General features: G+C 72.9%; 52 protein-coding genes and 4 pseudogenes (2 of these 56 cut by a window edge). 33 read left to right on the forward strand and 23 right to left on the reverse strand.

All coding sequences use genetic code 11. The annotated features are described in order from the left end of the window. Positions 1-60, forward strand: partial view of a hydroxymethylbilane synthase gene (hemC, locus tag ACH4PY_RS01435; protein WP_398174511.1) — the 3' portion only. Its footprint begins 876 nt before the window's first position; only the last 60 of its 936 coding nucleotides appear in the window; its start codon lies off the left edge, out of view; the stop codon is at positions 58-60. Between the two features lie 19 nt (positions 61-79). Here the strand turns inward: hemC and ACH4PY_RS01440 are convergent, their stop codons facing one another. Then, a complete protein-coding gene (locus ACH4PY_RS01440; RefSeq protein WP_398174514.1) occupies positions 80-499 on the reverse strand; it encodes a winged helix-turn-helix transcriptional regulator in 420 nt (139 codons plus the stop codon). Between the two features lie 99 nt (positions 500-598). On the opposite strand from ACH4PY_RS01440, the gene ACH4PY_RS01445 reads away from it, so the two are divergent. Next, a complete protein-coding gene (locus tag ACH4PY_RS01445; protein WP_398174517.1) occupies positions 599-1,543 on the forward strand; it encodes an NADP-dependent oxidoreductase in 945 nt (314 codons plus the stop codon). Positions 1,544-1,614: 71 nt separating this feature from the next. Here the strand turns inward: ACH4PY_RS01445 and ACH4PY_RS01450 are convergent, their stop codons facing one another. Next, complete coding sequence (locus tag ACH4PY_RS01450) at positions 1,615-2,208, reverse strand: hypothetical protein (protein WP_398174520.1); 594 nt, start codon at positions 2,206-2,208, stop codon at positions 1,615-1,617. A 148-nt stretch (positions 2,209-2,356) separates the two neighbouring features. Further along, a pseudogene (locus ACH4PY_RS01455) lies at positions 2,357-2,631 on the reverse strand (hypothetical protein); the annotation flags it as partial. Between the two features lie 347 nt (positions 2,632-2,978). On the opposite strand from ACH4PY_RS01455, the gene ACH4PY_RS01460 reads away from it, so the two are divergent. The 3 genes from ACH4PY_RS01460 to ACH4PY_RS01470 all read left to right on the forward strand — a co-directional run bounded on the left by ACH4PY_RS01460 (position 2,979) and on the right by ACH4PY_RS01470 (position 5,539). Further along, on the forward strand, positions 2,979-3,521 hold the full coding sequence (locus tag ACH4PY_RS01460) for a GNAT family N-acetyltransferase (protein WP_398174523.1): 543 nt from the start codon (positions 2,979-2,981) through the stop codon (positions 3,519-3,521). Between the two features lie 111 nt (positions 3,522-3,632). Then, a complete protein-coding gene (locus tag ACH4PY_RS01465; RefSeq protein ID WP_398174526.1) occupies positions 3,633-4,889 on the forward strand; it encodes a helix-turn-helix domain-containing protein in 1,257 nt (418 codons plus the stop codon). A 167-nt stretch (positions 4,890-5,056) separates the two neighbouring features. Next, positions 5,057-5,539, forward strand: a complete 483-nt coding sequence (locus ACH4PY_RS01470; protein ID WP_398174529.1) for an ATP-binding protein — start codon at positions 5,057-5,059, stop codon at positions 5,537-5,539. On the opposite strand, the gene ACH4PY_RS01475 is transcribed toward ACH4PY_RS01470, so the two are convergent. Beyond that, positions 5,526-6,329 carry a maleylpyruvate isomerase family mycothiol-dependent enzyme gene (locus tag ACH4PY_RS01475; protein ID WP_398174532.1) on the reverse strand — a complete coding sequence of 268 codons (804 nt, stop codon included), beginning with the start codon at positions 6,327-6,329 and terminating at the stop codon, positions 5,526-5,528. The genes ACH4PY_RS01470 and ACH4PY_RS01475 overlap by 14 nt on opposite strands. 134 nt (positions 6,330-6,463) lie before the next feature. Here ACH4PY_RS01475 and ACH4PY_RS01480 point away from each other — a divergent pair, with 134 nt between their 5' ends. Continuing rightward, entirely contained in the window at positions 6,464-7,171 is a 708-nt protein-coding gene (locus ACH4PY_RS01480; RefSeq protein WP_398174535.1) for a hypothetical protein, read from the forward strand. A 6-nt stretch (positions 7,172-7,177) separates the two neighbouring features. Here the strand turns inward: ACH4PY_RS01480 and ACH4PY_RS01485 are convergent, their stop codons facing one another. Together ACH4PY_RS01485 and ACH4PY_RS01490 are read right to left on the reverse strand one after the other, a co-directional pair. Next, entirely contained in the window at positions 7,178-8,212 is a 1,035-nt protein-coding gene (locus ACH4PY_RS01485) for a zinc-dependent alcohol dehydrogenase family protein (RefSeq protein WP_398174538.1), read from the reverse strand. 112 nt (positions 8,213-8,324) lie between these two features. Continuing rightward, positions 8,325-9,629, reverse strand: a complete 1,305-nt coding sequence (locus ACH4PY_RS01490) for an ATP-grasp domain-containing protein (protein WP_398174540.1) — start codon at positions 9,627-9,629, stop codon at positions 8,325-8,327. Between the two features lie 165 nt (positions 9,630-9,794). Here ACH4PY_RS01490 and ACH4PY_RS01495 point away from each other — a divergent pair, with 165 nt between their 5' ends. After that, positions 9,795-10,220: a peptidoglycan-binding protein gene (locus ACH4PY_RS01495; protein ID WP_398174543.1), complete on the forward strand. Its 426-nt coding sequence runs from the start codon at positions 9,795-9,797 to the stop codon at positions 10,218-10,220. A 61-nt stretch (positions 10,221-10,281) separates the two neighbouring features. Here the strand turns inward: ACH4PY_RS01495 and ACH4PY_RS01500 are convergent, their stop codons facing one another. Then, a complete protein-coding gene (locus ACH4PY_RS01500; protein WP_398176012.1) occupies positions 10,282-11,274 on the reverse strand; it encodes a LacI family DNA-binding transcriptional regulator in 993 nt (330 codons plus the stop codon). On the opposite strand from ACH4PY_RS01500, the gene ACH4PY_RS01505 reads away from it, so the two are divergent. After that, on the forward strand, positions 11,225-11,626 hold the full coding sequence (locus ACH4PY_RS01505) for a hypothetical protein (RefSeq protein WP_398176104.1): 402 nt from the start codon (positions 11,225-11,227) through the stop codon (positions 11,624-11,626). The two genes, ACH4PY_RS01500 and ACH4PY_RS01505, sit on opposite strands and share 50 nt — an antisense overlap. A 17-nt stretch (positions 11,627-11,643) precedes the next feature. Here the strand turns inward: ACH4PY_RS01505 and ACH4PY_RS01510 are convergent, their stop codons facing one another. Beyond that, the gene (locus ACH4PY_RS01510; protein WP_398174546.1) at positions 11,644-12,645 is read right to left on the reverse strand and encodes a PmoA family protein; all 1,002 of its coding nucleotides are present in this window, start codon (positions 12,643-12,645) and stop codon (positions 11,644-11,646) included. Continuing rightward, positions 12,642-13,997 (reverse strand): Gfo/Idh/MocA family protein, encoded by a 1,356-nt coding sequence (locus ACH4PY_RS01515; RefSeq protein WP_398174549.1) that lies wholly within the window; start codon positions 13,995-13,997, stop codon positions 12,642-12,644. Before ACH4PY_RS01515 ends, ACH4PY_RS01510 begins: the two co-directional genes overlap by 4 nt. 202 nt (positions 13,998-14,199) lie before the next feature. Here ACH4PY_RS01515 and ACH4PY_RS01520 point away from each other — a divergent pair, with 202 nt between their 5' ends. Continuing rightward, positions 14,200-14,931, forward strand: coding sequence for a cupin domain-containing protein (locus ACH4PY_RS01520; protein WP_398174552.1), 732 nt, complete (start codon positions 14,200-14,202; stop codon positions 14,929-14,931). Positions 14,932-15,143: 212 nt separating this feature from the next. Here the strand turns inward: ACH4PY_RS01520 and ACH4PY_RS01525 are convergent, their stop codons facing one another. Then, positions 15,144-16,574, reverse strand: a complete 1,431-nt coding sequence (locus ACH4PY_RS01525; RefSeq protein ID WP_398176014.1) for an endo-1,4-beta-xylanase — start codon at positions 16,572-16,574, stop codon at positions 15,144-15,146. Between the two features lie 614 nt (positions 16,575-17,188). Between ACH4PY_RS01525 and ACH4PY_RS01530 the strand changes: the two genes are divergently transcribed. From ACH4PY_RS01530 to ACH4PY_RS01545, 4 genes are all read left to right on the forward strand, one after another. Next, entirely contained in the window at positions 17,189-18,652 is a 1,464-nt protein-coding gene (locus ACH4PY_RS01530) for a PHB depolymerase family esterase (RefSeq protein WP_398174555.1), read from the forward strand. A 67-nt stretch (positions 18,653-18,719) separates the two neighbouring features. Then, positions 18,720-19,370: a polysaccharide deacetylase family protein gene (locus ACH4PY_RS01535; RefSeq protein WP_398174558.1), complete on the forward strand. Its 651-nt coding sequence runs from the start codon at positions 18,720-18,722 to the stop codon at positions 19,368-19,370. An 82-nt stretch (positions 19,371-19,452) separates the two neighbouring features. Next, positions 19,453-20,208 carry an N-acetylmuramoyl-L-alanine amidase gene (locus tag ACH4PY_RS01540; protein ID WP_398174562.1) on the forward strand — a complete coding sequence of 252 codons (756 nt, stop codon included), beginning with the start codon at positions 19,453-19,455 and terminating at the stop codon, positions 20,206-20,208. Positions 20,209-20,357: 149 nt separating this feature from the next. After that, the gene (locus ACH4PY_RS01545) at positions 20,358-20,891 is read left to right on the forward strand and encodes a class IV adenylate cyclase (RefSeq protein ID WP_398174565.1); all 534 of its coding nucleotides are present in this window, start codon (positions 20,358-20,360) and stop codon (positions 20,889-20,891) included. Between the two features lie 13 nt (positions 20,892-20,904). Here ACH4PY_RS01545 and ACH4PY_RS01550 read toward each other — a convergent pair whose 3' ends face one another. Both ACH4PY_RS01550 and ACH4PY_RS01555 read right to left on the reverse strand, forming a co-directional pair. Continuing rightward, positions 20,905-21,096: a hypothetical protein gene (locus ACH4PY_RS01550; RefSeq protein WP_398174568.1), complete on the reverse strand. Its 192-nt coding sequence runs from the start codon at positions 21,094-21,096 to the stop codon at positions 20,905-20,907. A 10-nt stretch (positions 21,097-21,106) separates the two neighbouring features. Then, the gene (locus ACH4PY_RS01555; RefSeq protein WP_398174571.1) at positions 21,107-21,955 is read right to left on the reverse strand and encodes a helix-turn-helix domain-containing protein; all 849 of its coding nucleotides are present in this window, start codon (positions 21,953-21,955) and stop codon (positions 21,107-21,109) included. A gap of 258 nt (positions 21,956-22,213) precedes the next feature. On the opposite strand from ACH4PY_RS01555, the gene ACH4PY_RS01560 reads away from it, so the two are divergent. Then, entirely contained in the window at positions 22,214-22,621 is a 408-nt protein-coding gene (locus tag ACH4PY_RS01560; RefSeq protein ID WP_398174574.1) for an ATP-binding protein, read from the forward strand. A gap of 78 nt (positions 22,622-22,699) precedes the next feature. Here the strand turns inward: ACH4PY_RS01560 and ACH4PY_RS01565 are convergent, their stop codons facing one another. After that, complete coding sequence (locus tag ACH4PY_RS01565) at positions 22,700-24,055, reverse strand: XRE family transcriptional regulator (protein WP_398174577.1); 1,356 nt, start codon at positions 24,053-24,055, stop codon at positions 22,700-22,702. A gap of 257 nt (positions 24,056-24,312) precedes the next feature. Between ACH4PY_RS01565 and ACH4PY_RS01570 the strand changes: the two genes are divergently transcribed. Beyond that, positions 24,313-25,350: an NAD-dependent epimerase/dehydratase family protein gene (locus ACH4PY_RS01570; RefSeq protein WP_398174580.1), complete on the forward strand. Its 1,038-nt coding sequence runs from the start codon at positions 24,313-24,315 to the stop codon at positions 25,348-25,350. Between the two features lie 6 nt (positions 25,351-25,356). On the opposite strand, the gene ACH4PY_RS01575 is transcribed toward ACH4PY_RS01570, so the two are convergent. Continuing rightward, on the reverse strand, positions 25,357-26,220 hold the full coding sequence (locus ACH4PY_RS01575; RefSeq protein WP_398176016.1) for a glycosyltransferase family 2 protein: 864 nt from the start codon (positions 26,218-26,220) through the stop codon (positions 25,357-25,359). A 34-nt stretch (positions 26,221-26,254) separates the two neighbouring features. Between ACH4PY_RS01575 and ACH4PY_RS01580 the strand changes: the two genes are divergently transcribed. From ACH4PY_RS01580 to ACH4PY_RS01605, 6 genes and pseudogenes are all read left to right on the forward strand, one after another. Further along, positions 26,255-27,016, forward strand: a complete 762-nt coding sequence (locus ACH4PY_RS01580; protein WP_398174583.1) for a hypothetical protein — start codon at positions 26,255-26,257, stop codon at positions 27,014-27,016. 11 nt (positions 27,017-27,027) lie between these two features. After that, entirely contained in the window at positions 27,028-28,392 is a 1,365-nt protein-coding gene (locus ACH4PY_RS01585) for a hypothetical protein (protein ID WP_398174586.1), read from the forward strand. 105 nt (positions 28,393-28,497) lie between these two features. After that, a pseudogene (locus tag ACH4PY_RS01590) lies at positions 28,498-28,719 on the forward strand (radical SAM protein); the annotation flags it as partial. Between the two features lie 4 nt (positions 28,720-28,723). Further along, the gene (locus tag ACH4PY_RS01595; RefSeq protein WP_398174589.1) at positions 28,724-28,909 is read left to right on the forward strand and encodes a hypothetical protein; all 186 of its coding nucleotides are present in this window, start codon (positions 28,724-28,726) and stop codon (positions 28,907-28,909) included. An 83-nt stretch (positions 28,910-28,992) separates the two neighbouring features. After that, the gene (locus tag ACH4PY_RS01600) at positions 28,993-29,838 is read left to right on the forward strand and encodes a GNAT family N-acetyltransferase (RefSeq protein ID WP_398174592.1); all 846 of its coding nucleotides are present in this window, start codon (positions 28,993-28,995) and stop codon (positions 29,836-29,838) included. A gap of 147 nt (positions 29,839-29,985) precedes the next feature. Then, the gene (locus ACH4PY_RS01605; protein WP_398174595.1) at positions 29,986-31,452 is read left to right on the forward strand and encodes a hypothetical protein; all 1,467 of its coding nucleotides are present in this window, start codon (positions 29,986-29,988) and stop codon (positions 31,450-31,452) included. Here the strand turns inward: ACH4PY_RS01605 and ACH4PY_RS01610 are convergent. Further along, positions 31,419-31,940: an NUDIX domain-containing protein gene (locus tag ACH4PY_RS01610; protein WP_398174598.1), complete on the reverse strand. Its 522-nt coding sequence runs from the start codon at positions 31,938-31,940 to the stop codon at positions 31,419-31,421. The two genes, ACH4PY_RS01605 and ACH4PY_RS01610, sit on opposite strands and share 34 nt — an antisense overlap. Before the next feature lie 186 nt (positions 31,941-32,126). On the opposite strand from ACH4PY_RS01610, the gene tgmA reads away from it, so the two are divergent. From tgmA to tgmC, 3 genes are read left to right on the forward strand one after another with little or no spacing between them, the layout of a single operon-like run. After that, complete coding sequence (gene tgmA, locus ACH4PY_RS01615; protein WP_398174601.1) at positions 32,127-32,399, forward strand: putative ATP-grasp-modified RiPP; 273 nt, start codon at positions 32,127-32,129, stop codon at positions 32,397-32,399. Beyond that, positions 32,399-33,361, forward strand: coding sequence for an ATP-grasp ribosomal peptide maturase (tgmB, locus tag ACH4PY_RS01620; RefSeq protein WP_398174604.1), 963 nt, complete (start codon positions 32,399-32,401; stop codon positions 33,359-33,361). Before tgmA ends, tgmB begins: the two co-directional genes overlap by 1 nt. Further along, on the forward strand, positions 33,358-34,500 hold the full coding sequence (gene tgmC / locus ACH4PY_RS01625) for an ATP-grasp peptide maturase system methyltransferase (RefSeq protein ID WP_398174608.1): 1,143 nt from the start codon (positions 33,358-33,360) through the stop codon (positions 34,498-34,500). Before tgmB ends, tgmC begins: the two co-directional genes overlap by 4 nt. 34 nt (positions 34,501-34,534) lie before the next feature. On the opposite strand, the gene ACH4PY_RS01630 is transcribed toward tgmC, so the two are convergent. Then, positions 34,535-36,541 carry a transglycosylase domain-containing protein gene (locus tag ACH4PY_RS01630; RefSeq protein WP_398174611.1) on the reverse strand — a complete coding sequence of 669 codons (2,007 nt, stop codon included), beginning with the start codon at positions 36,539-36,541 and terminating at the stop codon, positions 34,535-34,537. A 269-nt stretch (positions 36,542-36,810) separates the two neighbouring features. Here ACH4PY_RS01630 and ACH4PY_RS01635 point away from each other — a divergent pair, with 269 nt between their 5' ends. The 4 genes from ACH4PY_RS01635 (at position 36,811) to ACH4PY_RS01650 (ending at position 41,176) form a co-directional block, all read left to right on the forward strand. Beyond that, complete coding sequence (locus ACH4PY_RS01635; protein WP_398174614.1) at positions 36,811-38,163, forward strand: hypothetical protein; 1,353 nt, start codon at positions 36,811-36,813, stop codon at positions 38,161-38,163. A 114-nt stretch (positions 38,164-38,277) separates the two neighbouring features. After that, the gene (locus tag ACH4PY_RS01640) at positions 38,278-39,006 is read left to right on the forward strand and encodes a response regulator (RefSeq protein ID WP_398174617.1); all 729 of its coding nucleotides are present in this window, start codon (positions 38,278-38,280) and stop codon (positions 39,004-39,006) included. A gap of 146 nt (positions 39,007-39,152) precedes the next feature. Next, positions 39,153-40,586, forward strand: coding sequence for a sensor histidine kinase (locus tag ACH4PY_RS01645; protein WP_398176018.1), 1,434 nt, complete (start codon positions 39,153-39,155; stop codon positions 40,584-40,586). After that, entirely contained in the window at positions 40,583-41,176 is a 594-nt protein-coding gene (locus tag ACH4PY_RS01650) for a hypothetical protein (RefSeq protein WP_398174620.1), read from the forward strand. Before ACH4PY_RS01645 ends, ACH4PY_RS01650 begins: the two co-directional genes overlap by 4 nt. Before the next feature lie 3 nt (positions 41,177-41,179). Here the strand turns inward: ACH4PY_RS01650 and ACH4PY_RS01655 are convergent, their stop codons facing one another. Further along, on the reverse strand, positions 41,180-42,592 hold the full coding sequence (locus ACH4PY_RS01655) for an FAD-dependent oxidoreductase (RefSeq protein ID WP_398174623.1): 1,413 nt from the start codon (positions 42,590-42,592) through the stop codon (positions 41,180-41,182). Positions 42,593-42,846: 254 nt separating this feature from the next. On the opposite strand from ACH4PY_RS01655, the gene ACH4PY_RS01660 reads away from it, so the two are divergent. The 3 genes from ACH4PY_RS01660 (at position 42,847) to ACH4PY_RS01670 (ending at position 46,952) form a co-directional block, all read left to right on the forward strand. Beyond that, positions 42,847-43,704 carry an oxidoreductase gene (locus ACH4PY_RS01660; protein ID WP_398174627.1) on the forward strand — a complete coding sequence of 286 codons (858 nt, stop codon included), beginning with the start codon at positions 42,847-42,849 and terminating at the stop codon, positions 43,702-43,704. 216 nt (positions 43,705-43,920) lie between these two features. Continuing rightward, complete coding sequence (locus ACH4PY_RS01665; RefSeq protein WP_398174630.1) at positions 43,921-44,742, forward strand: polysaccharide deacetylase family protein; 822 nt, start codon at positions 43,921-43,923, stop codon at positions 44,740-44,742. Between the two features lie 182 nt (positions 44,743-44,924). After that, positions 44,925-46,952, forward strand: a complete 2,028-nt coding sequence (locus ACH4PY_RS01670) for a protease pro-enzyme activation domain-containing protein (protein ID WP_398174633.1) — start codon at positions 44,925-44,927, stop codon at positions 46,950-46,952. A 59-nt stretch (positions 46,953-47,011) separates the two neighbouring features. On the opposite strand, the gene ACH4PY_RS01675 is transcribed toward ACH4PY_RS01670, so the two are convergent. After that, positions 47,012-47,764 (reverse strand): GntR family transcriptional regulator, encoded by a 753-nt coding sequence (locus tag ACH4PY_RS01675; protein ID WP_398174636.1) that lies wholly within the window; start codon positions 47,762-47,764, stop codon positions 47,012-47,014. Between the two features lie 149 nt (positions 47,765-47,913). Between ACH4PY_RS01675 and ACH4PY_RS01680 the strand changes: the two genes are divergently transcribed. Further along, positions 47,914-49,044, forward strand: coding sequence for a tyrosine-protein phosphatase (locus tag ACH4PY_RS01680; RefSeq protein ID WP_398174639.1), 1,131 nt, complete (start codon positions 47,914-47,916; stop codon positions 49,042-49,044). 22 nt (positions 49,045-49,066) lie between these two features. Here ACH4PY_RS01680 and ACH4PY_RS01685 read toward each other — a convergent pair. The 5 genes and pseudogenes from ACH4PY_RS01685 to ACH4PY_RS01705 form a co-directional block, all read right to left on the reverse strand. Then, a pseudogene (locus ACH4PY_RS01685) lies at positions 49,067-50,224 on the reverse strand (SpoIIE family protein phosphatase); the annotation flags it as partial. A 198-nt stretch (positions 50,225-50,422) separates the two neighbouring features. Then, a pseudogene (locus ACH4PY_RS01690) lies at positions 50,423-50,983 on the reverse strand (ATP-binding cassette domain-containing protein); the annotation flags it as partial. 224 nt (positions 50,984-51,207) lie between these two features. Next, positions 51,208-51,501: a zinc-ribbon domain-containing protein gene (locus ACH4PY_RS01695; RefSeq protein WP_398174643.1), complete on the reverse strand. Its 294-nt coding sequence runs from the start codon at positions 51,499-51,501 to the stop codon at positions 51,208-51,210. A gap of 125 nt (positions 51,502-51,626) precedes the next feature. After that, positions 51,627-54,029 carry an FtsX-like permease family protein gene (locus tag ACH4PY_RS01700; protein WP_398174646.1) on the reverse strand — a complete coding sequence of 801 codons (2,403 nt, stop codon included), beginning with the start codon at positions 54,027-54,029 and terminating at the stop codon, positions 51,627-51,629. Then, positions 54,026-54,745: an ABC transporter ATP-binding protein gene (locus tag ACH4PY_RS01705; protein WP_398174649.1), complete on the reverse strand. Its 720-nt coding sequence runs from the start codon at positions 54,743-54,745 to the stop codon at positions 54,026-54,028. Before ACH4PY_RS01705 ends, ACH4PY_RS01700 begins: the two co-directional genes overlap by 4 nt. A gap of 213 nt (positions 54,746-54,958) precedes the next feature. On the opposite strand from ACH4PY_RS01705, the gene ACH4PY_RS01710 reads away from it, so the two are divergent. After that, positions 54,959-55,593: the start of a sensor histidine kinase gene (locus ACH4PY_RS01710; RefSeq protein WP_398174652.1), read on the forward strand. It continues 814 nt past the right edge of the window; only the first 635 of its 1,449 coding nucleotides appear in the window; the start codon lies at positions 54,959-54,961; its stop codon lies beyond the right edge, outside the window.

The following is a 55,593-nucleotide window of genomic DNA, read 5'->3' on the forward strand; positions in this document are numbered from 1 at the left end:
GCCGACCTCGTCGCGCAGGGCGCCCACGCGCTCCTGGACGCGGCGCGGGGCACGCGCTGAGGCACCCGCCGAGGCACCGCTAGGGAAGCGGTTCCGGCGGGGTGGCGGCGCGGTCGTCGAAGGCCACCCGCGCGGTGAGGATCTGCTGTGCGTGCCGCACCGACCACGCGCTGATCGCGCTCGTGACCTGCCCGGCCTCGACGCCGAGGTCGGTCAGCGCGTACTCCACGCGGGGCGGCACGGTCGGGTAGACGGTGCGCCGCACGAGGCCGTCGCGCTCCAGTGAACGCAGCGTCTGCGTCAGCATCTTCTGGGTGATCCCGTCCAGCAGCCGCCGCAGTTCGCTGAAGCGCATCGGGCGGTCGTAGCGGCGCAGGGCCGCGAGGACGTACAGCACCCACTTGTTGGCGAGGGCCTCGACGACGGTGCGCGAGGGGCAGTCGCGCCGGTAGGTGGCGTCGAGTTCCTCCGGCGTGATCCGCCCCGACATGGTTTCCATAAGGTACCTGGATATCAATCAGGTGCCTTCTTCACAAGAGGTACCGGCACGTCGTTGGATGTGAGCACCACCCCTCGACGAGCCCGGGAGAACGTCCAGATGAGCCCTCAGATGCGCGCGGTCGGCCAGCGCCGCTACGGCGGTCCCGACGTCCTGGAGGTCGTCGAACTCCCCCGCCCGGTCCCCGGACCGGGCCAGGCGCTCGTGCGCGTCCAGGCCGCCGGGGTCAACCCGGCCGACTGGAAGATCCGCTCCGGCGCCATCCGCCGCCTCGGCGAACCGCCCTTCACCCTCGGCCTCGACGTGTCCGGCGTCGTCGAGGCGGTCGGCCCCGGCGTCACCCGGATCCGCCCCGGCGACGAGGTGTACGGCTGCGCCTTCCCGCCGGGCGGCGCCTACGCGGAGTACACCGCGGTGTCCGCGGACGCGATCGCCCTGCGCCCCCCGTCCCTCGGCCCCGTCCAGGCTGCCGCCCTCCCCGTCACCGCCCTCACCGCCTGGCAGTCCCTCGTCCGCACCGCCGGCGTCCGCGCGGGCCACCGCGTCCTCGTCCACGCCGCGGCGGGCGGCATCGGCCACCTCGCCGTCCAGATCGCCAAGTCCCGCGGCGCGTACGTCATCGGCACCGCGCGCGCCGCCAAGCACGCCTTCCTCCGCGACCTCGGCGCCGACGAACTCGTCGACTACACGACGACCGACTTCGCCGCGGCCGTCCACGACATCGACATCGTCCTCGACCCGATCAGCGACACCTACGGCCCCCGCTCCCTCCCCACCCTCGCCCCCGGCGGCCACCTCGTCGACGTCCGCGGCACCGGCCCCGACCGCACCGCCGTCCGCGCCCAGGCCACCGAACTCGGCCTCCGCTTCACCGAATTCGGCTTCACCCCGTCCGCCCCCGACCTGGAGGAGATCGCCACCCTGATCGCACGCGACGCCCTCCACGTGACCGTGGACCACGTCCTCCCCCTGGAGGAGGCGGCGAAGGCACACGAACTGAGCGAGTCGGGGCGGGTGACGGGGAAGATCGTGCTCACGGTCTGACTGCCGGGACGAGCCCGGCGGAGGCACAGGTGCCCGGGGCCGGCACCGGAGGCCGCGGAGCAGCCCTGACGTCAGCGCTCGGGTGAAAGTTCCGCGGCAGCGGGGAATCCCAACGCGTCCAGGAGGTCGAAGAAGACGTCCTCCGCCGAGCCTTCCTCCGAGCGCAGTACCTCTTCGATACGCGCGCGGTCCGCCACCCCGACGCCCGCGGACGCGGCCCAGGCGATGGCGCCCGCCGCGACGTCCGGCACCTCCGCGTCGAGTTCCGCGCGTATGAGGCGTGCCGCTTCCGCGAACTCGGGGCTGCTCCACCACACGCTGCTGTCGTCCATGTCCTCGGGATCCTCGACCCTGAGGTTGGCGGCCACGTCCGGGCGAAGCCAGGCCTCCCACTGTCGGCCGTCCGTTCCGAGGCCGGTCAGGTGAGCCATGTCGCTGTCGTAGAACCACGCGGTGCATGCCGGTGCACCCGTGCACGCCACGAGAGCGGGCAGCTGGCTCACGTTCCAGCTGTCCGGGTCCAGCTGAAGCGTCTGCCAGCCCCCGGGCCGTGCCCACAAGGTGTGCGCTGCGGCCCGCCCGTTCCGGCCGAGCCCGTCGAACACCGGTGCTTCCAGAAGCGGTCGCTCGCTGCGTGCGACGATGAAGTGGCCCCAAAAGCCCATGATCCCCTGCTTTCGAAAAGGTGTCCGCATGCTAGGGCCGGGCACTGACAGCGCCCTGGCCCACCGCGGCTGTCCGGGGGCCGGGCGGCCCTCCCCGGCCTCCGCTGCGAGCCGCAGCCTCAGCTGCCGTTCAGGGCTCGGCCCAGCAGGGGTAGATCTCGGAGGTGTGGCGGACGCCCGCGGCGTCCAGGGCGCTGTCGAGGCCGGCGAGGGCCTCGGGCGTCACGTCGCCCTCGGCGTGGCCGAGATGCGTCTCGGCGGTGGGTCCGGCGAAGAGTCCGGGCCCGTCGACGAGGAGGCCGAGGTCCGGGCCGTCCCGGTGGAAGACGTCGAGCACGAACACGTAGTAGCCGTGCCCGGCCGGCTCGGGGCCATCTCCCTTGTCACGGGCCGGATCCCGAACCCGTCGGCGTGCATCAGCACTCCCGGGTGCCGGTCCCCCTCCTCGGGGAAGGCGGCGACCGCGTCGGCCCTGCCGTCGGCGCTCAGCACAGCACCGGGTCACCGATCCGTGCGCGGCGCGAGGCCGTCCCGGTAGTCATGGCCGCAACGTAGCGCAGGACCTGGGCTTCGATGCGGACTCCGGTGCCGACTCGGACACGACCGGCCCGCATTGTCGGCGGGGTGGGGAAGCCCCCACGTGGCAGCGCGATGTCGCCACCGCCGGAGAGGGCATCCTGGTCAAGGCGGGCCACCTCTACGAGCTGGAGTACGAGTTCGCCTGGCCCGGCCCCGTCGAAGAGCTGTCGCACAACCTCCGAGGAGACCACGTGAACCAGCACACCACCGCCCCCGGCGTCCTCGTACGCGTGCGGCGGGACAGCGATCTCGCCGAGGCGGCCCAGGGGCTCGGCGTCGTGCACGTGACGGACGGCTATCCGATGGAGGAGGTGGGCGACCCCGTGGGGTGGCTCAGCCCGCCGGGGATGGTGGGGGCGTGGGTGGCGGAGCTGGAGGGGCGGGTGGTCGGGCATGTGGCCGTCACCCGGGGTGGCACGCACGAGGTCGCCGTGCGCATGTGGGTGGAGCGGAGCGGCGCCGATCCGGGCGAAGTCGACGTCCTGGCACGGCTCTTCGTCGTCCCCGAAGGCCGGGGGCACGCGGCCGGGGCCGCGTTGGTGGCGGCGGCCACGGCTGACGCACGGGCCCGCGGGATGCGGCTCGTGCTCGACGTCCTGAGCAAGGACGCCGCGGCGATCAGGCTCTACCGGCACCTGGGCTGGGCCGAGCTCGGCTCCGTGGTGCACGAGTTCGCGAGCGGCCCGGTGGACGCGCTGTGCTTTGTCTCGCCCGAGGGGCGTACGACTTCGTGAGCCGCTCAGGACACTGAGGACGCAACGCGCTGGGCGAACCACCGTGTACCCCCGTGAAAGCGGCCACGCGCCGTACGCTGGCTGTGACTTCGCCGCAAGGAGGGCAGGGCCATGGTCCCCTCGGACGACGGTACGCCGGACCCGTACGCGGATCCGCTGGTCTTCGGGCAGCGGCTGCAGATACTGCGGACGCGCAAGGGCATCACCCGGGAGCAACTCGGCGGGCTCGTCGGGCGGTCCGGGTCGTGGGTGAAGGGTGTGGAGAGCGGGCGGCTCAAGACGCCCAAGCTCGAGGTGATCCTGCGGATCGCCGAGGTGCTGCGCGTGCGGGACCTGGCAGAGCTGACCGGCAGCCGGTCGATGAACGTGAGCCTCTTCGCCGGTCCGGGACACCCGCGGCTCGCCGCCGTCCGCGCGGCGGTGGACGCCTACCCGGTCGGTTCCGACGAGGCCGCGCCGCCGGTGGCGCACCTGCGGGCGCGGCTCGACCACGCGTGGGCCGCCCGGCACAGCGCGCCCAACCACCGCGAGGTGCTGGGGGCGCTGCTGCCGGAGCTGATCCGCGACGTGCAGGCAGCGGTGCGGCAGTCGGACGGGGCAGCAGGCCGGCGGGCGACGCAGGCGCTGCTCAGCGAGACGTACTCGCTGTGCCAGTTCTTCGTCGCCTACCAGCCGGATGCGGCGCTGCTGTGGCGGGTCGCCGAACGCGGGCTGGTCGCCGCGCAGGAGAGCGAGGACCCGCGGGCCATCGGCACGGCGGCGTGGCTCGCCGCCCAGGCACACCGCGACACCGGGCCCGCCCACTTCGACGCGGCGGACGCCGTGAACCTGCGGAGCCTGGAGTACCTGACGCCGCTGCTGCCGGACGCGCCGGACGACGTGCTGGCGATCGCGGGTGCGTTGACCTTCGAGGCCGGATACACGTCTGCACGCCGCGGGGACACGGGCACGGCGTGGCGCTACTGGGACCGGGCACGCGCCATGGCCGAACGGCTCCCGGCCGGTTACTACGACCCCGTCACGTCCTTCTCGCGGGCCATCATGGGCGCCCACGCCGTCACGGTGGCGGTCGAACTCCATGCGGGCGGGGAGTCCGTGCGCCAGGCGGCGGCAGCCGAGGCCGCGACCATCCCCTCACGTCCCCGCCGGGCCCGGCACCGCATCGAGGAAGCCCGCGGCTACCACCTCGACGGCCAGCCGGACGTGGCCCTGGCGACGCTGGACAAGGCGCACGAGACGGCCCCGGAGACGATCAAGTACAACGGCTACGCCAAGCGGATCGTGCTGGAGGAGACGGAGTCCCGGGATCCCGCGCGGCGCAGGCGGGCCGCCCGGCTCGCGGTGAAACTGGGCGTCCTGGCGGCGTGACCGAGGGGACACAATCTGTGCCCCCTCCTCGCGGCGACCGCTCGTAGCGTCGTTGACCGAAAGGACCCCCGCGGCCGTGCGACCGGCCCAGGGGCGTGGTCAACGCCGTTGAGGAGCGCCGACATGCACGAGCCTCACCGCCCCCGCCATGCACTCCGGAGGCCCGCGTGGTGATCCCCGTGACGCACCCCGAGTCCGGTGGGGAGAACGATCTCGTCGCCGAGAAGCTGTGGCCGCCCGCCCCACGCACGGTGAGCCGGGCGCGCCGGTTCCTCGTCCGGCAGCTCGGCCTCTGGGACCTGACGCAGCTCACCGACAGCGCCGAGCTGATCGTGTCCGAGCTGGTCACCAACGCGATCACGCACGCGTACCCGCCGTACGGCCACCTGATCGCGACACGGCTGGAGCGGCTGGAATCCGGCATCCGCATCGAGGTGCACGACGCCGGTACCGCCCTGCCGGAGCGCAGACGGGCGGGCGAGGACGAGGAGTCGGGCCGCGGTCTGTGCCTGGTGGACGCCCTCACCGGCGGCCAGTGGGGCGTGAGTTGCCGGAGCGGACCGGGCAAGGCGGTCTGGGCGCTGTGCACGGATCCCGGCCGGGGCACCGGCGAGGCAGCCACCCGGGCAACGGGTCTTACGGCGCCCTGAACAGCCCCGGGAAGCGTGGGGCCAGCCAGGGGCGGGGGCCGGAGGGGAGGACGGCGCCGCGGGTGGCGGCGGACCAGGGGGTGCGGCGGCCCAGCGCCATGAGGAGGAAGCTCACCGGCTCCAGGGCGATCGTGCAGTCGGGGCGGCGCGGCGGTTCGTCGCTCACCTCCACCGCGCCGGAGGTGAAGGTCACCGCGAAGGGCGGGACGGCGGTGCCGCGCAGCCGGAGGCGGTAACAGGCGGTGTGGGCGGCGGCGTTGCGCGGGTCGACGACGCGGGGCATGGCCGTACGGAGGAAGGGGACGGTCAGGGCCGCGTTCGCGGGGGTGAGCATGTGGGGGCGGCGCAGGGCCACCGCGATGTCGTAGCCGTGGCCGAGGATGTGCGTGAGCAGGTAGGAGCCGAAGGTCGCCAGGTCCATCGGGCCCATGGGGGTGTCCGCCGGGGCGGACGGGGAGCGGGACGCGGCCGCGGCCGTGAACGCGCGGGCCGAGGCGCTCATCGCCTCGGCGAGGACGGCCGGGTCCCGCTCCCCGTAGGCCGCGAGGGCGTCCGCGTTGGCGGCGGCGAGCCCGCCGGGGGTGCCGTCCCCGTACGTCCCGTGCTCCTCCCCGGCCGCGAGCCCGGCCATCAGCCGGTTGGCGAGCACGAGGTGGGCCGCGGCCTCCCCGACCGTCCACGCCGAGCGGGGTATGCGCACCCCGGCGCCGGGCCCGGCCGCGCCCCGCAGCAGCTCGGCGGTACGGTCGGCCGCGTCGTGCACGGCGAGGGTCACGGCGTCGGTGCTCATGGCCGAGAAGCGTGCGCCCCCGCGGACGTCCTGTCCAGAGGCCGTCCGAAGGCCGTCCGGCGGCTCTCCGGGGGCGCGGGCAGCGGGCGCCGGACCCGTGTCCTCCGCCCGGGCGGCAGCCCTATGCTGCGGGCGTGGACGAACAGGGCCGCGCGTGGCGGGAGGTCAAGCGGGGGCTGGCCCGCGAACGCCGCCGGCTGACCTCCGCGGCGCGACGACGGCCGCGGCCCCTGCTGGAGCCGGTGCCGGCCGCGGAGTCCCGGCGGCGGGCGGCGCGCGGGATGCGGGTGGTGGGCGCGGTGTGGGCGGCGGTGGCCCTGCCCGTCGCCGGTCTCGTCCGCGCACAGGTCCTCACCGCGGCGTTCACCGGCCTCTGTGCGCTCGCCGCGATGTTCGCGGGGCAGCTGGTCGTCGAGATGTACGTGGGGGACGCCGAGCGGGTGACCGTCGATGTGCGGGACGGCCGGTCCCTGCTCTCGGCGATGACGCTCACCGGCACGCGCACGCTGGACCTCGGCGCGCTGGTCCGCGTACGCCGCTTCGAGACGTACGGGCGCGGGGTCCGCATCGACCGGCTGCGGCTGCTGGACCGCAACGGTGTGCGGCTGTCCCTCGCGGACGGGCACGACGTGGTGGCGGCGCTGCGCCGGGCGCTGGAGGCGGATCCCGGCGTGGAGGTGACGGGGCACGCCGGGGCGGCGCTCGGCCGCTCCCGGCGGTCCCGCCCCCGCGCCTGGCTCGACAGCTTCTGCGGGCTGTGGCTGATGCTGGCCTCGCTGGCGGTCCCGGCCCTCGCCGGTTACGCCGTGACGACCGCCCTCGCCGGGACGCCCCCGTTCTGACCGGTCTCAGTGCTCGACGTGCTCGACGTGCTCGACGTGCTCGACGTGCTCGACGGTCAGCACCGTCTTGCCGACCCGGTCGTCCGCGTCGAGGTAGCGGTGCGCCTCGACGACGTCGGCGAGTTCGAAGGTGCGGTCGACGACCGCGCGGAAGGCGCCCGCGCGCAGGCCCGCGCCGATGAACGCGGCGGCGCGGCGCAGGCGTTCGGGGCGGTGGGTGGTCTCGAAGACGAGGAAGGTGCGCAGCGCGACCGGGGGCATGCCGAGTTCGAGCCCGGGGTACGGGGTCGGTTCGCCGCTGAGGCCGCCGTAGACGATGTGGGTGCCGTCGGGGGCGACGAGGCCGAGGAGTTCGCGGACGCCGGGGCCGGCCACCGCGTCGAGGACGAGTTCGACGCCGCGGCCGCCGGTCGCCTCGCGAACCGCCTCGGGGACGTCGTCGGTGGAGGTGACGACGACCTCGGCGGCACCCTCGCGCAGCAGCGCCTCCTTCTTCGCCGGGCCGCGGGTCAGGGCGATGGCGCGGGCGCCGATGCGTTCGGCGACGTGCAGGGCGGCCAGGCCCACGCTGCTGGAGGCGGCGTTGACGAGCACGGTGTCGCCCGGCTGCAGCCCGCCGACCTGCACCATCGCGCCGTACGCGGTGAGGTACGGCATCCACACCGCGGCGCCCTCGACCGCGCCGAGGCCCTCGGGGCGGGGGAGGACGGCCGCGGCGGGGACGACGGCGCGCTCGGCGTAGACGGCGTGGTCGTTCTGCGAGAACGCCGGGATGACGCTGACGGGCTGCCCGGCGGTGAGGCCGGTGACGCCCGGTCCGACGCGCTCGACGACGCCCGCCGCCTCCGCGCCGAGCCCGGCGGGGAACTTCCGCACGGGCTCGATGTAGTGGCCCGCGCGGAAGAGCGCCTCCGCGCGGTTGAGGCCGATGGCGTCGACGCGCACCAGCACCTCGCCGGGGCCGGGCTCGCCCGGGTCGGCGTCCTCGACCCGCAGTACCTCGGGGCCGCCGTATTCGTGGAAGAGCACCGTTCTGGTCATCGCGTCCGTCCTCCGGTCGTCGTCCGTCAGGGGGCGGCCCGCGAGATCGTCGGGCCGCCCTCGACCCGGTCAACTCCCGTGCTGTGACGCGATCTTCCCGACGTGCGCAGGATCACCCGGTCGCCGGAGCGGCCGCCTCCTCGTGGAAGGCCACCGCCGCCTGCGCGGGCACCCGCGCCGGCCCCGCACCGCCCGCGACCCGCCCCCCGTCCAGTCCGCCGTCCAGCCCGGTCAGCGCCGGGACCGGGGCCTGAGCCGGGGCCTGCGGGCCGACCTGCACCGCGGACTCCGTGACGGCGACGCGCCCGCCGAGCCGCGGCTCTGGCAGCACACCGGGCTCCCCGCGGACGAGCAGACGCACCGCCGCCCAGGGCAGGTTGAGGCCGGTGAAGGCGGTCTGGAAGACCCCGGCGGAGGGCCGCGGGTTGGCCTCCAGCAGCACCGGGCGCCCGGCGCGGTGCCGGAGCTGGACGTTGGACAGGTAGGCGAGGCCGAAGTGCTCGACGACGGCCCGCGCGATGCCGATCGCCTCGGGGTCGTCGAGCAGCAGCCGGTAACGGCCCTGCTTGGTGCGGGGGACGGCGGCGAGCGGCACCCCGCCGGGCGCGGACAGGCAGTCCACGCTCACCTCCGGGCCGTCCAGGTAGGGCATGACGAGGAATTCCGGCACGCTCTCGCCCGCCTCGGCCGCCCGCTCCAGCGCCTCGGCGACGGCCCGTACCGACACCACCGGCACGGGCGGCGCGAGCAGGTCGCGGATCCGCAGCGGGCGGTCGTCCAGCACCCGGAAGCCGAACGCCGAGAACTCCCCGGAGGGCTTGAAGCACACCCGTTCCCCGTCGGCCGTCAACTCCTCGACGGCGGCGCGGAATCCGGCGGCGTCGCGCACCGCCCGCCACGGCGGCACCGGCACCCCGGCGGCCCGCGCGGCCTCGTACGTACGGGTCTTGCTCGTCAGCGCGGTCACCGCGTCGGGCGGCGAGCACATCAGCCGGGTACCGAGCGCGGCGAAGTCGTCGGCGCGGCCCGCGAGCGCGGCGAGCCGGCGCGGCGGTATGAGCACGTCGATCGCGTGCCGGCGGCAGAAGTCGAGGGCGAACTCGGCGTATTCGGCGTCGCCGACGTGGCGCGGCTCCACCTCGGACACGTCGCACGCGGCGAGCGCGGGGGCGTCCGGATCGACGTTGGTGCCGTGGATGCGGACGGCGACCCCGTCCGGGTTGTCCCGCAGCATCCGCATCACCTGGGTGGAGGCCACGCCTGCGCTGCTGAGCCAGATCCGAAGTGCGATGGCGCGCTCCTCACGGTGGGGGCCGACGAGTCGGCGGCGGGGGTGGAGCCGGGTGGGAGGGTGAGCGGATCGTAACCCGGTTCGATGACGGCCAGGTTTCGCGTGAGCGGACGCTCGTGGTCGCAATACGGCCGTCGCGACCCGGAGTTGGGGGCACCCGGGTATGCGGTCGCGTTCGGGCGATGCGCCCGGGGGATGTTGGCGTGATGTTGGCCGATCGTTGGACGTCCCTGGTTCGCTGCTGCTGCCCGGCGGTCGCCGGGCAGCAGCAGCACTAAGGGGGACACGTACGTGTTCAGCAAGATCCTGGGCCGCGCCGCGGTGGCCGCGACGGCCGCGGGCCTGGCACTGGCCGTCGGCATGGGCACGGCCCAGGCAAGCACCGGCTCGCCCTACGTCGGGTACGGCTACACGAACAACACTCACGCCGTCTGGTGCGTGCAGCACCTGGCGAACGACATCGCCAGGACCTACGACCACCCGACCATCGGCGAGGACGGCGTCTTCGGACCGGCCACCTACGACATGGTCCGCTGGATCCAGGGCAGTGCCCTCTCGTTCGAGGGCCTGACGGTGGACGGCGTCGTCGGCAAGGCGACCGGCTACGCGCTCCTCTACTGGGGCGACAGCTACTACGGCGGCAACGGGTACTGCATGGGCTACGTCCCGTCCACGTCCAACTACATCCCGCCCTCCCCGCCGGTCGAACTGGACTGACGCGGGACGGCCGCCTGACGGAGTCGTACGGCCGGGCTCGTCCACACCCCGGCCGTACGGCTCATTCCTCCGGCGGCTCCGCCGTGCTCCCCCGCACCACCAGGCTCGTCGCCAGCTCCACCCGGCGCATGCCGGGCTGCACACCGCGCCCGAGGTCGAGCACCAGGCGGGCCGCGGCCTCCGCCATGTCCACCAGCGGCTGGCGGACGGTCGTCAGCGGCGGGCCCATCCACGCCGACACCGGCAGGTCGTCGAAGCCGACGACACTCACGTCCTCCGGGATGCGCAGGCCGAGTTCACGCGCGGCCTGGTAAATACCCATCGCTGTCACGTCGTTGCCCGCGAAGAGCGCGGTGGGGCGGTCACCGGCCGGGGCGGACAGCAGCTCGCGGGCGATACGGTGACCGGCCTCGGTCTGGAAGGTGCCGTGCCGGACGAGGCTGTCGTCGCACGCGACACCGCCGGTCTCCAGCGCCGCGCGGTAGCCGTCGATCCGGGCGCGGCCGCACAGCACGCTCTCCGGGCCGCCGATGACGCCGATACGGCGGTGACCGAGGTCGAGCAGGTGGCGGGTCGCGGTGTAGCCGCCCTGCCAGTTGGTGGTGCCGATGGAGGGGACGTCGTCGGCGGGGTACCCGGCCGGGTCCATGACGACGAAGGGCACGTCCCGGCTGACCAGCAACTCCCGCTGCTCGGCGGTGAGATCGGACATGACGAGGATGACGCCCGCCGGGTCCCGGGTGAGGACGCCGTCCACCCAGGACAGGCCCATCTCCTCGCGGCCCGAGGACTCCGACAGCACGACCGTGAGGCCCTCCTGCCGGGCGACGTTCTCCGCGCCGCGGATGATCTCGGTCGCCCACATGCTGATCAGCTCGTGGAAGACGATCTCCAGCAGGCCGGACGGGCGCGGGCGCGCGGCGCCGCGCTTGCGCCGGTAGCCGTGGTCGCGCAGCAGCGCCTCGACCTTGTCGCGGGTCGCCGGGGCGACGTGGGCGCGGCCGTTGAGGACCTTCGAGACGGTCGGCGCGGACACGCCCGCCTGGCGGGCGATCTCCGCGAGCGTCGCGGGGACGGCGGGCCCGGCCGCTCCGGCGGCCCCGGTACCCCCGGAACCCCCGGAACCCCCGCCGGTTCGCGCCCCACCGGCGGACTTCGGCCCACCGGCCGTCCTCGACCCGCGGACCGTCGACGCACCGGCCGCCGACGCACCGGCCGTCCTCGACCTGCCGGCCGATCCGCCGCCCGCCGCCTGGCCACCGGCCGACACGGGCCCACCGGCCGACGCGGGCGCCTCGGCCGACGCGGGTCCGCCGGTCGCGGCCGGTCCGCCGGTCGGCGACGGCCCGTCGCCCGGCCTCGGCTCGCTGGCTGCGCCCGCTTTCCGCCGGGTGCGCGGGGTCTGACCTGTCACCTACCCATGCTACGGAACGTCCCTGTGCTCTTCCGCCAGCAGGGCCGCGCCCGCGAGCGCCAGGGCCCGGGTCCCGGCGGGGCCGCGGTCGCCGTCCGCGACGGCCACGGCATAGGCCCTGACCAGCGTTTCCCCGTCCTCGACGGTGACCTCGCGGTCGAAGAAGGGCGCCGGGCAGACCGCCGCGAAGGGCGTGGAGCGCACGAACCACCGCACGTCCGCGCCGCCCGGTTCGTTGCCCGGGGCGTCCACGAAGGCGAGCGTGGAGGAGCGGCCGTGGCCGTCGTGCGTGCCGGTGAAGCCGAGCCAGGGGGCCCGTACGCCCATCAGCTCGTCGCCGCCGCTGCGGCCGGGGGTGTGCACGGTACCGCCGGTGAAGTCGCGCGGCCCGCGCCAGAACAGGCCGCCGTAACCGGCGTCGGGACGGCCCTCGGTGGTGGGGCTGCCGATGACGGTACGGGTGCCGCGCACATTGGTGAGCGCGGTACGGAAGAGCAGCGCCCAGGCGTCCTCGCCGGGCAGCAGGGCCGCGACGAGCCGCCGCTCCTCGGTGAAGCGGCGCTCGCCGCTCGCGGCGTGCCAGTGCAGCGTCTCGGTGACGCGCAGCCGCCCGTCGCCGCCGAGGTCCAGCTCGGGGAAGCCGACGTGGTCCATGGAGCCGTTGTTGTCGTACTGCCGGTAGCCGGTGCCGCGGCGGTACGTCACCCCGCCCCAGAAGTTGTCGTCGTCCACGTTGGGGAGGGAGAGCGCGAGGCCCTTGTGCCAGATGTGGTCGTGCGGCCGGTAGATGCTGACGGCGTCCCCGCCGAGGGTGCGGAGGGGGTGGAAGTACGGGCGCGGCGACTCCAGGCGGGCGTCCCACGGCCGGTAGACGTAGCGGGCGAGCGGGCGGCCCCGGTAGGTGAGCCCGAGGGACGTGCCGACCTCGTGCGTGAGCCCGAGCCCGCCGGGCACGGGTTCGGTGCCTTCCGCCGGTCCGGCGGGCGGTTCTGGCGTACGGATGTCGGTCACCGGGACGGCTCCTCGGGGCTCGCGGACACGGCGGGGACGGCGGAGGCTGCGGCCTCGGCGGGCGCTGCGGCCTCGGGGGGCGCTGCGGGACCGGCGGGCGCTGCGGCCTCGGGGGGCGCTGCGGGACCGGCGGGCGCTGCGGCCTCGGCGGGCCAGGGGGCGCCGGGGCCCTGCATACGGCGGTGGTACGGGTCGGCGGGCCCGATCGTGCCGCGGGCGACGGGCCTGCCCTCGAAGGCCGAGGCGTACGTGGCGGCGACGAACTCCAGCGTGCGGCGCGCCTCGGCGAGCGTCACGGGCGGCGCGGCCCCCGCCGCCACCGCGTCCAGCACCGCCGCGAACTGCGCGGAGTGGCCGGACGGCCGCCCGCTCGGGCCCGCCTCCCACGCCGCGGCCACCGCGTCCTCGTGTCCGGGCGCGGGGTGCACCCGCCAGTCCGCGTCGCCGTAGCCGTACAGGTGCTCCAGCTCGACCGTGGCGTGCTCGAAGTCGAAGCGCAGGTAGCTGGTCTCGCGCGGTGAGAGCAGGGAGTTGACGACGGTCGCGACGGCCCCGCCGTCGAAGGTGGCGATCGCGCACGAGACGTCCTCGGCGGCGGTGGGCCGCGCCAGCCGCGCCGCGACGGCCGTGATCTCGCGCCACTCGCCCAGCACCGCGAGCAGCAGGTCGAACTGGTGGATGCCGTGGCCCATCGTCGGGCCGCCGCCCTCGGTCTCCCAGCGCCCGCGCCACGGCACCGCGAAGTACGCGTCCGGGCGGTACCAGAGCGTGTGGCAGACGGCGACGAGCGGACGGCCCAGCGCCCCCGTCGCCATCGCGGCCCGCAGCCGGGCGGCGCCGGAGCCGAAACGGTGCTGGAAGACGGTCGCGAAGAAGGCGCCGCCCGCGCGCTCGGCGGCGCCGATCTCGTCGAGGTCGGCAAGGCTCAGCGTCGGCGGCTTCTCGCACAGCACCGGCACCCCGGCGGCCAGGCACGCGAGCGCCTGCTCCTTGTGCAGGCCGGGCGGCGTGCACAGGTGCACCAGGTCGGGCGGGGACCCCGCGAGCAGCGCGTCCAGGCCGGTGAAGCGGCCCGGCACCTGCCAGCGGTCGCAGAAGGCGTCCAGCCGCGCGTGATCGACGTCCGCGGCGGCGACGATCTCGGCCCGCCCGCCGAGCGCGGCCAGGCTCTGCGCATGGATCCCGGCGATACCGCCGGTGCCGACGATCGCGACGCGTACCGGTCGGCCGGGGGCGGCCGGAACACCGCGAGGGCCGTCCGGGGCCGGGCCTACGCCGCCCCCGGCTGCGTCCGCACGGCCGTCCTCGCCGTCGTCCGCGCTGCCGATTCCGCCGGTGCTGCTGACGGGCACACGTCCTCCTGCGGTTCCGCCCCGCCGCTCCGGGGGGCTCTTTCGGAAAGCTTTCCGAACGATATACGGTCGCGGTGCGCCGCCACCAGACCCGGCGCCGCCCCCTCCGACCGGCCCGAACGCCCGGACCCCACCCCGGAAGGGGAGAATCCGGGGCACCGACCCCGCAGGGAACCCGCCCGCCCGTCGAAGGGACGCCCGCATGACGCGCGACATACCGCTGCTGCCCGGAGGCGTGGGCCTGTCGCGCCTGCGCGTCTACCCGTGGGCCACCGCCGACGAACTGCACGGCGGCTCCCCGCACCTCCATCTGACCTGCACCGAGGCGTACTACGTCGTCGGCGGCAGCGGCGAACTGCACACCCTCACCGCCGCCGAGGGGCTGCGCCGCACCCCGCTCGCGCCCGGCGACACCGTGTGGTTCACGCCCGGCACCATCCACCGGGCCGTCGACACCGGCGGCCTGGACGTCCTGGTCGTCATGCAGAACGACGGGCTGCCCGAGGCGGGCGACGCCGTCATGACCTTCCCGCCCGAGCACCTCGCGAGCCCCGCCGCCTACGCCGCCGCGGCCTCCCTCGGCGACGGCACCCCCGCCGAGCGCACCGCCCGCGCCCGAGCCCGCCGCGACCTGGCCGTCAGCGGCTTCCGGCAGCTCGCGGCGGAGTACGGGGCGGGGCGGCCGGAGGCGCTGGAGGCCTTCCACGCCGCCGCGGCCGCGCTCGTCGCCCCGCGGCTGGACGCGTGGGAGGCCGCCTGGCGGGAGCGGGCCGCGACCGCTGCCGCGCGCACGGGCGAGCAGATCGCCGCCCTGCGCCGGGGGGCCGCCGGGCACCTCGCGGACGCCGCGGTCGTCAGGGCCGCGGCCCCGCCGCAGGACGTCCTCGGCATGTGCGGCCACCTCGCGCCCACCCGCCGGGAGGACGCCCGCTGAGACCGGCCACGGGGGACCGGCCGCGGAAACCGGTCGGCCTCGGACATGCCGAGGGGGCGCGCCGCAGCGCGCCCCCGGGTAGCCCCGGAGCCCGGACAAGGCAGGCTCCGGAGCCGGTCACGGCGGCGGCGCGGCAGTCAGGGAGTGCTGCCGCGCCGCCTGTTGTCTTCATCCTGTCCACGGACGGGGCGCTTTACCCCTCCGCGGGCGGGTCAGCTGGTGGTGCAGCTGATGGTGGGGCTGGGGGCTGTGCCGTTGCCGGTGAAGCCGTAGGTGGTGCTGGCCCCGGCGCCCAGGGCGCCGTTGTAGGAGGCGTTGGTGACGGTGACCGCGCCGCTGGTGCCGGTGTTGGTGCCGTTCCAGACCTGGGTGATGCTGCTCCCGGACGGGAGCGTGAAGGTGGTCTTCCACCCGGCGATTCCCGCGGTGCCGGTGTTGGTCACCGTGACCTCGGACTGGAAGCCGCCCTGCCAGGAGTTCACCGTCTTGTACGTGGCCGAGCAGCCCGAGCTGTTACCCCCGGTGGAGCCGGAGGTCGAGCCCGAGGTTGTCCCGGTGGACGTACCGGTCGAGGTCCCGGTGGACGTACCCGTGCTCGTACCCGACGAGGTGCCGGACGACGTGCCCGTGGACGTACCGGTCGACGTACCCGTGCTCGTACCCGAGGACGTACCCGACGACGTACCGCCCGTCGCGCTGGTGCCGCCGCCGAGCGCGGAGATCACCGCGTCGTACGCGGGCTTCTTCTGGTAGTTGCCGTCGAAGAGCAGCGGGGTGTCCTGGCTGTGCCAGCTGTACTTGTCGGTGATGCCCCACACCGTGATGCCGGTGCAGCGGGTCACGCCCATGCACGCCTTGACGATGTTGCTGAAGTTGGTGGCCTGCGCGGTGCCGGAGCCCGCGACGTCCACCTCGGTCAGCTGGACGTCCACGCCGAGGTCGGCGAAGCGCTGGAGGTTGGCCTGCATGTCGGAGGTGACGGGCGACTGCGGGTTGAAGTGGCCCTGGAAGCCGACGCAGTCGATCGGGACACCGCGCGCCTTGAAGTCCTTGACCATGTTGTAGATGCCGGTGCTCTTGGCGTTGATGCCGTCGGTGTTGTAGTCGTTGTAGCAGAGCTTGGCGTTCGGGTCGGCGGCCCGCGCGGTGCGGAAGGCCTCCTCGATGTAGCCGTCGCCGAGCTTGTCCTGGAAGGGCGAGCTGCGGTGGGTCCCGGAACCGCCGTCGTTGAAGGCCTCGTTGACGACGTCCCAGGCGTAGATCTTGCCCTTGTAGTGGTTCATCACCGTGGTGATGTGGTTCTTCATCGCGGCGTCGAGCGCGGTCGCGCTGAGGTTCGACACCCAGCCGGGCAGCTGCTGGTACCACACCAGCGTGTGGCCGCGGATCAGCATGTTGTGCGACTGGGCGTGGGAGACGATCTGGTCGCCGGGACCGAAGTTGAACGAGTTCTGGGACGACTCGATGGTGTCCCACTTCATCTCGTTCTCGGGCGTCACGGCGTTGAACTCGGCGTCCAGCGTGGACGCGTACTGCGCCTCGCCGAGGTGGGCCGTCGAGACCGCGGTGCCGAAGTAGCGGCCGCTGGCCGCTGCCGAACTGGCCAGGGTGCCCGCCGCGTGCGCCGTGCCGGCCGTCGCCATCAGGCCGAACGTGGCGACCGCGCCGGCCGTGGCCGCCGCGACGGCGACGCGCACACCGGTACTGGTACGTCCGCGGACCTGCCCGCGGTCCCGGAGGGAATGACTGAACACTTCCAACCTCTTCTTTCCTCTTCAGCTGGCAGTCCGGACAGCGCGGTGCGCACCGTCCGAACGGGTGGGGGTCCATTCGCGAGGGTGGTGTCAGCCACGGGAGTTGTGCCGCGGATGCGGCGTGGCCGGGAGGAGGGTGGATCGTCCGCCAGTGTGGACCCTGGGGTTCGAAACGTCAACGACTCCTTTCCGAAACAACCGGAGGGCGAAAAAGGGCAGTTGACGGACCGTTGCACGGAGCCGCGGGGTCCCTCGTGGTGGGCGGTTTTCCGGTGTGCGACGCGGGGTACACAGGGGTGCCCGGCGGCGCGGGGCGGAAGGGCGGACCGTGGCCGGATGTATTGACTCGGTCACTTTTCGGGCCTATGGTGCCCGAAACATTCGCGACAGGGTCGAAAACTTTCGCAATGTGTCACACGGGTCCCACCCGTGCCACCGCCCCCTGCGGAGAGGGAGCCTCCACGAGGGCGGCACATCCGGATTCATCGGAAGGACAGCAGGCCATGCCCCCCACACGCGGGCCGAACGACCCGAAACGCACGACCCGGCTGCGAACGCTCCTCGTCGCCCTGGGCGCCGCCGTCGCCGCGATCACGGCCACCGTCACCGTCACGTCGCAGAGCGCGAGCGCCGCCTCGCTCACCGAGGTCACCAACTTCGGCAGCAACCCCGGCAACCTCAAGATGTACGAGTACGTGCCGAACACCGTGCAGGCCAACCCGCCCGTCCTGGTGGCGGTCCACTACTGCACCGGAACCGCCTCCGCCTTCTACTCCGGCACCGAGTTCCACACCCTGGCCGACCAGTACGGCTTCATCGTCGTCTACCCGGACGCCAACATCAGCGGCCAGTGCTTCGACGTCTCCTCCTCCGGCGCGCTCACCCACAACGGCACCAGCGACCCGGCGAGCATCGCCCAGATGGTGAGCTACGTCGAGCAGCACAACAACGCCGACGCCGGCCGCGTCTACGTCACCGGCGCGTCGTCCGGCGCGATGATGACCGACGTCCTGCTCGGCGACTACCCCGACATCTTCAAGGCCGGCGCCGCCTTCATGGGCGTGCCCTTCGGCTGTTTCGCCACCAACGACCCCTCGGGCTGGAACAACGCCTGCGCCAACGGCCAGATCAGCCACACCCCGCAGGAGTGGGGCGACATGGTCCGCGCCGCCTACCCCGGCTACACCGGCCCCCGCCCGCGCGTGCAGCTGTGGCACGGCACCGCCGACACGACGCTGAACTACAACAACTTCGGCGAAGAGATCAAGCAGTGGACGAACGTGCTGGGCGTCAGCCAGACCCCGGTCGTCACCGACACCCCGCAGTCCGGCTGGACCCACACCCGCTACGGCGCGAACACCACCCAGGCCCCGGTCGAGGCCTTCAGCATCGCGGGCGTCGGCCACTCCCTGCCGACGAACGGCATGGCGGCGAAGGCCATCGCCTTCTTCGGCCTGGACGGCTCGGGCAGTACGACGGGCGGCACGTCGTCGGGTACGTCGACCGGTACGTCCACGGGCACGTCGACCGGTACGTCCACGGGCACGTCGTCCGGCACCTCGTCGGGTACGTCGTCGGGTACGAGCACGGGTACGTCCACCGGGACCTCGACCGGTACGTCCACCGGGACAACCTCGGGTTCGACCTCCGGCTCCACCGGGGGTAACAGCTCGGGCTGCTCGGCGACGTACAAGACGGTGAACTCCTGGCAGGGCGGCTTCCAGTCCGAGGTCACGGTGACCAACACCGGCACCGCGGGAATCGCCGGGTGGAAGACCACCTTCACGCTCCCGTCCGGGAGCAGCATCACCCAGGTCTGGAACGGCACCAACACCGGCACCAGCGGCGCGGTCACCGTCACCAACGCCTCCTACAACGGCGCCCTGGGCGCCGGGGCCAGCACCACCTACGGCTTCACCGGCAACGGCACAGCCCCCAGCCCCACCATCAGCTGCACCACCAGCTGACCGGGTAGGGACATACCATCCGAACCAGTGGCACCACCCCGTAGTACCGCACGACAGGAGCACCGCCGTGACCACCACAGCAGAGGAACCGGCCGGCCGTCTGGGCCGGAGCACGTCCGTCGTCGAGGCCACCCGGCAGGTCGGTTCGTACCTGGCCCTGACCTTCGACGACGGGCCGCACCCGGTCCACACCCCGCGTCTGCTGTCCGTGCTGCGTGAGCACGGGGTCACGGCGGTGTTCTGCCTGTGGGGCGCGCACGCGCTCGCCCACCCGGAGATCGTCCGGGCGATCGTCGCCGAGGGCCACACGCTGGGCAACCACGGCATGCACCACGACGACATGACCGACTGGGACGAGGAGCGCGTGCGGGCCGACCTGGAGGAGACCTCGGCGGCGATCCGGGCCGCGGTGCCGGGCGCGGCCGTCCCGTACTTCCGGGCGCCGTTCGGCAACTGGGGGCGTACCCCGGCGGTCGCGCGGCGGCTCGGCATGGTGCCGCTGGGCTGGCGGGTGGCGGCCGAGGACTGGGAGCCGCCGGGCACGCAGGAGCTGGTGCACCGGGTCGAGACGCGGCTGACGCCGGGCGCGGTGGTGCTGCTGCACGACGGCGGGGGCGACCGCTCGCAGACCGTCGAGGCGGTGGCGGCGCTGCTGCCGCGGCTGAGCGCCCGCGGGTGGCATTTCACGGGCCCGGCCCGCAGCTGCCGGGCGGCGTAGAAGCCCAGGTCAGCGGCCTTTCGCTCACCCGAACAGCCCACACCGGCTGCCGCGGGCCCGCCGAGGCCCGAGGCTGGACGGCATGCGGTCGAACAGGACCACGTCGGTGCCGGTGATCATGGCGCTGGCGTTTCTGGGGGCCTGCTCGGTACCGGATCGTCCGGTGCAGGAGCCGAGGCACCCCCATGCCGTGCTCCACCCCGCCGCCCTGCGCCCCGTCGTCATCGGCCGTGCCGCCTGGCACGCCGACCAGGCGGCCGTCCGTCCGGGCCTGATCTACGACCACGACGTCAAGGCCGTCTTCATCCACCACACGGACAACCCCAACGACTACGACTGCGTCAAGGACGTCCCCGGCATGCTGCTCGTCCTCGAACAGCAGCACATCGCGGCGGGCTGGGACGACCTCGGCTACAACTTCGTCGTGGACCGCTGCGGCGGCATCTACGAGGGCCGCACGGGCAGCATCGACCGGGACGTGCGCGGCGCCCACACCGAGGGCTTCAACGCGGACACCATCGGCATAGCCGCCCTCGGCAACTTCGGCCCCGGCAAGCAGGTCCCCCAGGCGATGCTCCGGTCCATCGCCGAGATAGCCGCCTGGAAACTCGACCCCGCCGAGACCCCGCTCGGCCACGTCCGCCTGGTCTCCTCCAACGGCGGCAGCCGCTTCGCGAAGGGCACGCCCGTCTCCGTCAACGTGATCTCCGGCCACCGCGACGTCTACGAAACCGACTGCCCCGGCCAGGCCCTCTACGACGACCTCCCCTGGATCCGCAAAACAGCCGCGGCCCTCCGCGCAAAGGCCACCTACACGGACCCGCCCCGGCAGCGGTGACCGGCCTTCCCGGCCTTGAGGTCATCGAGCGCGGCCCCGCCGGCAGACGGCATGAGGCGGCGTCGCCACGCACACGAATCTCCGCTTCCATGAGTGGATGTTGGCGAACCACGTCAACTGAACACGCCACCTGGAAGGGGCGACACACCATGGCCGTAACCGAGTTCGAGGCGAAGGTCCTCGACGTCGAGCCCGAGAAGACGCGCGCGCTGCTGACCGGGGCCGGGGCCGAGCACCTGGGCGACCGCTTCCAGCGCCGCTACGTCTACGACATCCCCGGCCGGTCCGGTACGTGGGTCCGGCTGCGCGACACCGGCAGCGAGATCACGCTGTGCGTCAAGGAGATCCACTCCGACGCGATCGACGGCGTCGCCGAGACGGAGACGACCGTCGGCGACTTCGACGTCATGAACGCCCTTCTCGGCAAGCTCGGTTACCGGCCGAAGGCGTACCAGGAGAACCGCCGCTCCTCCTGGTCCCTGAACGGCGCGGCCGTCGAGATCGACGAATGGCCGCTGATCCCCCCGTACCTGGAGATCGAGGGGAACAGCGCCGACCACGTCCACGCGACAGCGCGCGCACTCGACTTTCCGCTGACCGAGCTGACGAGCGAGAACACGACCAAGGTCTACCGCCGGTACGGCATCGACATCGAGGCGATCGCCCGGCTCACGTTCGAGTGACCGCGCGGCCCCTTCAGAGCAGGTGGTCGGCCTTGCCCGCCTTGATGTCGGCGATGAGGGTGCGCAGCGCTTCCGCGGAGTCGGTGAGGTAGTCGTCTTCCTGGCCGTTGACCGCTATGTAGGCGTTGCCCTCGGCGTCGGTGCCGAGGCGGAAGCAGGAGTTGCCTTCGCCGCAGAAGGGGGCTTCCCAGGTGATGTCGGGCATGGGGTGCTCCTCACAGGTGGTGTGCGATGTCGCGGATGAAGTCGCGGGACTCCTCCGGTGACAGGGCCAACTCTTCCAACCAGTCGAGTTGTGCCCGGTATTTCACGAGCTGGGCCTCGGTATGGAGGAAGGCCGGTCCGTGCAGGCTGTCCACCTGCACCGTATCGAGCTGTGGAACACGGCCCTCGGCGTAGACCGCGTTCTGTCCGGCACCGGGGAAGGCGCCGCGGGTGAAGGGCAGGGCGAGCACCGTGACGTTGTCGCGCTCGGAGAGGTCCAGGATGTGGTCCAGCTGGGCCCGGGCCACGTCCCGGCCGCCGAACTGCATGCGCAAGGCCGCCTCGTGGATGATGGCGAGGTAGGGGATCGCGTTGTCGCCGGTGATCACCTGCTGGCGCTCGGAGCGGTGTGCCAGCCGCAGGGCCACTTCGTGGTCCGGGAGTTTGGGTACGACGACGCGGAAGACGGCCGTTGCGTGGTCCGCGGTCTGCAAGACGCCGGGAATGTGGGCTGTGTTCGCGCCGCGCATACGTACCGAGTGGGCTTCCATCTCCGCGATGTCGAGCATGCCGGGCGGCAGGCTGCCCCGATAGCGCTCCCACCAGCCGGCGTCCGACTGGGCCATCGCCACGAGCGCGTCGATGTAGGCGTCGTCGCCGCACGCGTAGTTGGTTGCCAGGGTGCGCACGCGCTCGGCGTTGATGGTGCGGATGCCGGATTCCATGTTGGCGATACGGGTGCGGTCCATCCCCAGGAGGCCGGCCGCGAACTCCGTGGAGATGTCCGCGGAGGTGCGGAGCTTGCGCAGTTCGGCACCAAGTCGCCTCTGGCGTTCGGTTGGCGTGCGTCGCGTCGACATGCGGTCCCCTCGGCTCGTCTGGAGCCAGTCTGCCGCTTGATCACCCTCTCCGTCCAACTCGTAGGGGGGTAGTTGCAATCAAACAGGGGACAGTTGCACCCACGATGCCCTACGGTCAGTACAGCGCAACGCTACGCACCGCGACGCCGGAAGCGCACCGCGCGAGCGTGCCCGTCCGCCCTGGGACGGGTGTGCCCGCGACCAGGGCGGCATGCCACCGGCGGGACCGAACACCTCACCCTCACCATGGAGTTCGCCATGCCCGAAATCCCCCTCGTGCCCTCCCTGTGGCGCTTCCCCGCGCACCCCGCCTCCGTCGCCCGCGCCCGGCACGCCGTCGCCGAAACCCTCCCGCACGCCCTACGGCCCCGCCTCGGGGACGACCTCGGCCTGCTCACCAGCGAGCTGCTCACCAACGCGATCCGGCACGGCGCCCGCCCCGAGGAGGACGAGCTGGTCGAACTCGTCCTGTGGCCCGCCGACGGCCACTACTGGCTCGCCGTCTCCGACCCCGGCAACGGCACACCCCGCCTCACCCACCCCACCCCCGACGCCGAAACCGGCCGCGGCCTCCTCCTCGTCGACCACCTCGCCACCGCCTGGACCGTCCGCCCCCGCCCCACCCGCGGCACCTCCGTCATCGCCGGACTGCGGGTTCCCGGCTGACCGCCCGAGACGTCCGCCACGGGCCCCCGTTTCGGGCGGACGGCAACCGGGTCGGACCGATGTTCGCCCCCGATTGAACTAGACAGCGTGGGGCAGGTCGGCCAGCAGGCCTCGGACGCCGGGGTGAGTGCTGTGCCGCTGGCGGAGGCTGGTGGTCACGCGGGCCAGGTGATGATGGACGCGGTGGGAGCCGACCTGTCCGGCGAGAGTCAGGGCCTTGCGTGCTGCGTTGACAGCCCCGGTGACGTCGCCGGTCTGAGCGCGAGCGTCTGCCAGTTCGCTGGCGAAGAGCATCCTGTCGCGAGGATAGCCTTCGGCGTCGTCGACTGTGCGGCCTCCGAGGTAGGGCTCGGCAAGGTCAGGATGGTGGGCGGCGAGCAAGGCCCGACCGGTCTGGGCGTCGATGGCCGAGGGACTGAGCCACTGGGTCCACCAGGGTTCTTCGCTGTCACGCGCCAAGGCCAGATGGGCGCGGGTCTGACCGTCGGCGCGGTGGACAGCTTCGGTGTCGCCCATCTGACCGGCCAGGGCGATGCGGCGCATTTCCAGCACAGCCCGCAGGCGCGGGGTCAAGGCTTGCGGCCTGCGGTTCTCCGCAACATCCAGGAGGGTCGAGGCTTCGTGGTAATGGCCAAGCCAGGACTCCTGGTAGGCAGCCGAGGCAAGGAGGTTGACGGTGGCGTGGTGAACGCCAGGGCTCTCCGCCGCCTCGCGCGCGAGACGTAAACCGGTCTGGTAAACGCGCTGTGCCTGCGGATGATAGCCCGCGTCGAAGAGCATCCAGCCGTAGGTCTCCGACATCTCGATGTACGCCGTGTGAAGACGCACGCCTTGGGGGACCTCGTAGCGGCACTCTGTGATCAGCCTGCCGAGGTTCTGCCAGGTTCCGCCGGCCCACAGCAGAGTGGATGCGCTGCCCTCGCTGTCGTCGAGCTCCCGGGCCTGCTGTACGGCGCGCTCGATGGTGGTCGTCAGCTGCGGGGAGACCCGGTCGCCGTCCTGGGCCGCGAGTAGTTGCGGGGTTCCGCTCATCAACAGGTCCAGGGCCGGCCCGGTGGCGACGGCCCCGGACAGCAGGATGAATGAGCGTCGCTGCATGGGGACCTCTCCCTGAGTGTCGCGGAGCAGTTCAGTGGCAGTGGCCCCGTAAGGGTGGTCCAGTGCGCGGTGCCGGCGCGGCCGGGGGCGGTCCCAGCCCAGTAGTTCGGCGGTCACGGGGCGTCCGGTGTAGTGCGAGAGCACGGCCAGGACGTCGGCTGCGACTTCGGCCGAGGGCCGCCCTCCACGCATCCACGGGTAGCCCGTTTTGAGATGGAGCGGCAACGAGCCGCGCTGCGCGCGGTGCTGGTTGACCCGGGCGAGCAGTTGTTCGGGATTCCACCCGAGCCCTGCCAGCAGTTCGCGGAGCGGATTGGGTTCTTGCTTGCGGTCCACCGGTTTCCCCCTGCTGCGGGACGGCTCCTGAAGGGACGTTAGCACCGGAACGCAGCCCGCTGGCAGGTTGCGATCATGGGCACCAGGTGTAGTTACACCCGGCGGTGTGGGCGCGCGGCGTTCGTGTACTGCACCAGGTCCACCACGCCCACCGCCCCTTCCTCTGTCCAGGCGTCCGCCTGGGGCGCTGTCATGGGGAGCACAACGGCCGCTCGCGCTCTGTCCCGCGCGGCCTTGACGAGAAGGGCCGAATTGCCATGAACACCATGGGCCGCCTTGCCGGACTGTCCGGTGCCACCGTCACTGTGACCGGAGGGTTCGGGCTGGTCGGAAGCCGCATCGTGCACCGGCTCCGCGCGGTGGGAGCCAAGCCGCTGGCGGTGGGCCGCCTGGACGCCTACGGACCGAAGGTCTACTCGACCGCGTTCGGGATCTCCCGCGCCGACCCGGACGTGATCGCGGGCGACATCACCGACTCCACGCTGATGGACGACCTCATCTCGCGCAGCGATTACGTCGTGCACGCCGCGGCACTTGCTGACGTTGCCGAGTGCACCCGCAACCCGATGGCCGCGGTGCACGCGAACATCGCCGGCACCCAGACCGTGCTGGGTGCCGCAGCACGACACAGCGGCACCCTCAAGCGGCTGGTGTTCGTCTCTTCGGCCAGCGTCTACGGCTTGGGATCCAGAGCGTCGGGCGAATCGGCACGGTTCAGCGAGGACGACGCACTAAGGCCGGTGTCCGTCTACGCCAACACCAAGGTCTGGGGCGAGCACCAGACCGCCCTGGCCTTGTCCGGCCGGGACGACTCGTATGCAATCGTGCGGTACTTCTCCGTCTACGGCGAACCGCAGGTGGTCAAGGAGAACAGTCACTCGTGGGTGGTCGCCTGGTACGGCATGCGGGCGGTGCTCGGTCTGCCCCTCCAGCTCAACGGAGGTGGCCGCCAGGTCCGCGACTTCGTGCACGTCGACGACATCGCCGACGCAACGCTGCTGGCTGCCGTCGCTCCACGCGCTCACCGGGCGACGTTCAACGTCGGCACCGGGCGGGCCACCTCCATCCGGGAGGTCGCCGATCTCGTGCGCCGACACCGCCCCGCAAGCCCGCTTGTCTACGCACCGATGCCGCAGGGCGACCCGCTCGGCGCGTGCGCCGCAACCACCCGCATGAAGGACGTCCTGGGCTGGGAGCCCACCGTCGGCATCGAGGACGGCGTCCATCGGTACATGGAGTGGGTGCAGCGCACGCCCGAGGCGATCCCCGACTGGCTACGTGGCCAAAGTGCCTGAACGAGGTCACAGCACAGGGGGTCGCCCAAGGCGGGTCATGGTCCACACCGTGGACCACTGCAGGGGGCGACGCGATCCACAGGGAGTGCGCCAGCCTTCCCTGAAGCCACGGAACCAGGCCCGCAGCCCGGCCGTATCCCGGGTGCGGGCCACCGTCAGTACCGTCCACACCCCCAGGTAGATCGGTACCAGCACGGCCGGAAGGTGACGCCGGGCCAGGTAGACCCGGTTACGGGCGTTGGTCCGGTAGAAGACGGCATGCCGGGCGGGCGAGGTGCGGGGGTGCTGGAGCAGAAGCTCCGGCTCGTAGACGATCTTCCATCCGGCGTCCAGTGCCCGCCAGGCCATGTCCGTCTCCTCGTGCGAGAAGAAGAACGCGTCCGGCCAGTGGCCGACCTGCTCCAGCATCTTCCCTGACAGCACGTGCGCCCCGCCCAGGAACGTCGTCACCCGCCCACCGCGCATCGGGTCGCCGGAGCGCAGTCTCGGGACATGACGGCGCTGGGTGAACCCGGTCTCGTCCGCGATCCGGAACCCGACGATCCCCAGCCCGGGGTCCGCCTCGTACAGCTGCACGATCCGCTCGAAGTCGGTGTCGGCGACCAGCAGCCCGTCGTCGTCCAGGTCCAGGACCAGATCCATGTCCTGCAAGTGCTCCAGGGCAACGTTCCGCCCCCCGGTCACCCCCAGGTTCTCGGCGAGTTCCACCGCCTCCACCCAGGGCGGCAGCCCCAGGTCCACAAGGGAGCATCCGTTGCCGACGACCACGGTGCGCGTCGCCGGAGCCGTCTGCGCCCGGACCGAGGACAAGAGCGCGGCCAGCTCATTGGGCCGCGTCCCCATGGTGAGGATCGCGACACCCAGCGTCATGCCCACCCGAACCGACCTTCCAGGGAAACAAGAGATGAACCGCGGACCGCAGAAGCGTAACGCCCACACCCTGCACGAACGCGCCGCGAACGGGAGTCTCCCCGCCCACCAGGCCATGGACCTGGGCACCCTCGACTGGATTGCCGAGAATCGGCCGCCATTCACCAGCGCGCCGCCCCGACTGCCATCCCGGCCCGTGATGCTGACCCCCGACGCGAGCTGGTTCACCGACCCCCGCCAGGCCGACTCCCTCCACGGCATCGGCCACAACGCCCGGGTCAGCCTCCTTGCCTCGGTGCTCGCCAACGAACACGGCCTCGACCGGGACCACACGCTGGCCCTGTGCGCCGCCGCGGCCGTCCACGACTGCCGCCGACGGGGCGACCGGAACGACCCCGGCCACGGGCAACGCGCCGCACAATGGTTCACCGCTCACAGCGGCACCGTCACCGCCGCTCTGGATCACATCGTGCCCTCGGCCCCACTCGCACGGGCGGCACTGGCCATAAGCCTGCACGACGTGCCCTACGAAGCCTTCACCCCGGAGCAGAACCACGCCTACCGGCGGGCCCCGCACCTCGTCGACCTGCTCAAGGCCGCCGACGCAATGGATCGGTACCGCCTGCCGCTCACCCGCTGGTGGCCCGACCCCACCCGGCTACGTATCGCGGTGCCCTCCTGGCTCCACCCACTCGCGTTCGATCTCCTCATGCTCAGCGAGAGGGCCCGATTCGAGGGAGCCACACCCCACCAGGCGCTCGACTACGCCCACCAGACCCTCGCCCGCGGACAGTAGGGAGCCCCGCCGTGCACTCCGACTGGGACGACACCCACACCGACCACACCAGATTCCCCTCCCGCCGGGCCCCCGCCGGGCTCTCCGAGCACGAAGACGACTGGCGCCGACGTCTCCACCAGGAGACCCCCGGCGGCCGACTGCTGACGCAGAACACCATGACCCAGACCCTGACCAGCGGCGGCCCCATCCACCTCATGCACACCACGGCCGCACTCGACGCGATCCGCGCCAGCGGCCAGCTGTACGCGAGCTCCGGCTGTCTGGTCGCCGCGCTCTACTGCGCACCGCTCAGCAAGGAGCCGGCCGGCTTGCGCCCGCACAACCTGGGCGCGTACCTGCTGGAGACCAAACCGCACACCCGAACCCTGGTCTTCGAGATCACCCCGCACGCCCCGGTACCGGCCAAAGGCGTCGACTACCTCCGGCTGGGCCGCATCCATCTGCGCATCTACCAGCAGCACCGGAGCTTTCTCACCGAAGCCGAGGACGCGCAGCTCCGCAGGACTGTCCTGGCCAGGATCCGGGCCGCCGCCCCGTTCATGGACCTCCTCCTGGCCAACGCCACCGGGAAGCGAACACCGTGCACCGCGTTCGTCGATCAACTCTCCGCCGCAGTCATGGATTTCCCCTACCTTGGCTACCTCTACTTCGAGGTACTGTCCGAGTACCTGCTGCTCCACTCCACCACCGCAGAGACCACGATGTACGCGGACGCCGGGGAGCTGAACAACCGGCTGTACAAGGGTCTCGCGCACTCCGCGGTAGAGGGGATGGACAAGCTGTTCGACCTGTCCCGCTTCCACCCCGGACACGACCGCCTGACGGAGCTGGTCGGCGCGATCGAGCCGGAGCTGGCCACCGGGGCAGCCGAGTACACCAGGGACCGGCTGTCCCACCTGTTCGCCGCGATCTCGCTCGACCCGTCCCAGGACGCAGAGGCCTTCACCTTCCAGGGCACGGACTTCGAGGCACTCGCCGCAGCCGCGCCGTCCCTGCTGGGCCAAGCCGTCTTCCGCGAGATGCGGATCTTCGAGCGGTACCCCCAGCTCTACCTCGCCTTCGAACAGGCCAAGGCCCTCGAAGCGTGGGAATACTGGAACAGCGAAGGGATCGCGACGCCGTTCAACGGCTTCCTGCCCAAGGGAGAGATCGGTATCAACCCTGCCTACCCCAACTCCACGTGCAGGACATGGGTGGCGGAGACCTGCGAGCGGGGCCTGCTCCACCCCGTCGACGAACTCGACCTGACGCCCGTTCCCCGCCTCGCCGAGCTGGGCATGACCGCCATGCGCAGAGACGCAACGGGCAGAGCCGCCGGACACTCCCGTCCTTCTGGAGCGCCACCGGGAACGGGCTGCGCGCGAAGCGTCTGAACCCCCTCATGCCCTGGCCTCAGCCCGTCGCTGACGCGTACGCCGACCAGAGCGACGTCGGGAAGATGCTGCCCGTGTGCTAGTGCGGGCGGGGGCCGGTGGCGCAAGATCGGCCGCGACGACCAGATCAGCCTCCCTACCGAGGGGATCGACGGCCTCACCCGGCTCGGCGCCGTCGCCGACCGCCTCATGCTTCGCACGGGTGGCTGCTCCGGCTGCCAGTTGTCCGGCACGTGCACGGTGTGCCGGCCGCTGGCCAAGCACTACCAGGAGGCGAAGGCACCGCTCGGTTTCTACTGTCAGCACGGGATCAAGAAGGCACGGTGAAGCAATGACCGCTGTCGCTGTCGAACTCCGCACCCGCCATCCCCTCCCGGAGGAGGATCTGCCCTATCTGACGCGACCGATCCTGACCCCCGGGCCGCCCGTCACCGAGATCACACCGGTCGCCGATCTGGGAGATGTGATGGACAGCGTGAAGTGCTCGTGCAACGCGGGGGACGACAACCCCCACTGACCCGCCTCGTCATCTCCACTCGGGCCCCGGCGTTCCTCGCGCCGGGGCCCGAGCCCTGCCCGGCGGACGAGTAGGTTGCGGGGATGGAGCTGTCCTGGGACCTGCTGCGCCCGGTGATGACCGTGCCGTACGTGCCGACGCTCGGCCCCCTCCATCCGGACGCTGTCAGCTGTGACGTGCTCGCCGCGGTGGCCCGGGTCGCCGCGACGGGCGCGTTCCTGGCCCACGACAAGGACCGCCGCTGGTCCGACCGCAAAGACGAGCGCCTTCTCGTCGCCGAGGTTCGCCAGGACGTCCGCCGCAGCCTGCTGCCCACCCTCACCGGCCATGGCGTGCTGCGCGTCCACCTCTACGGCGGCGCCGAGCACCTTCCCGAGGCGAGGGAGGCGGCTGCCGAGCTTGCCGCCGTCCACGATGCCGCGACGGTTCGTGTGGTCCGGTTCCAGGCCGAGGCCGACCCCGTGGCGGCTGCCACGCGCGTGCAACTCCGTACCTTCGACCGCCCAGCGCCACCGGTCACCGGAATCGAGCACCTGGACGCGCTGCCCGGGCCCGTACGCGCCACCTTCGGCGACTTCGCCGAGAAACTGGCGGACGAGGGCTTCGCCTTCCTGCGCTCCCGGATCCACCGCGTCGGCCCCGTCCTCACCGCTGTTCGCGACGGCCGCGTGGTGGGCGCCATCGGTCCGATGGAAACACTGCCGGACCCGATCGGCAGGACCCGGCTCCTCCCGCAGTATTTCGGCGTGCTGCCCGGTCACCGGGGACTGGGTCTCGGCCGCCGGCTGTGGCGGGCAGCCATGCACTGGGGGTGTGCGCACGGCGCCGATTACCAACTGCTCCAGACCACCGCGGGCGGCGCCTCCGACCGGCTCTGCCAGTCCGAGGGGCTGGCCGACCTCGGCTTCGTCTGCACGACGATGGTGTGACCACCACCTGGACCGTCCGCCCCCGCCCTACCCGCGGCACCTCCGTCATCGCCGGACTACGGCTCCCCGACTGAACCCGACTCCCGTGACGCAGAGAGGGGGTACGGTCTGGCCGGGGCCATCCGGAACTGACGGTGGAGGCGGCTCATGGCGAAGGCGCGCTCGGGGTTCGTCACCTTCGAAGCGAGAGCGGCGGAGGCGGCACGAACTCTCCTGCGGCACCAGGGCTACGACGGTGGGTGGGGCCTCACGCTCACCTCCGTGTCGTCGATCGTCAACTCCGGCGAGGTCCTTCCGATACTGAGGGTGGCCGGTATCGCCGGGCAGCCGCTGCGCCACGCGCTCGACTTCCTGACCACTGCCCTTCCAGAGCACTGCCGCCTTCGCAGCGAGGGCGGCCGCGGCGAGCACACCCGTTTCGTTGCCTTCGGCATGACCGGCCTGCTGTCCCATCCGCGCTCCATCCATTACGACGCGGTTGCGCAGACGCTGGCGTGGTGCGTGGACTGGCTCGACGCCCACCGTGTGGACGACGGCTGGCCGGAGGTGCGGGGCCTGAACGACACCTCGCTGCATCAGACGGCACTCGTCGTGCACGGGCTCGCCCAGTTCAGGGACACGCTCCACGACCTCGGCCCCGGTCTTGTCCTCCCCGGCGCGGTGGACACCACCGGCCTGTTGGAGTGGGTCGAGCCGTTGATCGACCACGGGATCCGCGGCCTCCTCTACCACCGCAGGTCCAGCGGTGCCTGGGGCTGGCGTACCTACGTCGACACCGATCCCAGCCCGAGCAAGACCGCACTGAGCCTCCTGGCCTTATCGGCGGTCACGTCCGGGAGGGGACCCCGAGGTGAGCCTGCTTATCGGGACGTGCTGCGCGACAGCGGGGGCGTCCACGGCCTGGTGCAGAGGAAGCGGCTCTCCGAGGTGGTCGCCGACGCAGGGCAGTGGCTGCTGTGCAATCACCACCGCTGGGAGACCCTCGTCGAGAACGACAAGGATGTGCGGGGCACAGCTTGGGAGCACATGGCCTACGCCCTGTGCGCACGGGCTGCTGTTCGGGCGGGCGCAAGTCCGCTCGACCCCCGGCTGTCCAAGGCGTGGCGGTTGATGGACGAACTGTGGGACCCCGAGGTCGGGATGTGGAACGAACCCGGAGCCTCGGGCAGGCGGGCCACCGTCCGTGCGGCGTACTACACCCTGTCCGCCTACGAGGAGGCAGCCGCCCGTCTGGCGCGGATCGGCCTGCGGGGGCAGGTCGGGGCCGGTGACCACGAATCCACGGCGGAGATCGTGATCGTGAGCGCCGAACTCGTGGGCGGGAACACGATCCTGCTGACCACGCCCAGCAGCGAGGGTCCGGTGGCATGCGTGCTGTCGGAGCGGATGTTCGATCTGGCGAAGGTCGTCCACGACCACCGCGGCGAGGGCGCGCCGACCGAGCAGATCGCTCGGGCACTGTTCCTCGCGCCGTCCTCGGTGCCCAAGTACGTCCAGCGCCTCAACCAGGCGGTGTCCACCGCCCTCGGCGGTGCCCCGGCGCGACTGCTGCACGCCAGAACCGTGGACGGCGGCAGCGGCTACGCCTGGGCACGCTCCGAGACGACCGGGTAGTTCAGCAGGGCGAACCGCGCGAGGGAGCGGACCTGCGCGAACGTCGGCAGCCGGTCCAGATCCTCGGGCCCGAACCACCCGGCACCGTGGACCTCCTCCAGTTGTGCCCTCACGGCCTGCTCTTCCGTGCCATTCCGGCGCCGTACGTAGAAGAACTGCGCCAGGGCCGGGACGGCGAACCCCTCCCGCTCGATGTCCACGTAAAAGGGGACCGGCTCGGGAGTCGCGTTGTCGTCGGCGGGGTGGATGGAGGGGTGGATGGAGATGGCCTCCACGAGCAGGCCGGTCTCTTCTTTGAACTCGCGTACCGCTGTGCCCGCGAAAGACTCGCCGGGTTCGATGTGGCCGCCTGGTGGAACCCACTTGTCGAAGCCGTTGTGATGAACGAGGAGCACCTTGCCCCGTTCGACGAGGTAGCCCGAGCAGATGTAGACCAGGCCGACATCGCGGGCGGTCTGGCCGTCGTGAATCAGGATCGCGCGGGGCACGCCCGTCACGATAACCCACGGTTCTGCCGCCAACCCGATTGATGGGCCCAGGGCTTGCGCGCGATGTCAAAGAGCCCGCGATGACATGTCATCGGAGATGCCATCGCGATGTCACCGCCCGGACGTCACAGAGGTCACGAGAGTGGAGGCAGCAACCGATGGCCAGGAAAGGGAGGCAAGGAGCCGATGACGCAGACGACCGCGCCCTGGGGCACACTTCGCATGGGACCGTACGCGGCCACGACGACGGTTCCGCAGCGGACGCCGGTGATCGACCCCGAGACGCAGATCGCCGTCGTCGTGGACGAGCTGGGCCGGACGGTCCAGTTGGGTGACCACGGCACCAGCACGAGCGGTGTGACGCCGACCGCGACAACCCCCGGTGACGGCTCCGGCCCGGGCGGCGCGACCGACGCGGACAGCACCGAGTCGTACGACCAGGACCAGAGTTCCAGCTGATGGATGACACCCGGCCGGTGCTCGTGCTGACCAACCCCTACGACGTGACGGCGGACGTGGTGCTGCGCCTGCTCGCCGCCCGCCGGGTTCCTGTGGTCCGCCTCGATCCCGGCACCGACCTGCACACGGGGGCCTCGCTGACCACCGCCTACGGTAGGGGCGGTCGGCGGGGCACCCTGCGTACTGCGAGCCGGGAAGTCGACACCGGTCTGATCCGAGCCGTCTGGGTTCGCAGGCCCTCGCCCTACCAGGGCCCGCAGGGGTTGGACGGCCAGGACCGCCGGTTTGCCGCGGAGCAAGCGTTGTGGGGAGCGGGCGGTGTCCTCGCGTCGCTGCCAGGCGCGCGCTACGTCAATCACCCCTTAAACAACCGTGCTGCGGAGGCCAAGCCCGCGCAGCTCGCAGCCGCCCAGCGCTGCGGGTTCCAGGTGCCCGGCACGGTGATCACCAACGACCCCGACGAGGCACGGGCGTTCGTCAGCGGCCAGCCCGATGGAGTCGTTTACAAGCCGTTGTGGAACACCTCCTACCGAGTGGACGGGTGTCCCCGCAGCATTTGGGTGCGGGAGGTGGGCGCGGCCGAGATCACCGACGCCGTCTCGCTCTGCCCCCACCTCTTCCAGGCCATGGTCGACAAGGCCTTCGACGCGCGGGTGACCGCTGTCGGTGGCCGACTGCTCGGGGTCAGGATCGACAGCCCCGATCTCGACTGGAGGCGCCGGCAGAACCTGATGACCTGCACCTCGATCGAGGTGCCGGAGCCAGTCGCCCGTTCGATCGCCGCCTATCTCGCCGAATTCCGTCTCGTCTACGGGGCGTTCGACTTCGCCGTCACGTCTGCCGGAGTCTGGTACTTCCTTGAGTGCAATCCCAACGGCCAGTGGGCGTGGCAGCCGCCGGAGACGACCGGCGGTATCGCCCGTGCACTTGCCGACCACCTGGAGAGAGGCCCCTGCCCATGAGCACATCGGCTCAACTCCGCGAGAGGCTGACGGATCGACTGGTCGCCGAGGGGGTATTCGCGGACGAGGGGTGGCGCGAGGCCGCTCGCGCGGTTCCGCGTGAGGTGTTCGCCGGGTCCTACTTCCTGCCGGTCCCGGGCAGCGTGCCGACCGCGTACCGGGCCGTCCGGGAGGACGAGCCGGGGTGGCTCGAGGGGGTCTACTCCGACGAGACCCTGGTCACGCAGCTGGACGGCCGGACCAGGGCCGACGACGTGTCCGAGGACGTCGTGACCGGGTCCCCGTCGTCGTCCTCCACACTGCCGTCGCTGGTGCTGCGCATGTGGCAGCAGTTGGGTGCCGAGGCCGGGCACCGGGTGCTGGAGATCGGCACCGGCACCGGATACTCCACCGCCCTCGGCGCGCACCGGTTCGGGGGCGCGCGACTCACGAGCGTGGAGTACGACCCGGGGGTCGGCCGGGCGGCCGCCGCCACGCTGGGGGTCGCCGGATTCGCGCCCCGGCTGGTCGTCGGGGACGGGCTGCGCGGCGACCCGGTGGGGGCACCGTACGACCGGCTGATCGCCACGTGCGCGGTGCGGTACGTCCCGCTGCCGTGGCTGCATCAGGTCCGGGCGGGCGGGCGGATCCTGGCGACCCTCTCCGGGTGGAGTTACGCCAACGCACTCGCCCTGCTCGACGTGACCGGTCCGGGGGAGGCGGTGGGCCGCTTCCTCCCCGGGCGCACCAGCTTCATGATCGCCCGGCCCCACGACCGGCCGCCGCGGCCCACCCTCGCCCTGCTGCCCGGGGACGAGCGGCCGAGCCGGATCGACCCCGCGGTGCTCGACGACTGGACAGGCGGCTGGCTCGCCCAACTCGCGGCGCCGTCCGCCGAGCGCCTCGGGACGGGCGCGGAGCAGATCCTCTGGGACGTGTCCACCGGCTCCCAGGCGCGTACGGCCTCCCTCCCCGGTGGCGGGTGGAGTGTCGTGCAGCGCGGTCCCGTCAGGCTGTGGGACCGGGTTGAGCAGGCCGTGCGGCGCTGGCAGGAGTCGGGCGCGCCCGAGCAGGAGGGGTTCGGCATCTCGGTCTCGCCCGCGGGTCAGCGGGTGTGGCTCGGCGCCGAGGACGGCCCCGGATGGGACCTGCCGATCTGACCGGCGGCCCGGACTGGGGCCGGGGACCCGGGCATCAGCCCGTCGCCGCCGCGTACGCCGACCAGATCGCCGTCGGGAAGGTGCTGCCCGTGTGTTCGTGCGGGCGGGAGCCCGTCGTGCCGGTGAGGGGTTCGGTCTGCTGGGTCCTGGGGTTGATGCGGAAGAGGGCGACGGCCGTGGAGGCGCCGGGGGTCCAGCCCGCGTACCAGGCCGAGGTGTTGTCGGGGGCGGCGCCCGCGAGGCCCGTGCGGCCGGGGCCGCGGTCGAGGGCGGTGGCGACGTCGGCGGCGACCTGGGGGGTGAAGGGGTGGGTCACGGCGGGGGTGTGCAGCGGGGCGGGGTCGCCGTCGCGGGTGACGCGCAGGACGGAGTAGGGGTCGGTGTGGGTGCCGTGGGCGGCGAAGGTGGCGTACGCGCCCGCGACGCGGATCGGGCTCGGGGTGGCGGTGCCGAGCGAGAACTGCGGGATCTGCTCGGCGAATCCGCTGGCGGGCAGCAGGCCCGCGTCGACGGAGGCGCGGCGGACGCGGTCGATGCCGACGTCCATGCCGAGCTGCACGACGGGGGTGTTGACGCCCTCGGCGACCGCCTTGCCCAGCGGGATCGTGCCCCACGAGCGGTCGCCGTCGTTCGCGACCCGGACGATCTTGCCGTCCCGGCTCCAGTACGGGCCCTCCGGGGTGCGGACGGCCACCTTGTCGTCGCCGTCGTAGAGGGTGCCGGGCGTGACAGGGGTGCGGGGGGCGTCGCGGGTGAGCTGGACGCCGTCGCGCAGCCCGGCCGCGTAGACGAAGGGGGCGTAGACCGTGCCGACGGGGACGATCGCGATGTTGGCGTCGTCGAAGCCCTGCGTCACGTAGTCGGGCCCGCCGTAGAGCGCGAGGATCCGGCCGTCGGCGGCGACGGACGCGGCGCCGACCCGTACGTCCCGGTCGGCGGGGCGGGACGCCGGACGCAGGGCCGCCAGCCGGTCCTTGACCGCGGTCGCGAGGGCGGTGACGCGGGGCTTCTCGAAGGTCGTCCAGATCTGGTAGCCGCCGCGGTCGAAGTCGGCGTCCGAGATGCCGCTGTGCGCGGAGACGTACGCGCGGGCGGTGTCGACCAGGTAGCCGGTCTGCCCGCCGAGCCCGGCGGGGCGGGGCGGGGCCTGCGGCTCGGGGAAGACGGTGATGGCCTTGCGCGCCGCGGGCGACAGGTGGCCGGTCTGCACCATCCGGTCCAGCACCCACGACCAGCGGTCCACCGCCCGCTTGTGGTTCGCGGGGCTCAGCGCCGGGTCGAACATGCCCGCGCCCTTGAGCACCGCGGCCAGCAGCGCGCTCTCGCTCACCGTCAGCTGCGAGACGTCCTTGCCGTAGTACGCCTTCGCCGCCCGCTGCACCCCGTACGCGCCGCGCCCGAACCAGCTGGTGTTGAGGTAGCCGTCGAGGATCTCGTCCTTGCTGAGCTTGCGGTCCAGCTTCACCGCCAGGAACATCTCGGTGACCTTGCGCGAGAGCGTGCGGGACTGGCTGAGGTAGACGTTCTTGACGTACTGCTGGGTGATCGTCGAGCCGCCCTGCGCCTCGCCGCCGGTCGCCATGTCCTTCACCGCGCGGGTGATGCCGCGCAGCGAGATGCCGGAGTCGGTGTAGAAGGACGCGTTCTCGGCGGCGAGGACGGCCGACTGGAGGGACTTCGGGATCCGGCTGAGCGGCATCGACTGCCGGTCCACCGGGCCGACGCGGGCCATCTCGGTGCCGTCCGCCCAGTAGTAGACGTTGTCCTGCTGGGTCGCGAAGGCGTTGAGGTCGGTGGGGATCTTCGTGTGCGCGTAGCCGTAGCCGATCAGCCCGGCGAGCAGGGCCAGCGCCCAGCAGAAGGCCAGCACGGTCTGCCGCGGCGAGGGCAGCCAGCGCCGCACCCCGCGGCGTCCGGGACGGGGGTAGCGGGGGCGCAGCACCCGCAGCGCCGCCCGCAGGGCGCGTGCCGGCTTCCGTACGCCGTTCCACCGCACGCGGGGGACGCGCAGCCGCCGCAGGACGTCGGTCGCTTTCCGCACGCTGCCCGCCTCCCGTCCGAGGACGCCGCGGAACGCCCGCGGCGGGCGTCACCGTAGGAAGCGCAACGGGACCGGACCGGGACCGGTTCGCGACAGGTGTGTAACAGCCGTACGGGGAGGGCGGGTTCGCCGCGGCCGGGTCCGTCGGTTCGACGCGGCCCGGTGCGTCCCGTCGCCACGAGCCGGTCCGTCCCGTCGGCGCGGGGCCCGTTGCCGTCCTGTGACGAATCGGGCCAGGGGCCGTCATGTGGCCGCCGGACGGTGGCCGCATGACTACCGTGAGGAAGCGCTTCCCGGCCCTGCGCAGGCTCGCCCGGCGGGCCGGGGTGCGGGGGCGGCGCCGTACCGCCGCCGTGTGCGGCCTGGTGTGCACGGGGCTGCTCGGCACCGCGGGGGCCGTCACCGTGGCCTTCACGCACGACGGTTCGGACGGCGCCGGAACGGGCAGGGGCGCCGGCGCCGCGCACAAGACGCGGGCCGCCGCCGTACCGTCCGGGAGCACCCCCGCGACGACGGCGCCGAGCAGCAGCCCGTCCGCGTGGGACGGCAAGACCCGGGTGATCGGCGACGGTTCGACCTCCGACACCGGTCCGCAGCCGCACCAGCTCGTCCCGCACAAGCTCAAACCCGGGGAGAAGCCGCCGCAGTTCGTGGTCTTCTCGTGGGACGGCGCGCTGGAGAACGACGACCACCTCTTCTCCCGCTTCCGCGAGGTCGCCGAGCAGAACGACGCGCACATGACGTTCTTCCTCAGCGGCATCTACACCGTCCCGAAGGACAAGCGCAGCCTCTACCAGCCGCCCCGGCACGGCCGCGGCGACTCCGCGATCGACTTCCCCACCGACCAGCACATCCGCTGGACGCTGCAGCAACTGCGGCTCGCCTGGCAGGACGGCGACGAGATCGGCACCCACTTCAACGGCCACTTCTGCGCCCCCGACCCGGGCGGCGGCGGCACATGGAGCACCGCCGACTGGGAGAGCGAGATCGCGCAGGCCTACTCCTTCGTGGAGCACTGGAAGACGAACACCGGCTTCACCGACATCCCGCCGCTGCCCTTCGACTACTCCAAGGAGCTGGCGGGCGGCCGCGCCCCCTGCCTGGAGGGGCAGACCAACCTGCTGCCCGCCGCGAAGGCCAACGGCTGGCGCTACGACGCGAGTTCGCCCGGCGACTTCCAGATGTGGCCGACGAAGAAGGACGGGATCTGGGACTTCCCGCTCCAGCTCATGCCCTACCCGGGCAAGGACCGGCAGATCCTCGCGATGGACTTCAACTTCCTCTACAACCAGTCCGGCGGCGACGTCACGCAGGGCGACCCGGCCCAGTTCCCCACGTGGGAGAAGGAGTCGCGGCAGGCCTACCTCAACGGTTTCGAGCGCGTCTACAACGGCAGCCGGGCCCCGCTCTTCATCGGCAACCACTTCGAGACGTGGAACGGCGGCATCTACATGCAGGCCGTCGAGGACGTCGTCAAGGACGTGTGCCACCGCAAGGACGTGCAGTGCGTGTCCTTCAAGGAGCTGAGCGACTGGCTCGACGCCCAGGACCCGGCGGTACTGGCGAAGCTGCGCACGCTGGACCCGGCGGAGTCGCCGGACTGGTCGACGTTCCTGAAGTGAGGCCGTGCGCGGTCGCGGGGGGCACGTCCGGGCGGCACGCCGTGTGACCCGGATTATGTGATCGTCCCGTAACAAAAACGGATGCCGGGGCCAGAGGTCCGGATACTGAGGGGCATGGCACGGCTGCTGCTGATCGAGGACGACCGCGCGGTGCGCGAAGGGCTTCTGCTCGCGCTGCGGCGCCAGGGGCACGAGGTCGCCGCCGTCCCCACCGGCGAGGAAGGGCTCACGCACCTGCGGGCGCAGCGCCCCGACGTGGTCGTTCTCGACCTCATGCTGCCCGGGATGCCCGGCCTCGACGTCTGCCGGCGGATCCGCGCCGCCGACGACCAGGTGCCGATCATCATGGCCACCGCGCGCGGCGACGACGTCGACATCGTCGTCGGGCTGGAGGCGGGCGCCGACGACTACGTGGTCAAGCCGGTGCAGGCGCGGGTGCTGGACGCCCGGATCCGCGCCGTGCTGCGCCGCGTCACCGGCGCGGGCACGGGCCCCGGCGGCACCGGCCCGGTGCCGCGCCCCGAACGGCACGGCGACCTCACCATCGACCGTGCCGCCCTCACCGTCACCCGGCACGGCGTGCCCGTCCCGCTCGCGCCCTCCGAACTGCGGCTGCTGCTCCTGCTGTCCGCCTCCCCCGGCCAGGTCTTCAGCCGCCAGCAACTGCTCGAAGCGGTCTGGGAGCACAGCTACCACGGTGACGCCCGGCTCGTGGACGCCTGCGTGAAGCGGCTGCGCACCAAGCTGGACGAGCCCGCCGAGGAGCGCTGCATCCAGACCGTGCGCGGCTTCGGCTACCAGTTCCGCCGCGTCCCCGCGGCCGCCCGGCAGACACCGCGGTGACGGCGGGCACGACGGTGGGGGCGGGCAGCGCGGACAGCACGGTGGGTACGGGCAGCACGGTGGGCGCGGCGGGCGCGGGCGGCACGGTGACGGCGGCCGGCCGCACGGGGCCGCGGCGCGGCGGGCTGCCGCGCGGGGGCCTGCGGATGCGGCTGCTGGTCGCCTTCGCGCTCGTCGCCGTCGTCGCCACACTCACCACCGGCGGGCTCGCCTTCCGCGCCGCCCGCATCGGCCTGCTCCAGCAGGGCCAGGACACCGTCATCACGCAGTTCCGCGACGACGTCGACAGCCTCGCCGTGACCCTCTCCTACCCGCCCGACAAGGACGCGCTGGCCGCCTTCGCCGAGAACCTCGCGCACGCCCAGCGCACCGTCAACTGGCGGGTCCTGGCCACCTACGACGGCATCGACGCGACCTCCGAACCCGGCGACACCTTCCCCGAACTCACCCCGGAGATCCGCGAGTCCGTCCGGACCAAGGCCGCGACCGTCTTCCAGCGGGTCGCCACCGACCACGGACCCGCGCTCGTCGTCGGCCTCCCCGTCGACTTCGCCTCCCCCGGCCCGCCCGGCACCGCCCGGCAGCCCTCCGGAGTCGCCGTCTTCCTCACCGTCTCGCAGGTCGACGAACAGGGCTACGTGGAGGCGCTGGTCTCCGCCGTCGAACGCGCCACCGTGCCCGCGCTGCTCGTCGCCGTCCTGCTCGCGCTGCTCGCCGCCCGCGGGGTGCTGCGGCCGGTCCGCGAACTGCGTCGCGCCACCCGGCGGATCGCCGAAGGGCACCTGGAGACCCGGCTCGCCGTCCACGGCTCCGACGAACTCGCCGACCTCTCCCACACCTTCAACGACACCGCCGCCGCGCTGGAGGCCTCCGTCGCGGAACTGCGCCGCATGGAGGGCCGCGCCCGCCGCTTCGCCGCCGACGTCTCGCACGAACTGCGCACCCCGCTCGCCGCGATGGCCGCCGTCACCGACGTCCTCGACGAGGACGCCACCCGCCTCGACGGCGACACCGCGACCGCCGTCCGGCTCATCAGCGAGGAGACCGTCAAACTCGTACGGCTCGTGGACGACCTCATGGAGATCTCCCGCTTCGACGCCGGGGCCGCCGACCTGCACCTCGACGAGGTCGATCTCGCCGAGTCGGTACGCCGCACCCTCGCCACCCGCGGCTGGCAGGACGCCGTCACGACCGACCTCCCGCCGCCCGACACCGCCCGCGGACGGGTGGACCCGCGGCGGCTCGACGTCGTCGTCGCCAACCTCGCGGGCAACGCGCTGCGGCACGGCGCACCGCCCGTCACCCTCACGATGACCGTGCGCGCACGGCCCGGCGGCGACCACGAGGCCGTCATCGAGGTCGGCGACCACGGACCCGGCATCCCGGCGGACGTGCTGCCGCACGTCTTCGACCGCTTCTACAAGTCCGACACCTCACGGACCCGGACGGAGGGCAGCGGCCTGGGCCTGTCCATCACCGCGGAGAACGTCCACCTGCACGGCGGCACCATCACCGCCGCGGACCGGCCGGGCGCGGGCGCCACCTTCACGGTGACGCTGCCGCTGCGCCGCGACTCATGAGCGGGCTCTTCGGCGGGGTGCGCCGCCCGGTGCGCCGGGGTGGGCGGGGGCTCGCGGTGGCGGCCGCGCTCGCCGCCCTCGTCGGGCTCGCCGGGTGCGGGATCCCCACCACGGGGGTGGTGGAGGCGGGGGAGCCGGGGAGCGGGGTCCGCCCCGTGGTCACTTTGTACTTCGTCCGTGCGACGGACGGCACGCTGGCCACCGTCCAGCGCCGGGAGAGCGTGCCGATGGGGGCGGAGGGGGCGCTGGAACTGCTCTTCAAAGGCCCCGATCCGATGGAGGGCAAGCTGCTGGGCCTGATCACGCTGGTGTTCCCGCCGCCCGGCTCCGTCCGCCTGGACCGCACGGAGGACGGCGTCGCCGTCGACCTCGGCCCGGACGTGGGACGGCTCCCCCCGGCCGCCGTCGACCAGATCGTCTGCACGGCGGCCACGGCGGAGTCCGTCCTCTCCCCGGACGCCACCCCCCTCCCCGTCACGGTCACGGCCTCGGGCCGCCCCCAGCACGGCACCCTCCAGGACCTCGCCGCCTGCACGACGGCCAGGACGGCGACCCCGACGGAGGCTTACCGGGCGGGGCAGAATCCCTGATCGTCAGCCGCGCTGATCGTCCTTGCGCGTGAAGAGCGGGATCATCCGGTCGCGCTCCGCCGCCGTGAAGGGCGGGTCCTCCAGCGGGGCCGGGTGGACGGGGCTGAGCACCGTTGCCAGGACGTCCGGGCGCAGGGCGGCGGCCTGCGGGGCGGACAGGCTCATGACGTCGAGGAAGGCCCGGCTCACACCGCGGCGGCGGGTCGCGGTGTGCATCAGCCGGTCGGAATAGCGGGTCATCACCGCGCCGAGCGGCCCCGGGGCGCGGCCCTCCGCCTCCGGGTAGCGCAGGTCCTGCCCCGCGGCCAGCGCCCACGCCGCGTCCGCCGCGCGCGCGGCCCCGCGCTGCACCCGGCGGGCCAGGCCCGGCCCCGGGCGGCGGGCGACCTCGTCGCGCAGCACCACCGCGTGCCGCGCGGCGACCGACATCCCGTGCCCGTAGAGCGGGTTGTACGTCGCGAGCGCGTCGCCCAGCACGACCAGGCCCTCCGGCCACACCCGCATGCGCTCGTAGCGGCGCCGCTGGTTGACGGTGCTGTGCGAGACCGTCACGTCGCTCAGCGGGGTGATCCGGGAGACGAGGTCGGCGATCACCGGATGCCGCAGGGTGCGGGCGAACCCCTCGAACGCGTCCGGGTCGGCGGTCGGCTGCGCGCCGCGCGTACCGGACAGCGTCACGAGCCAGCGCCCGTCCTCGACCGGCAGGATCGTGCCGTTGACGCCGGGCACCCGCTGCCGCGGGTCGGCCTGGAGGTTCACCGCCGGGAAGGACTCCGTGCCGGGCGGTGCCCGGAAGAAGCGGCTGGCGTAGCCGAGGCCCGAGTCGACGACGTCGGTGCGCACCGTGGGCAGGCCCAGCCGGTCGAGCCAGCGCGGCATGGAGGAGCCGCGCCCGCTCGCGTCCACGACGAGGTCGGCCTCCAGCGTCTCGTCGCGCCGCCCGTCCCGTACGAGCACCCCGGTGACGGCGGTCGCGGTGCCGCGCAGGCCCAGGACGGAGCGGCCCGCCAGCGTCCGCACACCGGGCAGCCGGGTAACCCGTTCCCGTACCGCCCAGTCCAGCAGGTCACGCGTCGCCGAGAGGAAGAACTGCTGCTCGGGGAAGCGGGTGAGCCAGCCGCCGGAGGTCAGCACGACGAGGTCGGACGGGACGGCGATACGGCGGCCGCCCGCCGCGAGCAGCGCGTCCGAGGCGCCGGGCACCAGCGTGTCGAGGGCGCGGGCGCCGCCGGACCACAGCAGGTGGGCGTGCCGTGCCTGCGGGACCCCCTGGCGGGGGAGGGGGCCGTGCGGGAGTTCGTACCGCTCGACGACCGTGACGTTCATCGTCTCGGACAGGGCCGCCGCCGCGAGCATGCCCATGAGGCTGCCGCCGATCACCACTGCCCGGCCTGTCCGCCGGCCGACCCCCGCCATGAGCTCTCCTTCGCTACCGCTGCCCGCAACCTGCCCTGCCCCGGGGTTGGCTCAACCCTCCGGGCTGCCCCATTCTGCCGCGCCGGGATCTTCCCCCGGTGGGTGGTCGCGCGCGCGGTGCCCCGCGGCGGGCCGCAGGCCTCCGCAAGGGGGGACTCCCAGTCCCAGGAAGCGGAGGGCTCTGGGTGCGGCGCCCCCGGCGAGGGAGGGTGAGAAAGGTAAGCCCCCACAGCAGTGAAAGGCGGCACGCAGAAATGACGAGCATCCCCGGAGGGACGTTCACGCCCACGCCCGGACTGGTCCTCAGCCGGATGGGATACGGCGCGATGCAGCTCGCGGGGCCCGGCGTGTTCGGGCCGCCGAAGGACCGGCCGGAGGCGGTCCGCGTGCTGCGGACGGCGGTCGAGCTGGGCGTCACCCACATCGACACCAGCGACTTCTACGGCCCGCACGTCACCAACGAGATCATCCGCGAGGCCCTGCACCCGTACCCCGAGGACCTGGTCCTGGTCACGAAGGTCGGTGCGCGGCGCGACGACAAGGGCGCGTGGCTGCCGGCGCTGTCGCCGGAGAGCCTGCGCTCGCAGGTCGAGGACAACCTGCGCAACCTCGGCGTCGAGGCGCTGGACGTGGTGAACCTGCGGGTCGGCGACGTCGAGGGCCCCGCGGAGGGGTCGATCGCCGAGGGCTTCGGTGTTCTCGCCGAGCTGCGCGAGCAGGGCAGGATCCGGCACCTGGGCCTGAGCAACGTCAACGACGCGCAGCTCACCGAGGCGCAGGCCATCGCGCCGGTCGTCACGGTGCAGAACCTCTACAACATCGCCCACCGCGTGGACGACGCCCTGGTGGACCGGGCCGCGCGGGAGAACATCGCCTTCGCCGCGTTCTTCCCGCTCGGCGGTTTCTCCCCGCTCCAGTCGGCGACGCTGGAGGCCGTGGCGGCGCGGGTGGGCGCGACCCCGCAGCAGACCGCGCTGGCCTGGCTGCTCCAGCGCTCCCCGGCGATGGTGCTGATCCCGGGTACGTCCTCGGTGGCGCACCTGCGGGAGAACATCGCGGCGGCGGACCTGGTGCTGCCCGCGGACGCGGTGGCGGAGCTGAACGCGGCCTGACGTACGGTCGTACCGGTGGCGTACGGGCGTCGAACCGGCGTCGTACGGGCGGCCCACCGTCCGCGAACGTTCCGCGAACCGTACGCGTACTGTCCGCGAACGGGGCCGGGGCCCAGGCGCCCCGGCCCCGCGCGGGACCAGCTATACGCGATGTGTATAGTTCCACGCGGTCCGCCCGCGGCGGGCGAATCCACCGTCGACGGGGAGGACTTCCGCATGCGCCTCGCGCATCTCATACGTAGCACCGGCCGCACCCGCAAGCGCGCTCTCGCCGCCCTGCTCGGCACCGCCGCCCTCGGCACCGCCCTGACCGGCTGCAACGGCTACGACGCGACCTACCCCTCCAGCGCCCGCAGCAACACCGGCGCGCACCCCGCGGCCTTCGCCGCCACCTCCGACGGCGGCACCGTCGACTGCCGCAAGGCCAAGTGCGTGGCTCTCACCTTCGACGCGGGCCCCAGCGTGCGGACCCCGCAGATCCTGGCGATCCTCGCGAAGTACCACGTCCACGCCACCTTCTTCACGCTCGGCAAGAACCACGTGATGAAGCACCCGGAGATGGTCAGGGAGATGGCGGCGCAGGGCCACGAGGTCGAGACGCTGACCTGGTCGCACCAGATCCTGACGAAGATCAGCAAGGACGAGGTCCGCAAGGAGATCACCGAGGGGCGGGACGCCGTCGAGAAGGTCATCGGCGTGCGGCCGACGCTGCTGCGCCCGCCGCAGGGCCGTACCAGCTCCACGGTCACCGCGATCGCCAAGGACCTCGGCATGTCGGAGGTGGTGTGGAGCGCGGACGGCGCGGACTACAAGACCACCGACTCCAAGCTCATACAGCAGCGGATCCTGAAGAAGACCAAGCGGGACGGCATCATCCTGCTGCACGATCTGGTCGATCCGACGAACAAGGGCTACAACGGCACGGTCGCGGCCGTCCCCGGCATCATCGCCACGCTCCAGCAGCAGGGCTACACGTTCGTCACCGTCAAGCAGCTGCTCGCGCCGGGGAATCCGCAGCCGGGCAAGGTCTACAAGTGACGTCCCCGCGGCGGGCCGGAAGTTAAAGGTCCAGCTAAGGACCGCCTGCGACGGTTCCCCCGGGGTTCGGTTGGCGTGCACACTACAGCCCGGTGCCGCCATGAGCGGTTACCGAACGGCCAAGTCCGCTCACCGAACCACACGTTGGAGTCGTCATCACCGACATATCCACCCCCCGTGCAGTGCGGGCCGCCGTGATCGCGGCGGCCTCGCTCGCCCTGGCGTCCGGCTCGCTGCTGATCGCCGCCCCGTCGCAGGCCGCCTCCGGCGCCGCCGCGCCGACCGCGAAGACCATCGCCGACAGCCACCCGGCGTGGGCGACCGCGGCCGGTGACACCGGCGCCGTGTCCTCCTCGACCGAGATCACCGGCACCGTCTACCTCGCCGGCCAGGACCCGGCGGGCCTGGCCGCGTACGCCACCGCGGTGTCCGACCCGGCGAACGCCGCCTACGGGCAGTTCCTGACCCCGGCGCAGTACCAGGCGCGGTTCGGCGCCACGGCCGCGCAGGTCAAGGCCGTCACCACGTGGGCGAAGGGCGCCGGTCTCACCGTGCTCGGCAGCACCACGCACGCCGTGACCGTACGCGGCACCAACTCCGCGATCACCAGGGCGTTCGGCACCGGCATCCACACCTACCGGGTGAACGGCGCGCTGCGGCACGCCCCGGCCCGGAACGTCACCGTGCCCGCGTCCGTCGCCTCCGCCGTCCTCGGTGTGACGGGCCTCAGCTCGGCCGGCGACAACGTCGTCCGCCCGGACTACGTGCGCACGAACGACGGCGGCCCGACGACCGCCACCGCCGGGCACGACAAGCCCGCCGACCAGCTGCCGACCACCGCGACATGCTCGGACTTCTGGGGCCAGAAGACGACGACCGCCGGTCCGGCCGGATACGCCAAGGGCGCCGTGCCGTTCGACCAGTGCTCCTTCTACCCCTCCCAGCTGCGCAACGCCTACGGCATCACCGCCTCGGGCCTGACCGGCAAGGGCGCGACGGTCGCCATCGTGGACGCGTACGCCTCCTCGACGATGCTCGCCGACGCCAACCAGTACGCGACCGCGCACGGCGACAAGGCCTTCCGGCCGGGGCAGTACCGCGAGGTCGTCGACCCGTCGCAGTGGGAGGACCAGGACCTGTGCGGCGGCCCCGAGGGCTGGGCGCCCGAGGAGGCCCTGGACGTCGAGATGGCGCACGGCCTCGCGCCGGACGCGAACGTGGTCTACGTGGGCGCCAACTCCTGCAACGACACCGATCTGCTCGGCGCGATCACCACGATCGTGGACGGCCACCTCGCGGACGTGATCTCCAACTCGTGGGGCGAGATCATGCACACCACGGACAACGCCGACGTGTCGGCGTCCGAGATCGCGGCCTACGAGCAGGTCTTCCAGCAGGCGGCGGCCGAGGGCATCGGCGTCGGCTTCTCCGCCGGTGACTGCGGCGACTCCGGCCCGACCGCGGCCGCGACCGGCGCCAACTGCCAGAAGGACACCCCGCGCGCCCAGGCCAACTGGCCCGACTCCGACCCGTGGGTGACCTCGGTCGGCGGCACCGCACTCGGCATCTCCTCGAAGTCCGGCACGTACGGCTTCGAGACGGACATGGGCACTCTGCGCTCCAACCTGTCGGCGGACGGCACCAGCTGGGTGCCCTCGGTGCCCGCGCCCTTCTACTTCGGCGGTGGCGGCGGCACCAGCGAGGACTTCGCCCAGCCCGCCTACCAGCGCGGCGCCGTCCCGTCCGCGCTCGCGCACACCCTGATGACCGGCGAGCACAGCCGCACCGCGCAGCGCGTCACCCCCGACGTGTCGATGAACGGCGACCTGTACACCTCGGTCCTGGTCGGCATCTCCGACGGCGCCGACTACAGCGAGGGCGGCTACGGCGGTACGAGCGTCAGCTCGCCCGAGTTCGCCGCGCTGCAGGCCGACGCGATCCAGGCCCGCCACCACGCGATCGGCTTCGCCAACCCGGTGCTCTACGCGCACCCGAACCTGCTGCGCGACGTCGTCGACGAGAATGCGGCGCACCACGCCAAGACCCCGCTGAGCAGCATCGTCGACTTCGGTGAGGTCAACGGCGCGCTGACCGTCCGGCTCGTCGCCTTCGGCCAGGACACCTCGCTCAACGCCGTCCGCGGCTACGACGACGCGACCGGCCTCGGCACCCCGACGCTGGCCTACCTGCGGTCCTTCGGCCGCCACTGACCGTTCTTTGACGCAGGAGCCGGGTCCCTCGGGGCCCGGCTCCTGCGTTTTCACCCGGCTCAGTCGCGGTAGTGCAGCACGAAACGCAGGGCGTCGCCGCGGATCCGGCGGCGGACGAAGTACAGCGGCCTACCGTCCGGGGCGCAGCTCACCCCTTCGCGGACCAGCAGCGGGTGGCCGGTGGGCACGCCGAGCAGCGGCGCGTCGGTGAGGTCGGCGGCGGTCGCGGAGAAGGCCCGCCAGTCGTACTCCACGGGGTGGCCGAGCACCTGGTGCAGGGCCGCGGCCAGGTTGGCGGTCGCCTCCAGCGCGGGCAGCACCTCGGGGACGAGCTCCGCGCCGAGCCAGTAGCTGCACACCGCGAGCGGCCGGTCGTCCGGGGCGACCAGGGTGTCGATCCGGCCCAGCTCGGCCGCGGGCCGGTCCAGCGCGCGGACGGCCTCGCCGCCCTCGTCGGCGGGGGCGGTCCCGAGGACCCGCTCGACGCGGGCGGCCTGCGGGTCGGGCGGCGGCGCCCCGTCCGGGCCGGGCGGCGCGTCCACGGCCTGGGTGCGCGGGTTGACGTGCACCGAGACCTGCGGGACGCGGGTGCGGACGAAGGTGCCGATGCCGCGCCGGATCTCAATCGTCCCGGCCCGGTCCAGCTCGCCCATCGCCTGCCGCACCGTCAGCCGGTTGACGGCGTAGTGCGCGGCCAGCTCCGGCTCACTGGGCAGGGCCGCGCCCGCACGGAACTCCCCCGCGTCGATCCGGCGCTGGAGCCGCTGCGCGAGCTGGAGGTAGAGGGGGACGGTGCCGTGGCGCTGCAACACCGTACGGATTCTAGAGCGCGAGGGCCGCCCGTACGGTCGCGCACCTGGAGTTCACCTGGGCGTCGGCAGGGCGTACAGCGGGCGGGTCCGGGGCGTCATCCGCGAAATCTAGACGTATAGATGTCACCTCTGACCTCAGGAGATATCGCATGTCCGACCTCAGCCGCCGTCGCGCCCTGGCCACCGGCGTGACCGCCGCCCTCACCCTGGGCGCCCTCGCGGGCGGCACCGCGGCCGCCTCCGCCCACCCGGGGCGCCCGTCGAAGCCCGCGCACAGCGCGAAGCCCGCCGCGCACCACGCGATCCCCTTCACCGCCGCGACCGTCACGCAGCAGGCGAACGGCTCGTTCACCCTCAGCTGGACCTCCGCCCCGGGTGTCGGCCGCGTCTCCGTCTACGCCGGGCGCGACCAGCAGCACATCGCGCGCGTCCACGCCGTCGCGACCGGCCGCGGCACCGCGACCGTCACCGTGCCCTCGCCCGGCACCGCCGACCGCTGGTGGTTCGAGCTGGTCCCGGACCACGGGCAGCCGCTGACGCTCGCCGACCGCTCGCTGCACCTCGCCTCCGCCCCCAACTTCCGCGACGCGGGCGGCTACCGCACGACCGACGGCCAGTGGGTGCGGATGGGCGTCCTCTACCGCTCCGGCGACCTGAGCACCCTCACCGACGCCGACCTCGCGACCCTGCACCGGCTCGGCATCCGCACCGACATCGACCTGCGCACCTCCACCGAGCGCTCCACCGCCCCCGACCGCCTCCCGGCCGGCACCCGCTACGTCGTCGCCGACGTGCTGGGCGACGCGCTGTCCGGCGCGCTGCCGACCACCGAGGACGCGGCCGTGCAGATGATGACCGAGGGCGAGCGCACGATGGTCTCCGGCGACAACGCCAAGAAGGCCTACACCACGCTCGTCGACGCCACGGTGAACCCGCGCGACGCCGCCGTGGTCTACCACTGCACCGCGGGCAAGGACCGCACCGGCTGGGCCAGCGCCACGCTGCTGACCGCGCTCGGCGTGCCGCGCGCGACCGTCATGCAGGACTACCTGGCCAGCAACACCTACCGGGCCGCCGAGAACGCCGCCGCCCTCGCGCAGCTCCCCGAGGCGATGCGCCCGGCGTACAAGGCGCTGCTCGACGTCCGCCCGGAGTACCTGAACGCCGGCTTCGGCGAGGTCGCGCAGAAGTACGGCTCCTTCGACCGCTACCTCGACAAGGCGCTCGGCTTCGACAGCCGCGACGTGCGCGACCTGCGGCGGCAGCTGCTGGTCGGCTGAATCCGCCCGGGCACGGGGGTGTTCAGGGTCGGGCGGCGTGGGGGATGCGCTGCTCGACCCAGATGATCTTCCCGTCCTTGGTGTAGCGGGTGCCCCACCGCTCGGCCAGCTGCGCCACAAGGAACAGCCCGCGCCCGCCCTCGTCGGTGGTCGCGGCGTACCGCAGGTGCGGGCTGGTGCTGCTGGCGTCGGCGACCTCGCAGATGAGGGTGCGGTCCAGCAGCAGCCGTACGTCGATGGGCCCGCCGGCGTAGCGGATCGCGTTGGTGATCAGCTCGCTGAGCACCAGCTCGGTGGTGAACGCCAGGTCCTCCAGGCCCCACGCGGCCAGCCGGTCGGTCGCCGCGTTGCGCACGGCGGCCACCGCGGACGGGTCGGAGGGCACGTCCCAGCGGGCGATACGGCTCGCGGGCAGCGCGCGCGTCCCGGCGACGAGCAGCGCGATGTCGTCGGTGGGCGCGGCGGGCAGCAGCGCGCGCACGACCGCGTCGCACGTCTCGTCGGCCGTACGCTCCGGGTGCCCGGCGAGCGCGGCGCGCAGCGCGTCCAGGCCGACGTCGATGTCGCGGCTGCGGTCCTCGACCAGCCCGTCGGTGTAGAGGACCAGCCGGCTGCCCTCGTCCAGGCGGAACTCGGCGGCCTCGAAGGGCAGTCCGCCCAGGCCCAGCGGCGGACCCGCGGGCACGTCCAGCAGCTCGACCGTGCCGTCCGGGCCGACCAGCGCGGGCGGCAGATGACCGGCCCTGGCCATCTCGCACATACGCGTCACCGGGTCGTACACCGCGTACAGGCAGGTCGCGCCGGTGATGGGGGCCGCGCCGCCGGGCTGCCCCGGCCTGTCGTCGGTCTCGTCCTTGTCGATCCGGCCGACCAGGTCGTCCAGGTGGGCCAATAGGTCGTCCGGGGGCAGGTCGAGCATCGAGAAGTTGAAGACCGCCGTCCGCAGCCGGCCCATCGTGGCCGCCGCGTGCATGCCGTGCCCGACGATGTCGCCGACGACCAGCGCGACGCGCGCGCCGGGCAGCGGGATGACGTCGAACCAGTCGCCGCCCACGCTCGCCTGCGCGGGCAGGTAGCGGTAGGCGACGTCCAGTGCGTTCTGGTCGGGCAGGCCGTGCGGCAGCAGGCTCTGCTGGAGGTCGGCGGCCATCGTGGTGTTGCCGGTGATGGCCGAGTCGATCTGCTCCTGGGTGCTGTACCTGGTGTCGAACAGGCCCGTGTTGCGGCCGACCCGCAGCACCGCCACCCGGTCGGCGACCGCCCGCACCTCGTCCAGTTCCGGGCTCACCAGCAGCACCCCGAGGTGCTGCTCGCGCAGCCGCTGGACCAGCTCCAGCACCCGGGCGGCCTGCCGGGAGCCGAGCGCGGCCGTCGGCTCGTCGAGGACGATCAGCCGCGGCTCGCCGATGAGCGCCCGCGCGATGGCGACCGCCTGCCGCTGCGCACCGGACAGCGACGCGACAGGCGTGCGCAGGCTCTCGATCCGCACCGACAGGCTGTCCAGCAGGGCGCGGGCGCGCTTTTCCATCCGGATCTCGCTGAGCATCCCGAAGGTGCGCAACTCCCGGCCGAGGAAGAGGTTCTGGACGGTGTCGAGGTTGTCGCACAGCGCCAGGTCCTGGTGGATCGTGGCTATGCCCAGGTCCAGCGCGTCCTGCGGGCGGCGCAGCTCGACGGGCCGGCCGCGCCACTCCACCACGCCCTCGTCCGGCGGCGTCACCCCGGAAAGAACCTTCACCAGCGCGGACTTGCCCGCGCCGTTGCTGCCGACCAGGCCGACGACCTCGCCCTCCCGGACCGTCAGGCCGACCTCGCGGAGCGCCTGCACCGCGCCGAACCGCTTGGAGACTCCGCGCACGGCCAGCAGCGGGCTGTCGCTCACGCACACCACCTCCTGCCCCGGGGCACCCGGCCTCCCGGTCTCCCGCCCCCGGCGCACCGCCGGGTCGGGCCCCCGCGTACCGAAGTCTGCCCCCAGGAACGGGGAAGCGCACCAAGGCCGTACAACGACCGCGCAACGGGCCGGCAACAACCGGCACGCGGACCTCGTACGGCCCGGTGGGAACGCCCCGGTGCGGACCCGCGCGCACGGCAGCGGCCGCGGGCGCCCGGGAGGGCGGGCCCGCGGCCGCTGACGTGGTCAGGCAGTCCTGCGGCGGATGCTCAGGCCGTGGGGCGCTGGTGGTCGTGCACCGGGGGCTGGCCCATGGCCGGCTGCGGCTGCACGCCGCCCGCCTGGAGCTGCTCGGCCTGCTCCTTGGAGATCTCCTGGGCGACACCGCAGAAGGTGCACTGCGTCATGTATTTGGTGTTCAGCGGAAAAAGCGGCACGAAGAAGAGCGTGAACTTCGTGACGCGCTTCTTGAGCGAGTGCGCCGCCGGATTTCCGCAGCGCCCGCAGACCAGCGTGAGCATGGCCAGCGCATAGAGATAGGTCCGCGTACCGAATATGATCATGAGTCCCCCCACACAACGGGATTGCCTGTCTCAGCAGAGTGTGCCGTACGAAGCCGACACCACGATATGCGGGGGCGCCATCCCCTTTCCGTCCTTTTCCCGGCCGACCCTCCGGGCCGCCCGGCTCATTCCGTCCTGAGGCTCGTCGCGGTCGAGGTGCGGGCGGCCCAGCCCGCGGGCAGCAGCGCGCCCACGGCGGCGATCACCAGTCCCGCGAGGGCGAGCAGCGTGACGACGCCCGGGTGGAAGACGGCGATGTCGGCGTGCGGGATACGGGTGCCGGCCGCCGAGCCCATCGACGGGACGATCACCCCGTGCAGCGCGATCCCGGCCGGGACACCGACCACCCCGGCGAGCAGCCCGAGACCGGCGACCGACGTCACGACCATCGCGATCGTCTGCCGCGGCGACATGCCCAGGGCCTTCATCACCCCGATGTCGTGGACGCGTTCGCGGGTGTCCAGCACCACGGTGTTGAGCACGCCGAGCCCCGCGACCAGGACCAGCATCAGGGTGAGGGTGGCGATGAGGGTGTCCATCGCGACGATGGTGGCGCTGGTGCCGCTGCTCGACGGGATCGCCTCGACGCCGAGCGGGGAGAGTGCCGTGTCGAGGGCCGACACATAGGCGCCGATATCGGTCCCCTGGGCGAGTTTCACGTGAAACATCTCCGGCCGCGCCTCGACGCCGATCGCCGTGAGCGTCCGGTAGTCGGTCGAGAACCGCAGGGCGTCGTCCACGATCAGCGCCTCGCCGACGATCGTCACCCGCGTGCTGCGCCCGTCGCCTTCGAGCGTGACCGTCCCGCCGACCTGCGTCCCGGTGGCCTCCAGGAAGCGGTGCCCCACCACGATCTGACCGGGGCCGGTGAACCAGTGGCCGGAGACCATCTGCAAGCCCGCCCAGGACGCGTCGCCCTGGTAGGCGTCCGCCCGCGCCGCCCCCGGCACGCCGGCGACACCCACCTGCGCCTCGCTGGTGCCGACATACCCCGCGGTGCCCTGCTGCGCGCTGATCGCGCTCACGAGCCTGCCGCGGTCCACCGCCTCGGGGCGGGCCACCGGCGCGGGCGGCGCACCGCCGTCGGCGGCGACCGGCGGCGGCGCGTCCGTCGGCGGCGGGTACACGGGAACGGTGACCTGGCCGGGGGTGTCACGGTTGAGGCCGTCCTGGATCGCCGAGAGCGACGACCCCAGCCCGAACGCGAACGTCACACCGACCGCGCCGAACGCGACCGCCACCCAGATCGTCGCCGAGCGCCCCGGCCGCGCGAACGGCCCGGCCAGCCCCATCGTCACCGCCCGCGGCAGCGGCAGCCGGGAGGCGACCCGCGCGGCCAGCCGCCCCCGCCCGACCCGCGGCGTACGGCCGATCGCGAGCGCCTCGACCGTACGCAGCCGGGCCGCCCGCAGCGCCGGCGCCAGCGCGCTCGCCACCACCAGCGCGAGCACCCCGGCGGGCACCACGAGGTCCAGCCACCACGCCACCGCCAGCGACCCCGCGCCGTACGCGTCCGAGGCCTGCTCGAGCAGCGGCAGCGACGCCAGGTTGCCGAGCAGCACGCCCAGCGCGGTGCCCACCGAGGCCGGGATCAGCGCCTGCCCGATGTACGCGCGCCCCACCTGGCCGGGCGTCAGCCCGAGCGACTTGAGCACCCCGATCCGCCGGGTGCCCGCGCTCACCGCGCCGCTCACCACGATGCCGATGATCAGCACCGACATCACCAGCCCCAGCACACCGAAGGCGACGATGAAGGGCACGAACGTCGCGCTGTGCTCGTCGGCGACATGCTTGGTCGTCAGATACGACAGCCCCGCCGTGAGCGCCCCCTTCGGCGCCGCCGCGGCCACCGCCGCCTTCCCCGCCGCGACCTGCCCGCTCGTCCCGGCGTGCGCGAAGCGGTAGAGCATCTCGTACGACGGGGTGCTGCCCGGCCCGGCGAACGCGGCGAGCTGCGCGGGCGCCACCCAGGCGTCCGCGGTCTTGCTGACCGAACGCGCGAGGCCGACGATCGTCAGCTTCGGCGCCCCGGGCAGGCTCGTGAACTGCGCGGTCGCACCCGGCTGGAAGAGGTTCGGGCCGTCGTCCTGCGCCGCGAGCACGATCTGACCGGGGCCGGTCAGCCAGTGGCCCTTGAGCATCGTGAGCGCGTCCACCGGGCCGCCCCGGTCGGCCCGGCCCGCGATCGTCAGCGGCGCCGACTGCGAGGTGATCGTCCCGCCGCCGCTCGCAGTGACCCGCGGGGACGCGGTGACCACGGCGAACGGCCCGGCCGCGGCCGTGACCCCGGTGGCGTGCGCGGTCGCGGCGACCTGCGCCCCGGTCGCCCTGGCGCCGTCGAAGCGCGCCGTCAGATGGGCGCCGCGCTGCTGCGCGAAGGCATGGTCGAAGGGCGCCCGCGAGGCGACCACGAGCCCCGCGGCCATGATCGACGCCGTGACGGCCAGCATCGTGGTCAGCGTCATCACGACCGTCTGGACGCGGCGCCGCCCGACCCCGGCCCGCACCACCTTGCCGAGCACGCTCATCGCGCCACCGCCGCGGTGCCGTTCGCGGGGCCGCGGCCGCTGACGTCCCGCACGATCCGGCCGTCGACCAGCTCGATCGTGCGGGTCGCGCACGCCTCGGCGAGCGCGAGGTCATGGGTGACCAGCAGGATCGTCTGGCCGTCCGCGTTCAGCTCGGTGAGCAGCGCGCGCACCTCCGCGCCGGACGCGGTGTCCAGCGCGCCGGTCGGCTCGTCGGCGAGCAGCAGCGCCGGACGGTTCATCAGCGCCCGCGCCACCGCGACCCGCTGCCGCTCGCCGCCGGACAGCCGCCCGGGGTAGGCGCGCGAGTGCCGGGCGATGCCGAGGTAGTCCAGCAGCTCCGCCGCCCGGGCCCGGGCCTGCGCCCGGCCCGCGCCGACGAGCTGCGAGGGCAGCAGCACGTTGTCCAGCACCGTCAGGTCGTCGAGCAGGTTGAAGAACTGGAAGACCATGCCGATGCGTTCGCGCCGGTAGCGCGCGGACCCGGTCTCGCTCAGCGTGTCGACCCGGACGCCGTCGACCGTGACGCTGCCCTCGGTCGGCCGGTCCAGGCCCGCGACCATGTTCAGCAGCGTCGACTTGCCGCTCCCCGAAGGCCCCAGGACCGCGAGCGCCTCACCGGCGCGGACGGTCAGATCGAGCCGGTCCAGGGCCGCGGGGCCGTCGTCGTAACTCTTGCGCACCTCGCGGATGTCGATGAGGGGTGCACTGCTCATCCGGGTCCTCCCCCGAGCTGTTCGGTCAGTGCCCAAGACGCTAGGAGCGGGGCCCGCGGCAGCGCGTCGGCCGCCGTGTGGAAGGCGGCTACCGCGGTGGTCGGACCCCGTTCGGCGTCATCCCGGGGGTGTACGCGGCCGGTCGTACAACGGGGTGCGGGACGCGACGGAGGGGGGATGTGGGGAGCGGTGGGGGCCCGGCACACTGAACACGTGAGCACGTCGGAGCCGGTGAGGCCGGTCAGCAGGACGCCGCAGGGCGTCGCCGCCGGGGCAGCCCGCGTCAGGGCCGCCCTGGCCGAGCTGCTGGGCCCGGGGCCGACCGCCCGCCGGGCGCCGCCGCAGCCGCTGTCGCGCTGGGCCTGGACGGCTGACGTGATCGCCGCCGTCGTGCTGGCCGCCGCCACCGCGTACGCCACGGCCAACGGCGCGACGGGCGACGGCCCCATCCGCTCCGGCGCACAGTTCTCCCCCGCACCCCCGGGCGTGCCCCCCGTGCCCGTCCCGCCGCCGCCCCCCGGCAAGCGTCTGCTGCTGGTGGATCCGCACACGCTCTTCCACAGCGCGCCGGAGCCCGCGCTGTGGCTGATCGTCCTGGGGGCGCTCACCGCACTGCCGCTCGCGGTACGCCGCCGGTGGCCGCTGAGCGCCTTCACCGCGGTGCTCTGCTCCTCGCTGCTCTTCCACGCGCTGACCGCGCACTCCTGGGCGGTCAACGGGGTGGAGGATCCGGCGACCTTCTTCACCTTCGTCTCGACGGTGCTCGCCGCCTACGCCGCCGCCCTGCACAGCCCTTACCGGCGGCGCGCGATCGGCGCGCTGCTCACCGGCGGCGTCGTGCTGCTGAT

It is taken from the genome of Streptomyces sp. NPDC021224, from assembly GCF_044332905.1.
GTDB lineage: Bacteria > Actinomycetota > Actinomycetes > Streptomycetales > Streptomycetaceae > Actinacidiphila.

Bases quoted from the DNA above. Each gene is read 5' to 3' on its own strand.
- ACH4PY_RS01440 (WP_398174514.1), bottom strand. From the start codon at position 499: ATGGAAACCATGTCGGGGCGGATCACGCCGGAGGAACTCGACGCCACC.
- ACH4PY_RS01445 (WP_398174517.1), top strand. From the start codon at position 599: ATGAGCCCTCAGATGCGCGCGGTCGGCCAGCGCCGCTACGGCGGTCCC.
- ACH4PY_RS01450 (WP_398174520.1), bottom strand. From the start codon at position 2,208: ATGGGCTTTTGGGGCCACTTCATCGTCGCACGCAGCGAGCGACCGCTT.
- ACH4PY_RS01465 (WP_398174526.1), top strand. From the start codon at position 3,633: ATGGTCCCCTCGGACGACGGTACGCCGGACCCGTACGCGGATCCGCTG.
- ACH4PY_RS01475 (WP_398174532.1), bottom strand. From the start codon at position 6,329: ATGAGCACCGACGCCGTGACCCTCGCCGTGCACGACGCGGCCGACCGT.
- ACH4PY_RS01485 (WP_398174538.1), bottom strand. From the start codon at position 8,212: ATGACCAGAACGGTGCTCTTCCACGAATACGGCGGCCCCGAGGTACTG.
- ACH4PY_RS01520 (WP_398174552.1), top strand. From the start codon at position 14,200: ATGACGCGCGACATACCGCTGCTGCCCGGAGGCGTGGGCCTGTCGCGC.
- ACH4PY_RS01525 (WP_398176014.1), bottom strand. From the start codon at position 16,574: ATGGCGACGGCCGGCACGGCGCACGCGGCGGGCACCCTGGCCAGTTCG.
- ACH4PY_RS01530 (WP_398174555.1), top strand. From the start codon at position 17,189: ATGCCCCCCACACGCGGGCCGAACGACCCGAAACGCACGACCCGGCTG.
- ACH4PY_RS01540 (WP_398174562.1), top strand. From the start codon at position 19,453: ATGCGGTCGAACAGGACCACGTCGGTGCCGGTGATCATGGCGCTGGCG.
- ACH4PY_RS01545 (WP_398174565.1), top strand. From the start codon at position 20,358: ATGGCCGTAACCGAGTTCGAGGCGAAGGTCCTCGACGTCGAGCCCGAG.
- ACH4PY_RS01550 (WP_398174568.1), bottom strand. From the start codon at position 21,096: ATGCCCGACATCACCTGGGAAGCCCCCTTCTGCGGCGAAGGCAACTCC.
- ACH4PY_RS01555 (WP_398174571.1), bottom strand. From the start codon at position 21,955: ATGTCGACGCGACGCACGCCAACCGAACGCCAGAGGCGACTTGGTGCC.
- ACH4PY_RS01560 (WP_398174574.1), top strand. From the start codon at position 22,214: ATGCCCGAAATCCCCCTCGTGCCCTCCCTGTGGCGCTTCCCCGCGCAC.
- ACH4PY_RS01570 (WP_398174580.1), top strand. From the start codon at position 24,313: ATGAACACCATGGGCCGCCTTGCCGGACTGTCCGGTGCCACCGTCACT.
- ACH4PY_RS01575 (WP_398176016.1), bottom strand. From the start codon at position 26,220: ATGACGCTGGGTGTCGCGATCCTCACCATGGGGACGCGGCCCAATGAG.
- ACH4PY_RS01580 (WP_398174583.1), top strand. From the start codon at position 26,255: ATGAACCGCGGACCGCAGAAGCGTAACGCCCACACCCTGCACGAACGC.
- ACH4PY_RS01595 (WP_398174589.1), top strand. From the start codon at position 28,724: ATGACCGCTGTCGCTGTCGAACTCCGCACCCGCCATCCCCTCCCGGAG.
- ACH4PY_RS01600 (WP_398174592.1), top strand. From the start codon at position 28,993: ATGGAGCTGTCCTGGGACCTGCTGCGCCCGGTGATGACCGTGCCGTAC.
- ACH4PY_RS01605 (WP_398174595.1), top strand. From the start codon at position 29,986: ATGGCGAAGGCGCGCTCGGGGTTCGTCACCTTCGAAGCGAGAGCGGCG.
- tgmA (WP_398174601.1), top strand. From the start codon at position 32,127: ATGACGCAGACGACCGCGCCCTGGGGCACACTTCGCATGGGACCGTAC.
- tgmB (WP_398174604.1), top strand. From the start codon at position 32,399: ATGGATGACACCCGGCCGGTGCTCGTGCTGACCAACCCCTACGACGTG.
- tgmC (WP_398174608.1), top strand. From the start codon at position 33,358: ATGAGCACATCGGCTCAACTCCGCGAGAGGCTGACGGATCGACTGGTC.
- ACH4PY_RS01635 (WP_398174614.1), top strand. From the start codon at position 36,811: ATGACTACCGTGAGGAAGCGCTTCCCGGCCCTGCGCAGGCTCGCCCGG.
- ACH4PY_RS01640 (WP_398174617.1), top strand. From the start codon at position 38,278: ATGGCACGGCTGCTGCTGATCGAGGACGACCGCGCGGTGCGCGAAGGG.
- ACH4PY_RS01645 (WP_398176018.1), top strand. From the start codon at position 39,153: ATGCGGCTGCTGGTCGCCTTCGCGCTCGTCGCCGTCGTCGCCACACTC.
- ACH4PY_RS01650 (WP_398174620.1), top strand. From the start codon at position 40,583: ATGAGCGGGCTCTTCGGCGGGGTGCGCCGCCCGGTGCGCCGGGGTGGG.
- ACH4PY_RS01655 (WP_398174623.1), bottom strand. From the start codon at position 42,592: ATGGCGGGGGTCGGCCGGCGGACAGGCCGGGCAGTGGTGATCGGCGGC.
- ACH4PY_RS01660 (WP_398174627.1), top strand. From the start codon at position 42,847: ATGACGAGCATCCCCGGAGGGACGTTCACGCCCACGCCCGGACTGGTC.
- ACH4PY_RS01665 (WP_398174630.1), top strand. From the start codon at position 43,921: ATGCGCCTCGCGCATCTCATACGTAGCACCGGCCGCACCCGCAAGCGC.
- ACH4PY_RS01680 (WP_398174639.1), top strand. From the start codon at position 47,914: ATGTCCGACCTCAGCCGCCGTCGCGCCCTGGCCACCGGCGTGACCGCC.
- ACH4PY_RS01695 (WP_398174643.1), bottom strand. From the start codon at position 51,501: ATGATCATATTCGGTACGCGGACCTATCTCTATGCGCTGGCCATGCTC.
- ACH4PY_RS01700 (WP_398174646.1), bottom strand. From the start codon at position 54,029: ATGAGCGTGCTCGGCAAGGTGGTGCGGGCCGGGGTCGGGCGGCGCCGC.
- ACH4PY_RS01705 (WP_398174649.1), bottom strand. From the start codon at position 54,745: ATGAGCAGTGCACCCCTCATCGACATCCGCGAGGTGCGCAAGAGTTAC.